Annotated in this window: 42 protein-coding genes and 2 tRNA genes; 34 read left to right on the forward strand and 10 right to left on the reverse strand. The window is 61.2% G+C overall.

Going from position 1 to position 54,975, the window contains the following annotated elements:
- The 4 genes from carA to AYR66_RS00480 all read left to right on the forward strand — a co-directional run.
- Positions 1-1,075 (forward strand): glutamine-hydrolyzing carbamoyl-phosphate synthase small subunit (gene carA / locus AYR66_RS00465; RefSeq protein ID WP_088709531.1); only part of this gene is annotated, 1,075 nt, incomplete at its 5' end.
- Positions 1,068-4,298 carry a carbamoyl-phosphate synthase large subunit gene (gene carB / locus AYR66_RS00470; RefSeq protein ID WP_088705863.1) on the forward strand — a complete coding sequence of 1,077 codons (3,231 nt, stop codon included), beginning with the start codon at positions 1,068-1,070 and terminating at the stop codon, positions 4,296-4,298. The genes carA and carB, both read left to right, overlap by 8 nt.
- A gap of 100 nt (positions 4,299-4,398) precedes the next feature.
- On the forward strand, positions 4,399-4,875 hold the full coding sequence (gene greA, locus AYR66_RS00475; protein WP_088705864.1) for a transcription elongation factor GreA: 477 nt from the start codon (positions 4,399-4,401) through the stop codon (positions 4,873-4,875).
- A gap of 5 nt (positions 4,876-4,880) precedes the next feature.
- Entirely contained in the window at positions 4,881-5,324 is a 444-nt protein-coding gene (locus tag AYR66_RS00480; protein WP_088705865.1) for a DUF4149 domain-containing protein, read from the forward strand.
- 48 nt (positions 5,325-5,372) lie between these two features.
- On the opposite strand, the gene yhbY is transcribed toward AYR66_RS00480, so the two are convergent.
- Positions 5,373-5,846 carry a ribosome assembly RNA-binding protein YhbY gene (gene yhbY, locus AYR66_RS00485; RefSeq protein ID WP_088705866.1) on the reverse strand — a complete coding sequence of 158 codons (474 nt, stop codon included), beginning with the start codon at positions 5,844-5,846 and terminating at the stop codon, positions 5,373-5,375.
- Positions 5,847-5,880: 34 nt separating this feature from the next.
- Here yhbY and AYR66_RS00490 point away from each other — a divergent pair, with 34 nt between their 5' ends.
- From AYR66_RS00490 to AYR66_RS00530, 9 genes are all read left to right on the forward strand, one after another.
- Positions 5,881-6,525 carry an RlmE family RNA methyltransferase gene (locus tag AYR66_RS00490; RefSeq protein WP_088705867.1) on the forward strand — a complete coding sequence of 215 codons (645 nt, stop codon included), beginning with the start codon at positions 5,881-5,883 and terminating at the stop codon, positions 6,523-6,525.
- 235 nt (positions 6,526-6,760) lie between these two features.
- Positions 6,761-8,647 (forward strand): ATP-dependent zinc metalloprotease FtsH, encoded by a 1,887-nt coding sequence (gene ftsH / locus AYR66_RS00495; protein WP_088705868.1) that lies wholly within the window; start codon positions 6,761-6,763, stop codon positions 8,645-8,647.
- A 69-nt stretch (positions 8,648-8,716) separates the two neighbouring features.
- Positions 8,717-9,574: a dihydropteroate synthase gene (folP, locus tag AYR66_RS00500; RefSeq protein ID WP_088705869.1), complete on the forward strand. Its 858-nt coding sequence runs from the start codon at positions 8,717-8,719 to the stop codon at positions 9,572-9,574.
- Positions 9,575-9,577: 3 nt separating this feature from the next.
- Positions 9,578-10,915, forward strand: a complete 1,338-nt coding sequence (gene glmM, locus AYR66_RS00505; protein ID WP_088705870.1) for a phosphoglucosamine mutase — start codon at positions 9,578-9,580, stop codon at positions 10,913-10,915.
- 110 nt (positions 10,916-11,025) lie between these two features.
- Positions 11,026-11,102 (forward strand) — tRNA-Pro (locus AYR66_RS00510).
- A 275-nt stretch (positions 11,103-11,377) separates the two neighbouring features.
- Positions 11,378-14,320, forward strand: a complete 2,943-nt coding sequence (locus AYR66_RS00515) for an EAL domain-containing protein (protein ID WP_088705871.1) — start codon at positions 11,378-11,380, stop codon at positions 14,318-14,320.
- Positions 14,321-14,431: 111 nt separating this feature from the next.
- A tRNA-Arg gene (locus AYR66_RS00520) sits at positions 14,432-14,508 on the forward strand.
- A 13-nt stretch (positions 14,509-14,521) separates the two neighbouring features.
- Positions 14,522-16,054 (forward strand): CYTH and CHAD domain-containing protein, encoded by a 1,533-nt coding sequence (locus tag AYR66_RS00525; RefSeq protein WP_088705872.1) that lies wholly within the window; start codon positions 14,522-14,524, stop codon positions 16,052-16,054.
- A gap of 118 nt (positions 16,055-16,172) precedes the next feature.
- Positions 16,173-17,465: an HD-GYP domain-containing protein gene (locus AYR66_RS00530; RefSeq protein ID WP_088705873.1), complete on the forward strand. Its 1,293-nt coding sequence runs from the start codon at positions 16,173-16,175 to the stop codon at positions 17,463-17,465.
- On the opposite strand, the gene AYR66_RS00535 is transcribed toward AYR66_RS00530, so the two are convergent.
- The 4 genes from AYR66_RS00535 to wrbA are packed head-to-tail and all read right to left on the reverse strand — an operon-like array spanning position 17,466 to position 20,315.
- Entirely contained in the window at positions 17,466-17,909 is a 444-nt protein-coding gene (locus AYR66_RS00535; RefSeq protein WP_141103989.1) for a hypothetical protein, read from the reverse strand. It lies immediately after the preceding gene.
- Positions 17,910-17,923: 14 nt separating this feature from the next.
- Positions 17,924-19,330 (reverse strand): FAD-binding oxidoreductase, encoded by a 1,407-nt coding sequence (locus AYR66_RS00540; RefSeq protein ID WP_088705875.1) that lies wholly within the window; start codon positions 19,328-19,330, stop codon positions 17,924-17,926.
- On the reverse strand, positions 19,327-19,710 hold the full coding sequence (locus AYR66_RS00545) for a DUF2069 domain-containing protein (RefSeq protein WP_088705876.1): 384 nt from the start codon (positions 19,708-19,710) through the stop codon (positions 19,327-19,329). Before AYR66_RS00545 ends, AYR66_RS00540 begins: the two co-directional genes overlap by 4 nt.
- Entirely contained in the window at positions 19,707-20,315 is a 609-nt protein-coding gene (wrbA, locus tag AYR66_RS00550) for an NAD(P)H:quinone oxidoreductase (protein ID WP_088705877.1), read from the reverse strand. Before wrbA ends, AYR66_RS00545 begins: the two co-directional genes overlap by 4 nt.
- Positions 20,316-20,364: 49 nt before the next feature.
- On the opposite strand from wrbA, the gene AYR66_RS00555 reads away from it, so the two are divergent.
- Positions 20,365-21,672 (forward strand): YihY family inner membrane protein, encoded by a 1,308-nt coding sequence (locus tag AYR66_RS00555; protein WP_420093081.1) that lies wholly within the window; start codon positions 20,365-20,367, stop codon positions 21,670-21,672.
- Here the strand turns inward: AYR66_RS00555 and AYR66_RS00560 are convergent.
- Entirely contained in the window at positions 21,659-22,465 is an 807-nt protein-coding gene (locus tag AYR66_RS00560; protein WP_088705878.1) for an alpha/beta fold hydrolase, read from the reverse strand. The genes AYR66_RS00555 and AYR66_RS00560 overlap by 14 nt on opposite strands.
- Position 22,466: 1 nt before the next feature.
- Positions 22,467-23,777 carry an O-acetylhomoserine aminocarboxypropyltransferase gene (locus AYR66_RS00565; RefSeq protein WP_088705879.1) on the reverse strand — a complete coding sequence of 437 codons (1,311 nt, stop codon included), beginning with the start codon at positions 23,775-23,777 and terminating at the stop codon, positions 22,467-22,469.
- Positions 23,778-23,976: 199 nt separating this feature from the next.
- On the opposite strand from AYR66_RS00565, the gene AYR66_RS00570 reads away from it, so the two are divergent.
- Both AYR66_RS00570 and AYR66_RS00575 read left to right on the forward strand, forming a co-directional pair.
- Positions 23,977-24,423, forward strand: a complete 447-nt coding sequence (locus AYR66_RS00570; protein WP_088705880.1) for a CBS domain-containing protein — start codon at positions 23,977-23,979, stop codon at positions 24,421-24,423.
- A 118-nt stretch (positions 24,424-24,541) separates the two neighbouring features.
- Positions 24,542-25,546, forward strand: coding sequence for an NAD(P)/FAD-dependent oxidoreductase (locus AYR66_RS00575; RefSeq protein ID WP_088705881.1), 1,005 nt, complete (start codon positions 24,542-24,544; stop codon positions 25,544-25,546).
- Here AYR66_RS00575 and AYR66_RS00580 read toward each other — a convergent pair.
- Positions 25,532-28,804 (reverse strand): PAS domain S-box protein, encoded by a 3,273-nt coding sequence (locus tag AYR66_RS00580; RefSeq protein ID WP_088705882.1) that lies wholly within the window; start codon positions 28,802-28,804, stop codon positions 25,532-25,534. The two genes, AYR66_RS00575 and AYR66_RS00580, sit on opposite strands and share 15 nt — an antisense overlap.
- A gap of 36 nt (positions 28,805-28,840) precedes the next feature.
- Positions 28,841-31,084 carry a two-component system response regulator gene (locus AYR66_RS00585; protein ID WP_088705883.1) on the reverse strand — a complete coding sequence of 748 codons (2,244 nt, stop codon included), beginning with the start codon at positions 31,082-31,084 and terminating at the stop codon, positions 28,841-28,843.
- 330 nt (positions 31,085-31,414) lie between these two features.
- Between AYR66_RS00585 and aroC the strand changes: the two genes are divergently transcribed.
- From aroC to purF, 18 genes are all read left to right on the forward strand, one after another.
- Complete coding sequence (gene aroC / locus AYR66_RS00590; RefSeq protein WP_088705884.1) at positions 31,415-32,515, forward strand: chorismate synthase; 1,101 nt, start codon at positions 31,415-31,417, stop codon at positions 32,513-32,515.
- A gap of 106 nt (positions 32,516-32,621) precedes the next feature.
- On the forward strand, positions 32,622-33,797 hold the full coding sequence (locus AYR66_RS00595) for an MFS transporter (protein WP_088709533.1): 1,176 nt from the start codon (positions 32,622-32,624) through the stop codon (positions 33,795-33,797).
- Entirely contained in the window at positions 33,794-34,627 is an 834-nt protein-coding gene (locus AYR66_RS00600) for a M48 family metallopeptidase (RefSeq protein ID WP_088705885.1), read from the forward strand. Before AYR66_RS00595 ends, AYR66_RS00600 begins: the two co-directional genes overlap by 4 nt.
- A 155-nt stretch (positions 34,628-34,782) precedes the next feature.
- The gene (leuC, locus tag AYR66_RS00605) at positions 34,783-36,186 is read left to right on the forward strand and encodes a 3-isopropylmalate dehydratase large subunit (protein ID WP_088705886.1); all 1,404 of its coding nucleotides are present in this window, start codon (positions 34,783-34,785) and stop codon (positions 36,184-36,186) included.
- A 21-nt stretch (positions 36,187-36,207) separates the two neighbouring features.
- A complete protein-coding gene (locus tag AYR66_RS00610; protein WP_088705887.1) occupies positions 36,208-36,330 on the forward strand; it encodes an entericidin A/B family lipoprotein in 123 nt (40 codons plus the stop codon).
- A 46-nt stretch (positions 36,331-36,376) separates the two neighbouring features.
- The gene (gene leuD, locus AYR66_RS00615; RefSeq protein WP_088705888.1) at positions 36,377-37,024 is read left to right on the forward strand and encodes a 3-isopropylmalate dehydratase small subunit; all 648 of its coding nucleotides are present in this window, start codon (positions 36,377-36,379) and stop codon (positions 37,022-37,024) included.
- 25 nt (positions 37,025-37,049) lie between these two features.
- The gene (leuB, locus tag AYR66_RS00620; protein WP_088705889.1) at positions 37,050-38,123 is read left to right on the forward strand and encodes a 3-isopropylmalate dehydrogenase; all 1,074 of its coding nucleotides are present in this window, start codon (positions 37,050-37,052) and stop codon (positions 38,121-38,123) included.
- 38 nt (positions 38,124-38,161) lie between these two features.
- On the forward strand, positions 38,162-39,268 hold the full coding sequence (asd, locus tag AYR66_RS00625; RefSeq protein WP_170942014.1) for an aspartate-semialdehyde dehydrogenase: 1,107 nt from the start codon (positions 38,162-38,164) through the stop codon (positions 39,266-39,268).
- Positions 39,269-39,582: 314 nt separating this feature from the next.
- A complete protein-coding gene (locus AYR66_RS00630) occupies positions 39,583-42,537 on the forward strand; it encodes a motility hub landmark protein FimV (protein WP_234814637.1) in 2,955 nt (984 codons plus the stop codon).
- An 88-nt stretch (positions 42,538-42,625) separates the two neighbouring features.
- Positions 42,626-43,426, forward strand: coding sequence for a tRNA pseudouridine(38-40) synthase TruA (gene truA / locus AYR66_RS00635; RefSeq protein WP_088705891.1), 801 nt, complete (start codon positions 42,626-42,628; stop codon positions 43,424-43,426).
- A 22-nt stretch (positions 43,427-43,448) separates the two neighbouring features.
- The gene (locus AYR66_RS00640) at positions 43,449-44,120 is read left to right on the forward strand and encodes a phosphoribosylanthranilate isomerase (protein ID WP_088705892.1); all 672 of its coding nucleotides are present in this window, start codon (positions 43,449-43,451) and stop codon (positions 44,118-44,120) included.
- Between the two features lie 15 nt (positions 44,121-44,135).
- On the forward strand, positions 44,136-45,404 hold the full coding sequence (gene trpB / locus AYR66_RS00645; protein ID WP_088705893.1) for a tryptophan synthase subunit beta: 1,269 nt from the start codon (positions 44,136-44,138) through the stop codon (positions 45,402-45,404).
- A 103-nt stretch (positions 45,405-45,507) separates the two neighbouring features.
- The gene (gene trpA, locus AYR66_RS00650; RefSeq protein ID WP_088705894.1) at positions 45,508-46,305 is read left to right on the forward strand and encodes a tryptophan synthase subunit alpha; all 798 of its coding nucleotides are present in this window, start codon (positions 45,508-45,510) and stop codon (positions 46,303-46,305) included.
- A 94-nt stretch (positions 46,306-46,399) separates the two neighbouring features.
- The gene (gene accD, locus AYR66_RS00655) at positions 46,400-47,272 is read left to right on the forward strand and encodes an acetyl-CoA carboxylase, carboxyltransferase subunit beta (RefSeq protein ID WP_088705895.1); all 873 of its coding nucleotides are present in this window, start codon (positions 46,400-46,402) and stop codon (positions 47,270-47,272) included.
- A gap of 77 nt (positions 47,273-47,349) precedes the next feature.
- Positions 47,350-48,654, forward strand: a complete 1,305-nt coding sequence (gene folC, locus AYR66_RS00660; RefSeq protein ID WP_088705896.1) for a bifunctional tetrahydrofolate synthase/dihydrofolate synthase — start codon at positions 47,350-47,352, stop codon at positions 48,652-48,654.
- A 54-nt stretch (positions 48,655-48,708) separates the two neighbouring features.
- Entirely contained in the window at positions 48,709-49,572 is an 864-nt protein-coding gene (locus AYR66_RS00665; RefSeq protein WP_088705897.1) for an SPOR domain-containing protein, read from the forward strand.
- Positions 49,573-49,585: 13 nt separating this feature from the next.
- The gene (locus tag AYR66_RS00670) at positions 49,586-50,074 is read left to right on the forward strand and encodes a CvpA family protein (protein WP_088705898.1); all 489 of its coding nucleotides are present in this window, start codon (positions 49,586-49,588) and stop codon (positions 50,072-50,074) included.
- 24 nt (positions 50,075-50,098) lie between these two features.
- The gene (gene purF / locus AYR66_RS00675) at positions 50,099-51,616 is read left to right on the forward strand and encodes an amidophosphoribosyltransferase (RefSeq protein WP_088705899.1); all 1,518 of its coding nucleotides are present in this window, start codon (positions 50,099-50,101) and stop codon (positions 51,614-51,616) included.
- A 55-nt stretch (positions 51,617-51,671) separates the two neighbouring features.
- Here purF and AYR66_RS00680 read toward each other — a convergent pair.
- A partial coding sequence (locus AYR66_RS00680; RefSeq protein ID WP_206047002.1) for an EAL domain-containing protein occupies positions 51,672-54,975 on the reverse strand: 3,304 nt, incomplete at its 5' end.

Below are 54,975 nucleotides of genomic sequence, written 5' to 3' on the forward strand. Positions count from 1 at the left end.
CGGTGCTCCCGGTCATACGATCGGTGAAGTCGTGTTCAACACGGCCATGACCGGCTACCAGGAAATCCTGACGGACCCCAGCTACAGCCGCCAGATCGTCACCCTCACGTATCCCCATATCGGCAACGTCGGCGTCAATGAAGAAGACGTCGAGGCGAACAAGATCCACGCCGCCGGCCTGATCATCAAGGACTTGCCGCTGCTGGTGTCGAACTTCCGTTCGCAGCGCAGCCTGTCCGATTACCTGAAGGCGGAAAACGTCGTCGGCATCGCCGGCATCGATACCCGCAAGCTCACCCGCATCCTGCGTGAAAAGGGCGCGCAGAACGGCGCAATCATCGCCGGCGAAGCCGCCAACGCGGAAGAGGCGCTGGCGCTGGCCAAGTCCTTCCCCGGCCTGGCAGGCATGGACCTCGCGAAGGTCGTGTCGACCACCAAGTCGTATGTGTGGAACCAAAGCGAGTGGAAGCTCGGCAGCGGCTACGGCAAGCAGGACAACCCGAAATTCCACGTCGTCGCCTTCGACTACGGCGTCAAGTACAACATCCTGCGCATGCTCGCCGAGCGCGGCTGCAAGGTCACCGTCCTGCCGGCGCAGGCCAGCGCCGCCGACGCGCTCGCGCTGAACCCGGACGGCATCTTCCTGTCCAACGGCCCCGGCGACCCGGAACCGTGCGACTACGCGATCGCCGCTTCCCGCGAACTGATCGAGCGCGGCATCCCGACGTTCGGCATCTGCCTCGGCCACCAGATCATGGCGCTGGCTTCCGGCGCGAAGACCCTGAAGATGAAGTTCGGCCACCACGGCGCGAACCACCCGGTGCAGGACCTCGACACGAAGCAGGTGATGATCACCTCGCAAAACCACGGCTTTGCCGTCGACGTCGACACCCTGCCGTCCAATTGCCGCGTCACGCACGTGTCGCTGTTCGACGGTTCGCTGCAAGGCTTCGCGCGCACCGACAAGCCCGCGTTCTGCTTCCAGGGCCACCCGGAAGCGTCGCCCGGCCCGAATGACATCGCCCCCCTGTTCGATCGCTTCGTGGCGATGATGGAGAAACACAAAAATGCCTAAGCGCACAGACATTAAAAGCATCCTGATCATTGGCGCCGGCCCGATCATCATCGGCCAGGCGTGCGAATTCGACTACTCCGGCGCGCAGGCATGCAAGGCATTGCGCGAAGAAGGCTACCGCGTCATCCTCGTCAACAGCAATCCGGCGACCATCATGACCGACCCGGAGATGGCCGACGTCACCTACATCGAGCCGATCACCTGGCAAGTCGTCGAGCGCATCATCGACAAGGAGCGTCCGGACGCGATCCTCCCGACCATGGGCGGCCAGACCGCGCTCAACTGCGCGCTCGACCTGCACCGCAACGGCGTGCTGACCAAGTACGGCTGCGAACTGATCGGTGCCACGCCGGAAGCCATCGACAAGGCAGAAGACCGCTTGAAGTTCAAGAATGCGATGACCAAGATCGGTCTCGGTTCCGCGCGTTCCGGTGTGTCGCACACGATGGAAGAATCGTGGGCGGTGCAGAAGGAAATCGGCTTCCCGGTCATCATCCGTCCGTCCTTCACCATGGGTGGCACCGGTGGCGGCATCGCCTACAACCCGGAAGAATTCGAAACCATCTGCAAGCGCGGCCTCGAAGCCTCGCCGACCTCCGAACTGCTGATCGAGGAATCCCTGATCGGCTGGAAGGAGTACGAGATGGAAGTGGTCCGCGACAAGAAGGACAACTGCATCATCGTCTGCTCGATCGAAAACCTCGACCCGATGGGCGTGCACACCGGTGACTCGATCACGGTCGCTCCGGCACAGACCTTGACGGACAAGGAATACCAGATCATGCGCAATGCCTCGCTGGCAGTGCTGCGCGAGATCGGCGTCGACACCGGCGGTTCCAACGTGCAGTTCGCGGTTAATCCGAAGGACGGCCGCATGATCGTCATCGAGATGAACCCGCGCGTGTCGCGTTCGTCCGCGCTGGCATCCAAGGCTACCGGCTTTCCGATCGCCAAGGTCGCGGCCAAGCTGGCTGTCGGCTTCACGCTGGACGAGCTGCGCAATGAAATTACTGGCGGCGCCACTCCGGCATCGTTCGAGCCGAGCATCGACTACGTGGTCACCAAGGTGCCGCGTTTCGCATTCGAAAAGTTCCCAACCGCCGACAGCCACCTGACCACCCAGATGAAGTCGGTGGGTGAGGTGATGGCGATCGGCCGCACCTTCCAGGAATCATTCCAGAAGGCGTTGCGCGGCCTCGAAGTCGGTGTCGACGGCATGAACGAAAAGACCAAGGACCGCGAAACCATCGAAGAACAGCTCGGCGAACCCGGACCGGAACGCATCTGGTACGTGGGCGATGCTTTTGCGCAAGGCTTCTCGCTTGAAGAAGTGCAGCAGCTGACGCATATCGACCCGTGGTTCCTGGTGCAGATCAAGGAAATCGTCGATATCGAACTGTGGCTGGAAACCCAGACCCTCGACGCACTCGACAAGACCACGCTGTTCAAGCTGAAGCAGAAGGGCTTCGCCGACCGCCGCCTGGCCAAGCTGCTGAAGACCACCGACAAGGCGGTGCGCGAAAAGCGTCGTGAGCTGGGCGTGCGCCCCGTCTTCAAGCGCGTCGACACCTGCGCCGCGGAGTTTGCGACCAAGACCGCGTACATGTACTCGACCTACGATGAAGAGTGCGAATCGCAGCCGACCGACAAGAAGAAGATCATGGTCCTCGGCGGTGGTCCGAACCGCATCGGCCAAGGTATCGAGTTCGACTATTGCTGCGTGCACGCCGCCTTGGCAATGCGCGACGACGGTTACGAAACCATCATGGTCAACTGCAACCCGGAAACGGTGTCGACCGACTATGACACGTCTGACCGCCTGTACTTCGAGCCGCTGACGCTGGAGGACGTGCTGGAAATCGTCGACAAGGAAAAACCCTACGGCGTGATCGTGCAGTACGGCGGCCAGACCCCGCTGAAGCTGGCGCTCGACCTCGAAGCGAATGGCGTTCCCATCGTCGGCACGTCGCCCGACATGATCGACGCCGCAGAAGACCGCGAGCGCTTCCAGAAGCTGCTGCAGGACCTCGGCCTGCGCCAGCCGCCGAACCGCACCGCGCGTACTGAAGAAGAAGCACTGCGCCTCGCGCAGGAAATCGGCTACCCGCTGGTGGTTCGCCCATCCTACGTGCTCGGTGGCCGTGCGATGGAAATCGTGCACGAGCAACGCGACCTCGAGCGCTATATGCGCGAAGCAGTCAAGGTATCCAACGATTCCCCGGTGCTGCTCGACCGCTTCCTGAATGACGCAATCGAAGTCGACGTCGACTGCCTGTCCGATGGCCAGCGCACCTTCATTGGTGGCGTGATGGAGCACATCGAACAGGCCGGCGTGCACTCGGGTGATTCCGCCTGCTCGCTGCCGCCGTACTCGCTGTCGAAGGAAACCATCGAAGAACTCAAGCGCCAGACCTCGCTGATGGCCAAGGGGCTGAACGTGGTCGGCCTGATGAACGTGCAGTTCGCGATCCAGCAGCAGGAAATCGACGGCCAGCTCAAGGACATCGTCTTCGTGCTGGAAGTGAACCCGCGCGCTTCGCGTACCGTGCCTTACGTATCGAAGGCCACCGGCCTGCAGTTGGCGAAGATCGCCGCGCGCTGCATGGTCGGCCAGTCGCTCGACAGCCAGGGTATCAAGGGCGAAGTTGTCCCTAAATACTACAGCGTCAAGGAAGCCGTCTTCCCGTTCAATAAGTTCCCCGGCGTGGATACCATCCTCGGCCCGGAAATGAAGTCGACCGGTGAAGTCATGGGTGTGGGCAAGACCTTCGGCGAAGCCTTCGTCAAGTCCCAGCTCGGCGCCGGCGTCAAGCTGCCAAAGTCGGGCAAGGTCTTCCTGAGCGTCAAGAACAGCGACAAGCCGCGCGCGGTGCAGGTCGCCAAGGACCTCGTCGAACTCGGCTTCACGCTGGTCGCGACCAAGGGTACGGCTGCGGCCATCGGCGCCGCCGGCATTCCGGTCACCCCGGTGAACAAGGTGGTCGAAGGACGCCCGCACGTCGTCGACATGATCAAGAACAACGAGATTGTCATGGTCATAAACACGGTCGAAGAGAAGCGCACGGCTATCACCGATTCCCGCGCGATCCGTACTTCGGCGCTGCTGGCACGTGCCACGACCTACACGACGATCGCCGGCGCGGAGGCTGCGGTAGAGGGCATGCGGCACCTGGATGAGTTGCACGTCTACGATTTACAAGGCCTGCATAAGTCTTTACACTGAACCTCCAAAGCCAGTAACTTTCCACAGAGGTCACAGACGATCCCGGGTTTCCCCGGGGTTATTTGTGACCTCTGTGGTTTTCATTTTGTCTACAGAAAATATGAGCACAGTACCGATTACCAAGCGCGGCGCGGAAATGCTGAAAGAAGAACTGCACCGCCTCAAGACCAAGGACCGTCCGGCCGTCATCAACGCGATTGCGGAAGCACGCGCCCAGGGCGACCTGTCTGAAAATGCCGAGTACGATGCTGCAAAGGAGCGCCAAGCCTTCATTGAAGGCCGCATCGCGGAACTGGAAGGCAAGCTGGGCGCCGCCCAGATCATTGACCCGACGGTGCTGGATGCGGAAGGCCGCATCGTGTTCGCATCGACCGTCGATCTCGAAGACCTCGAATCCGGCAACAAGGTCACCTACCAGATCGTCGGCGAGGATGAGGCCGACTTGAAGGAGCTCAAGATTTCCATTACTTCCCCCATTGCCCGCGCGCTGATCGGCAAGTACGCCGGTGATGTGGTCGAAGTCAACGCACCGTCCGGTATCCGAGAATACGAAGTCCTCGAAGTTCGCTACATCTGATCGTCATGGTTGCCGCTCGCGTCCGCCTGCTGCTGGTTACCCTGTGGGTCGGCAGCATGTGGGCGATCGGTTATATCGTTGCACCGACCTTGTTCGCTACACTCGCTGACCGTGTGCTGGCGGGATTCATCGCCGGGAAGCTGTTCAGGATCGAGGCCTGGGTTTCTGTCGTCTGCGCAATTGCGCTGATTGCGATGGTCTTGCGGAAGACGGGCGGTGACACGAAGGCGCGCAAGCATCTTCTGTGGATCATTTGCGGAATGCTTGCCTGCACCCTGGTGGGTTATTTCGGCCTGCAGCCATTCATGGCGACGCTAAAGGAAGCCGCAGTCGGTGGCGTGATGGATCCCGAGGCGCGTTCGCGATTCGGGATGTTGCATGGAGTGGCGAGCGCCTTTTATCTCATCCAGAGTGTCCTGGGCGGGCTTCTCGTCTGGAAGCTGCGCTAGGCGCACCATGGAGGAGGGGCCGCAATGGCTTGCATTGCGGCTGTCGGATCAGGCCTTGCCCAGTGCCGACTTCTTCGATGTACCCACACGTTTCTTCGTCCGCTTGATGCTGCCGCCCGCGGTGACGCGCTCGTTACCCTTCAGGACTACCTTCGTCACGCTCGGGCGCTTGGTGCCGGACGCGCTGGCCTTGACGATCGTGACTTCGCGCAGTCCCTTGCCACGCTTGTCGCTGCGCTCCTTCTGGGCTTCCTTTTTCGGACGATACAGCACGAGCAGCTTGCCGATGTGCTGGATCGGGGCGGCGCCGAGTTCCGCGCAGACGGTTTCGTAGATTCCGATGCGGGCTTCGCGGTCATCCCCGAAGACGCGGACCTTGATGAGGCCATGGGCGTCCAGGCTGGTGTCGATTTCTTTCAGCACGGCCGGCGTGAGGCCGGCGTCGCCGATGATGACGACCGGGTTGAGAGCGTGGGCTTCGGAGCGAAGCGCGCTGCGCTCTGCGGGTGTCAGTTTCAGCATGATTAATATTCCTTAAAAGCGGTATTCTACGCGAATGGCAAAGAACAAATTCAACAAAAACTGGCTGCATGACCATATCAATGATCCATATGTGAAGCAGGCCCAGAAGGATGGCTACCGGGCACGGGCGGTCTACAAGCTCAAGGAAATCGACGAAAGCGAAAAGCTGATCAAGCCGGGGCAGGTCATTGTCGACCTCGGTTGCGCACCGGGAAGCTGGTCACAGTACGCACGCAACAAGCTGGCGGGGAAGGAGGGCGGCGGCATCAACGGCACCATCATCGGACTCGACATGCTGCCAATGGACCCGATCGCCGATGTGCATTTCATCCAAGGGGATTTCCGCGAGCAGGAGGTGCTGGACCAGCTCGAAGCAGTGCTGGAGGGGCGCAAGGTCGACCTCGTGCTCTCCGACATGGCGCCCAACCTGTCCGGCGTGGCCATCACGGACGCCGCGCGCGTGGAGCATATCATCGACCTGGCGATCGATTTTGCGCGCGCGCATATGAAACCTTCGGGAGCGCTCCTCGTCAAATGCTTCAACGGAACGGGATTCAACGAAATCCTCGGCAAGTTCCGGCAGGAGTTCAAGACGGTCGCGCAGAAGAAGCCCAAGGCCAGCCGGGACAAGTCCTCAGAAGTCTTCCTGTTGGGCAAGGTGTTGAAAAATCCTTCTTGATTGCAACTTTTCTGGTTGCTTCTCTGGCAAGTCTTGATTAATTCCATTACGACCGCACCTATGCCGCGTCAGGATTGTACTTCCCGTGTCCTTGCGCAAACGGCAATTGCGGCTGTTTTGCTGCGGTTCACCCGGTTTTGTGCCGCAATATTCAAGCTGGCAAGCGCTGGGTAATGCAGGTAGAATCAATTTTACAAGTCTTGTAAACGGGCGTTCGTGCGTCCAAGGAGTTCTAGTGAACAACATGTTTTCGAAAGCCGCCATCTGGGTTGTCATAGCCCTGGTGCTGTTCACCGTCTTCAAACAGTTTGACGGTCGAACACTGGCGGGAGGCGCAACGCCTATTCCGTACTCGGACTTCCTGGATGAAGTGAAAGCACGCCAGATCCGCGAAGCCACCATCGAGGATCGCACCATCATCGCTACCACCAATGATGGCAAGCGCATCAAGACCGCTGTGACCTATCTTGATCGCGGCCTCATCGGTGACCTCATCAATAACGGCGTCAAGTTCGACGTCAAGCAGCCGGAAGAGCAATCCTTCCTGTCCCAAGTCTTCATTTCCTGGTTCCCGATGCTGCTGCTGATCGGCGTCTGGGTATTCTTCATGCGCCAGATGCAAGGCGGCGGCAAGGGTGGGGCATTCTCATTTGGCCGTTCCAAGGCGCGCATGCTGGATGAAGCCAGCAATACCGTCACGTTTGCCGACGTCGCCGGCTGCGATGAAGCAAAAGAGGAAGTGCAGGAGCTCGTGGACTTCCTGCGCGACCCGACGAAATTCCAGAAGCTCGGCGGCCGCATTCCGCGCGGCGTGCTGATGGTCGGCCCTCCGGGTACCGGTAAGACCTTGCTTGCTCGCGCGATTGCCGGTGAAGCCAAGGTGCCGTTCTTCACAATCTCCGGTTCCGATTTCGTTGAAATGTTTGTCGGCGTGGGTGCGTCCCGCGTCCGCGACATGTTCGAGAACGCGAAGAAGCATTCGCCCTGCATCATCTTCATCGACGAAATTGATGCGGTCGGCCGTCATCGTGGTGCCGGCCTTGGCGGTGGCAATGACGAACGTGAACAGACCCTGAACCAGTTGCTGGTCGAGATGGATGGCTTCGAGGCCAACTCCGGCGTCATCGTGATCGCGGCAACCAACCGCGCCGACGTGCTCGACAAGGCGCTGCTGCGCCCAGGCCGTTTCGACCGCCAGGTGATGGTCGGCCTGCCCGATATCCGCGGCCGCGAACAGATCCTGTACGTGCACATGCGCAAGGTGCCCATCGCTCCCGACGTCAAGGCCGACATCCTGGCTCGCGGCACGCCCGGCTTCTCTGGCGCTGATCTTGCGAACCTCGTGAATGAAGCCGCGCTGTTCGCTGCACGCCGCAACAAGCGCCTGGTTGAAATGCAGGACTTCGAGGATGCCAAGGACAAGATCGTGATGGGCCCGGAGCGCAAGTCTGCAGTCATGCGCGAAGAAGAGCGCCGCAATACGGCGTACCACGAATCCGGCCACGCTGTCGTCGCAAAGCTGCTTCCCAAGGCAGATCCAGTTCACAAGGTCACCATCATGCCGCGCGGCTATGCCCTCGGCTTGACCTGGCAGCTGCCCGAACATGACCGCGTCAACATGTACAAAGACAAGATGCTGGAAGAGATCGCCATCCTGTTCGGCGGCCGCATTGCCGAAGAGATCTTCATGCACCAGATGTCGACCGGCGCTTCGAACGATTTCGAGCGTGCAACCAAGCTGGCGCGTGCAATGGTGACCCGTTACGGCATGTCCGAAACTCTTGGCACCATGGTGTACGAGGACAGCGAGCAGGATGCCTACTTCGGTCGCATGACGTCGAAGACGGTGTCTGAAGCGACGCAGCAGAAGGTGGATCTGGAAATCCGTTCCATCCTGGATGCGCAGTACGCTTTGTCGCGCCGCTTGCTGGAGGAAAATCAGGACAAGGTCGAAGTGATGGCCAAGGCGCTGCTGGAGTGGGAAACCCTCGACGCAGACCAGATCAACGACATCATGGAAGGTCACGAACCACGTCCGCCGAAGGCAGGTGTTCCTGCCAAGCGTTCCGCCTCCGACAATACCTCGGGTGGCGTTTCCCCGAATGCCACGGCGCCTGCTTAACACTCCAACGGCTTCAATGCCTGTTCAACAAGGGTGAGGAAAATTCCTCGCCCTTTTTGTTTGCCTAAAATGAAAACAGATTACTTCCAATGCGGGCGATTTCGCTTTCCGCTGACACCGGGGAAGTTCCGGCCGCTCGTCATGGGTATCCTGAATGTGACGCCCGACTCATTTTCCGACGGTGGAAAGTTTCATTCCATCGACACGGCTTTGTCTCATGCCGAGCAGATGATCGCCGACGGTGTCGACATTATCGATATCGGTGGGGAGTCAACCCGTCCTGGCGCACCGCCTTTGTCCCTGGAAGAGGAGCTGCGCAGGGTGATGCCGCTTGTGTATGCATTGCGCGATTGCGGCAAGCCATTATCCATCGATACGTACAAACCCGAAGTGATGCGCGAGGCGCTGCACGCCGGCGCAGACATGATCAATGACATCAACGGATTCCGTGCAGACGGTGCATTGGAGGCGGTCAACCAAAGCGATTGTGCGTTGTGTATCATGCACATGCAGAAAGATCCGCTCACGATGCAGCTTAGCCCTGAATACCAGGACGTGATGCAGGACGTCGTGCAATTCCTGCGCGAACGAGTGGTTGCATTCGACGAGGAGGGGATCGATCGCAGGAGACTGTGCGTCGACCCGGGATTTGGCTTTGGGAAGACGGTCGAGCACAATTATGCGTTGCTGCGCGACTTGGGACGGATAGCGGAAGACACAGGCCTGCCCATACTTGCAGGTATGTCACGGAAGTCAATGGTGGGCGCAATCACCGGCAAGCCGGTGGAGCAGCGTCTGGCAGGCAGTCTTGCGGCTGCGCTTGCAGCAGTCGCGCGCGGGGCGGCAATCGTCCGTGTACATGATGTCGCAGAGACAGTCGATGCGCTGAAGGTATGGATGGCTGTTGAATCTACAAAGCAAGGATAAAACATGACGCGTAAATATTTCGGCACCGACGGCGTACGCGGCCGCGTCGGAACGCTTCCGATTACTCCGGACCTCGTGATGAAACTCGGTTACGCCGCCGGCAAGGTGCTTGCACAGGCCGAGACGAGCAGTGGCAAACCTTGCGTCCTGATCGGCAAGGACACGCGCATTTCGGGCTACATGCTGGAAGCAGCGCTTGAAGCAGGATTCGCGGCGGCGGGCGTCGACGTCATGCTGGCCGGCCCGATGCCCACGCCGGCCATCGCCTACCTCACGCGTGCATTGCGCCTGTCCGCGGGTGTGGTCATTTCGGCATCGCACAACCCCTACGATGACAACGGCATCAAATTTTTCTCGGCATCGGGCAACAAGCTGCCCGATGCGGTGGAGTCCGATATCGAAGCCTTGCTGGAAGAGCCGATCGTATGCGAGTCGTCGGAAAAGCTGGGGAAGGCCAAGCGTCTCTTCGATGCCCAGGGACGCTACATCGAGTTTTGCAAGAGTACGTTCCCGAATGAACTCGACCTCAGGGGCCTGAAGATCGTCGTCGACTGCGCACATGGCGCGGCATACCACATTGCACCGGATGTATTCCACGAGCTTGGTGCCGAAGTCATCGCGATCGGTAACCAGCCTAACGGTTTGAACATCAATGACGGCGTCGGTGCGACGGCACCCGCGGCGCTTTCCGCAGCGGTGAAGGAGCACAAGGCGGACCTCGGCATCGCGCTCGACGGTGACGCTGACCGCCTCCTCATGGTGGACAATACCGGCCGTACCTACAACGGTGATGAGTTGTTGTATGTGATGGTCAAGGACCGCATGGCAACAACGCCGGTGGCCGGCGTTGTCGGCACACTGATGACGAACATGGCGCTTGAGGTGGCGCTCAAGCAGATGGGCATCGGCTTTGCGCGTGCAAAGGTCGGTGATCGTTATGTGCTGGAAGTGTTGCACGAGCGTGGATGGCTGATTGGTGGCGAAGGTTCCGGCCACCTGCTTGTCCTCGACAAGCACACGACCGGCGATGGCATCGTCTCGGCGCTGCAGATCCTCTCGGCGCTGAAGCGCAGCGGCAAGACGCTGGCGCAGGCAACGTCCGACCTCGTATTGTTCCCGCAGTCGCTCGTCAACGTAAAGGTCACGCCTGGTTTCGACTGGCAAAAAAATGGCGCCGTCGTTGCGGAGAAGGAAGTGGTTGAGGCTGAGCTGGGCGACAACGGTCGTGTGCTCATCCGCGCATCCGGCACCGAACCTCTTGTTCGCGTGATGGTGGAAGCACGCGATGAGGACGATGCGGGGCGAATGGCCAGACGCATTGCCGATAAGCTGGCAGCCTGATCGGGGACTGCCTTGAAGGAGGAGGCGCTGCCCGCGCTTCCTCAATATTCCTCAAGGCACGAGTATTAAAATTGACCGGAATGCCTCGTGCCGGTATGATGCAACTCTCTCGGGGCGTAGCGCAGCCTGGTAGCGCACCTGATTTGGGATCAGGTGGTCGGACGTTCGAATCGTCTCGCCCCGACCAGAATTCCTCCCACAGCGGCTTTTCGGTTGATTTCACGAGAGCCAAACAGCTCGATTTTTCCCTCTGTACCAATAACTGGTGTTACGTGGCGCACGCAACGCTTGTGGCCGTCACCAGAATGATGCCCCTAGGCATCATTAGGTAATTGCTGGCAAAATGTGCCTTCCGGATCATGCATCTCGCATCATCCTCGCACCATCAATCATGCGGACGGAAAAACCAATGGCATCTGACGGACTCGCATCCTGTACGCCGCAAGCGTGCGTGGCTGTCGAATGAAGAAGCTCGAGGAGCTGGTGGACCGGATCTCCGCGGAGATCGGCATCGACTTCGGCGAGATTGCCAGGCGCAAGGATGCGCTCGAAATCACCGAGGAGGATGTTGCCTGCCTGCGCAAAGTGCATGAACTGCTGCGGCCGCACCAGCAGGCATTGGTATCCACTATCCACGACTACCTGTTTCGCTTTCCCGAGCTTGAGGACATGCTGGGTGATCCGATCAAGGCCAGCCGTCTCAAGCTTGCACAGATCGCCTATTTCGAACGCGTGACAGCAGGAACCTATGACGAGGGCTACGTGAAGGATCGTCTTCGCGTCGGACTCGTGCATCAGATGATTGCACTGGAGCCCAAGTGGTATGTCGGTGCCTACCGCAAGTACTTGTCCGAACTGATCCCCATCCTGTCCCGTCTGTTCAAGAACGACCAGGACGAATTCTTCCGCACCTGCGATGCGATCATGAAAGTGATTTGCTTCGATATGGTGCTGGCGCTCGACACGTATTTTCAAGCCGACCGTGACGAGGTTGTTCGGGTCAAGAACCAGACGGAACAGATCCTCGCCTCCATGCCCTCCGGGCTGATGGTGGTGGATGCCGATCTGAAAATCCGTTCCATCAATCATGCGATGTGCCGCATGTTCAAGGTCGAGCGGGATGCGGATGCCGTCGGAAAACCGCTGACGTCTGTCGTCTGGAGCCGGCAATTGACGGAGCGGCTGCGGCATGCGCTCGCCACCGGCGAGCAGACGCACGACCTGCAGGTGAGCATTGTGGATGAGCGCGGCAAGCGCTACTTTGCGTTCGACCTGTCGACCGCGCTGCTGAAGCAGGAGGGTGTTCTGCTGCTCATGGCGCAGGAAATCACGGAACGTCTGCATTCGCAGGAAGAACTGCGTCGCTTCCGCATGGCGCTCGACAGCGCCATCGATGCGATCTACCTGATCGACCGCGAAGAGATGCGCTTCATCGATGCCAATGAAACCGCGCTCGCGACACTCGGTTACAGCCATGACGAACTGTTGCGGCTGGGGCCGCAGGACCTGAAGCCGGACCATGGGGAACTGGAGCGCATCCATCGGCGCTTCGATGAAGTCATCCAGTCCCAGAACAAGACCGGCATGATCGAAACCGTCCACCAGCGCAAGGACGGCACCCGGCTCGCGGTCGAAGTTTATCTGCGCGCGATTGAATCCGAAGGGCGGCAGTTGCTGGTGGCGGTCGTGCGCGACATGACGCAGCGTCTTGCGGCGGAAGCCGTGCTGCGCGAAAGCGAGGAACGCTTCCGCGTGGCGTTCAACCAGGCTGCGGTCGGGCTGGCACATGTGGCACCGGAAGGTCGCTGGCTCATGGTGAACAACAAGCTGTGCGAGATCGTCGGCTATTCCCGCGCGGAGCTGCTGACGATGGGCTTCCAGGACATTACCCATCCCGAAGACCTCGTGTCCGACTGGGCCATCGCGCGCCGCATGATTGCCGGCGAGCTGGATGAAAAGACGCGCGAGAAGCGTTACCTGCACAAGAACGGCTACTACATCTGGGTCAACCTCACCAGCTCGATGGTGAAGGACGCCGACGGCAATCCGAAGTATTACAGCACCGTGGTGGAAGACATTTCCCGCCGCAAGCAGATCGAGGAAGAACTGCTGCACCTGGCCAACCATGATGCGCTCACCAGCTTGCCGAACCGATCGCTGCTGCTGGACCGGCTCGGACAGGCGCTCGTGTTTGCCGGCCGCTCGACAGGCCAGGTCGGAGTCATGCTGGTCGACCTCGACCGCTTCAAGACCATCAATGACAGCCTGGGACACGAGGTCGGCGACAGGATCATCGTCGAGATTGCACGGCGGCTTTCGGATTGTGTGCGCGCGGGCGACACCATCGCGCGCCTGAGCGGCGACGAGTTCGTGCTGATCCGGCCGGATGTGACGCGCGAGGATGAGATCGCGACCCTGGCACAACAGATACTCGACGCGATGTCGCGGCCGATGACGATACAGGGGCACGAGTTGTACCCATCCGCCAGCATTGGCGTGAGCATGTATCCGAGGGACGGGCTGGATGGTCCGACGCTGCTCAAGAATGCGGACACGGCCATGTACCGCGCGAAGGACGCCGGCAGGAACAACTTCCAGTTCTATGCGCATGAAATGAATTCGCGCGCGCTGGACCGCCTCAAGACCGAAACCGGATTGCGGCGCGCGCTCGAACGCGGCGAATTCGTTGTCCACTACCAGCCGCAGATGGACGTGGCTACTGGCCGCGTGATCGGCGCCGAAGCGCTCCTGCGCTGGGAGCTGCCGGGACAGGGGATGGTTTTTCCGGCGGACTTTATTCCGATTGCCGAGGAAACGGGACTCATCGTTCCGATCGGCCAATGGGTTCTTCGACATGTCTGCGAGCAGAAGCGGAAGTGGCACGATGCAGGCTGGTTCCCCGACCTGCGGATCGCTGTCAACTTGTCGGCCCGCCAGTTCAAGCAGCAGGACATTGCACGTGCGGTATCGCAGGTCCTGCAAGAGACCGGATGCCGGCCGGAATGGCTTGAGCTGGAGATCACGGAAAGCGTGGTGATGGAGAGTCCCGAAGCAGCGGCCGAAACGCTGCACAAGCTGAGTACGATGGGCGTGCACCTGTCGATCGATGACTTCGGCACCGGCTACTCAAGTCTCAGTTATCTCAAGCGTTTCCCCCTCGATGCGCTCAAGATCGACAGATCCTTTGTCCGCGACGTCACCGTCGATGCCGACGACGCCGCCATCGTCAGGGCCGTCATCGCCCTGGCCCACAGCCTGAAGCTGAGCGTTATCGCGGAAGGCGTGGAAACCGCCGACCATCTCGACTTCCTGCGCGCACAGCAATGTGATGCAGTGCAGGGTTATCACCTCGGCAGGCCGATGCCGGTCGATAAATTCGAGCACTTCATGCGCGAAAGCAAATAGCCGCTTGCCGGAAGTCGTGCCAGTCATTGAAACACGCAGGCATTAGATGTAATATCCGCAAGCTTCAATTCCGGAGGCACGCTGCGCGCGTGCTCCTTGAATGATTGATAACTGTCCGTAGCTCAGTTGGATAGAGCAACAGCCTTCTAAGCTGTGGGTCGGGGGTTCGATTCCCTCCGGACAGGCCATCCTCCCGCCGCCATGGAAATCGAACTGAAGCTGGAACTCGATCCGGCGGACTCGCACAAGCTCAGGCGCCATCCACTCATTGCGAAGCTCGCTGCCGGCAGGGCGCAGCGCGAAACGCAGACGTCCATCTACTTCGATACGCCCGACTACTTCCTCCTGACGCACAATGCCGGGGTGCGCGTCCGGCAGACGGGACACCGTTGGGTTCAGACACTGAAGGCCGGAGGCGGCGTAACGGGTGGACTGCATGTCCGCAATGAATGGGAAACGCCGGTGAGTGGTCCTGCGCTGGAACTCCGGAAGCTTGCCGCACTGGCTGAACCGGGTTCGCTCCTTCATCAGCCCGCCACAATGCAGAGATTGGCGGCGCTGCAGCCGGTATTCACGGTAACGGTGCAGCGTACGACCTGGAACCTGCGTGACGGAGAGAACCTGATCGAGCTGGTGCTCGATGAAGGAAGCATCCGGCGCGAAGGCACCACGCTTCCTGTCAATGAAATCGAACTCGAACTGAAAGCCGGCGAGCCTGGCAGCCTGTACCTGCTTGCACTCAGGCTGCTCAACCACGTTCCGCTGCGCCTGAGCAATGCCAGCAAGGCGCAACGTGGTTATGCGTTGTGCGGCCAGGTGAAATCCGGACCATACCGGGCCAGTCCGCTTTCCTACGGCCCGGCACCAAACATAGAAACAGGTTTGCGCGAGATCGTCCTGAACTGCCTCGCCCATATCCAGGCCAACGAAGCGGGTGTCCTCGAGGGCAACGATGCAGAATGCCTGCACCAGATGCGCGTGGGCGTACGCCGGCTGCGTTCGGCACTGCAGCTGTTCCAGGCGCTTGCACCGTGTCCCGATGAATTGCGGGACGAGATCCGCTGGCTGGGCGGCAAGCTGGGCGCGGCGAGGGACTGGGATGTGCTTGTGTCGACAACGCTGGGGCGCATCGGCGACGCGGGAGCCGAATATCTTCCTGCAATCAGTGAGGTTGCTGCTGCGGTCGCGCGCGAGAAGCGCGCCGAGGCAGGCGCTGCGCTGCGCTCGCCACGATACTCTTGCGCCATGATGCGCATGTTTGCATGGGCCACGGATGCGCAATGGCGGGAAGGCATGTTGCCGGCGGAAGCAGGCATGCTCGATACACCGCTGGAAGCGTTTGCACAAGCGGCGATCGGACACAGCCGCAAGCAGGTGCTCAAGCGCGGAAAGAATATCAGGAAGGCGTCAGCACCGAAGCTGCACGAGCTGCGGATTGCAGCGAAGAGAAACCGCTATGCCGTCGAATTTTTCTCATCCCTATACCGGCCGCGGCGCCTGCGCCGCTATCTCGACGCACTCGTCGCGTTGCAGGATGAACTGGGCAGACGCAATGATCTGGCGACTGGCTGCAGCCTGCTCGGCCAACTGGAAATCTGGAAGCCGGAGATCGCGGCCGCTGCAGGTTTCGTGCGTGGATGCCTGGAAGCCGAAGCATCGGGTCGTCGCCGGAAGTTGCGCAACGCATGGAAGCGCTTTTGTGCAGCTGGCTTGCCACGATTGTCCTCAGATTAGGTCCGTGCCGGCGTAATTGTGCTGTTCCATATTCAGACCCCGGCAGCCACCTGCATCGTTTTACAAAGCGTATAATATTTCCTCAAGGAAATTTGTTGGGTGTCCACCCAGTCCTGCGATGCCGGAAGAGCACGTCATAACGTCAGTCAACAAGCATTACCTCGACAAGGTACTCAGCCTGGCCGAGCAGGCTGACATTACGGCGACGGAAGACATCTTTGACGCGCGGGGAATGAAGCTTGTTGCCAAAGGGGCAAGAATCTCGCGCAGTCTGCAGGAGCGGCTGACCAGCCGCAAGTTGAGCAAACCCTTCGAATCCAGCATCGCCGTAGCATCAGGCGTCAACATCGACTTTATCGCCACCGAAGCACAACGCATTGCCGACACGGTCGAACCGGTGCGTTCCATCATGCGCACCGTCACCGGCGTCTCGCCAGTCCAGATCCTGGCAGGAATCCAGTTCGGCAGTGCAATGAGTACCATGCTCACCATTATCGAACGGGGCGGCAAGGAGGCGTTGGAACACAGCGTCATGGTCAGCCTGCTGTCAGTCTGCCTTGCACGGAAATTCGGGCTGAGCATGACGGACCAGACAGTGGTTGCGCTGGCCGGCCTGCTGCATGACATCGGCGAACTGTACATCGACCCGGAATACCTGCATGCCGACCGCCGGCTGTATCCGCATGAATGGCGCCACGTCGTCGTGCATCCGCGTATCGGGCAGATGCTGATTTCCGGACTGGAGAATTATCCGGCCAGCGTCGCGCAGGCCGTCTACGAACACCACGAGCGCTTTGATGGCGGCGGCTATCCGCGCCAGGTGGCGGGCAGCAATATCAGTCCGGCAGGGCAGGTCATCTCGGTGGCGGAAATGATTTCCGGGATCTTCCTCGACAAGGACAAGCCGCTTCAGCGCGCCGAATTGGCCCTGCGCATCCTCCCCGGAGAATTCGCCCGCGAACTCGGTACGGTCGTCTCGCTGGCGATGCAATCCGCACGCGGCAATGACAGCAGGAGTGACGAGAGCGGCCAGCCTACAGGCGAAGAGCGTGGCAACGTGCAGGCCTTGTACCAGCGCATCGTTTCGGTTCAGCAGCTGGGGCAGGACCTTGCCGCGAAGCCGGACCTGAAATCGAAAAAGCCCCAGCAGATGCTGGCCGACATGGAACGTCGCGTCATCAATATCCAGCGTGCCTTCAGCAGCACCGGGCTGGACCTGTGCCTGGATGAGACGTGCAGCTTTTTTGAAACGCGGAGTGCGCAGATTCTGTTCGAGACCGCTGTCTCCACAAGCGAAATCCAGTGGCGACTGCGGGACGTGGCGCGGGATTTGTCACTCCAGGCTTCCGTGCTGGAAGACGTCGAAGCCACAGCGCTCCAGCCCCTGATCGATCTCCTCGACGGCGAGTAGCTATTTCGCGAAGCCGAGCTCACGCTCGTACCAGCGTCCGCATTCGGCTTCGTATTCCGCAGTGATGCGCTCGACCTTGCGCCTTGCCTTCTCATTGGCGATGCCCACGGCGCGCGCCGCATCTTCCTTCGCCAGGCGCTGGCGGCGCGCATGGGCTGCGCATTTCTTGTGCCGCACCGCACTTTCCCGCGATGCGCGCTTCAATTCGCGCTGCTCGGCCGCTTCATGCTTATGGCGCTCGCGCTCCAGGTTGTTCAGCATCTTCTTGTCACGCGCCGCCTGGCGTTCGCCCTCGCCATCGCCGGACACGGGAGCGGTCTTGAGGTCAAGGAGCTCTCCGCCATCGCAGGGCGTATCACGGTAGGTTACCGTGTCGCCCGTCCGGCATTTGAAGACGGCAGATGCGGGCAGCGATAGCGCAAGCCCCAGGGCCAGGAAAAGCAATGCAGCCTTCCGCATCAGACAACCTTGCCGGGGTTCATGAGGTCCAGCGGGTCGAGCGCCTGCTTGAGCGCGCGCATCATGCCCAGCTCTACTTCCGTCTTGTAGCGCCGAATTTCATTGCGCTTGAGCGCGCCAAGCCCGTGCTCGGCGGAGATCGAGCCGCCGAAACGGTGCACACTGTCATGCACGACGCGGTTGATCGCTTCCTGGTGCGCAATGAAGGCATCGGGCGAACTCTGCTCCGGCGGCGACACGTTGTAGTGGAGGTTGCCGTCACCGAGGTGGCCGAAGGTCACCATGCGGCAGCCCGAGAAGCCTTGTTGCAACAGGATGTCGGTCTCGCGGATGAAGTCGCCGATGCGCGAAATGGGGACCGAGACATCGTGCTTGATGTTCTTGCCTTCTTCGGCCTGCGCCAGCGGGATGTGCTCGCGCAGTGCCCATAATGCCTTTGATTGCGCAATGGAGGCGGCGACCGCGGCATCCTGGATCATGTCCTGCTCCAGCGCGTCGGTGATCAGCGCTTCAAGCGTCGCATTCGCGTGCTCTTCGGATTCGTTGTCAGACAGTTCGAGCAGCACGTATTGCGGATAGCGTTGCGGGAAGGGCAGGCGCATCTGCGGGAAGTGCTTGGCGACCAGCTGCAGGCAGAAGTCCGACATCAGTTCGAAGCCTGTCAGCGTCGCGCCGCATTTTTCCTGCGCGAGCGAGAGCAGGCGCAGCGCGTCTTCCGGTGACCGCATTGCGGCCAGCGCCGTCAGTTGCGCCTGCGGTTGCGGGAAGAGCTTCAGCACGGCGGCAGTGATGATGCCGAGCGTGCCTTCGGCGCCGATGAAGAGGTCGCGCAGGTCATAGCCGGTATTGTCCTTGCGCAGTCCGCGCAATCCGTCCCAGACCTGGCCTTGCGCGGTCACGACTTCCAGGCCGAGGCAAAGCTCGCGCGAATTGCCGTAGCGGAGCACGGCCGTCCCGCCGGCATTCGAGGAGAGATTGCCGCCGATGGTGCAGCTGCCCTCGGCCGCAAGCGAAAGCGGGAACAGGCGACCGGCGTCGGCGGCGGCGTTCTGCACCTGTTCAAGGATGCATCCGGCTTCAGCAGTCAGGGTGTTGTTGACGGTGTCGACCGCACGGATGCGGTTGAGCCTGGTGAGCGACATCACGATGGCCTTGCCGCTGTTGTCAGGCACGCTGCCCAGCACGAGTCCGGTGTTGCCGCCCTGGGGCACCACGGGCACGCGGTATTCGTTGCACAGGCGGACGATGGCTGCTACCTGTTCCGTGTTGCGGGGTTTGACGACAGCGAGCGCCTTGCCGGTGAAGCGGCGGCGCCAGTCGGTGAGGTAGCCCGCCATGTCGGTGTCCTCCGTCAGCACATAGCTGTCGCCGACCGCGGATCGGCACTTGTCGAGGAATTCGTTCATTTGGAAGCCTTCCTGATGGCTTGCTGCGCCAGCTTCTTCGCGGCCTTCTTGAAAGGACGCAGGTACAGGATCGTACAGGTGAAGAAGATGCAGGTGAGCGCGACTTCGGCCCAGCCCAGCATCGCCGACGGGCCCTGGTCGCTCGTCCCGCGCACGATCCCTTCGGCGAAGTAGAGGAGGATCAGCATCGACGACCACTGCATCGTGTAGAGGTCGCGCTTGAGGACGCCGCGCAGCGGCAGCAGCAGCGGGATCACCTTGAGCACTAGCCAGGAACCGCCCGGGCGCAAGGGGGCAAGCACCAGTTCCCAGGCGACGCAGAGCAGGATGAGGAGGACGAGGCTTGCCGCCGATCCGATATACATGGCTCGTTGCATCATGCGCTCCTCAGGCGGACGGCGGTCTCGGCCAGGCGCCGGCCGAGGGCGACGGCAAGCAGTTTCGTGTCGTCCGAAACGGCATTCGTCCCGTTGCCGCCCGACCAGTGGCTGGCGCCGTAGGGCGTGCCGCCGCTGGTTGTGGTCATCAGTTCGGGATGCGTGTACGGCAGGCCGAGCAGCAGCATGCCGTGGTGCAGCAGCGGAATCATCATCGACAGCAGCGTCGATTCCTGGCCGCCGTGCAGGCTGCCCGTGGAGGTGAATACACAGGCAGGCTTGCCGACCAGCGCGCCGGACAGCCACTGCGGCGAGGTGCCGTCGAGGAAGTATTTCAGCGGCGCCGCCATGTTGCCGAAACGCGTCGGCGATCCGATGGCCATTCCGGCGCATTCTTCCAGATCGCGCAATTCGACATAAGGCGCGCCGCTGAGCGGAATGGGCGGCTCCGTGGCTTCGGTCACGGTGGACACCGGCGGCACTGTGCGCACCCGCGCTTCGCAGCCGGCAACACTTTCCACGCCTTGCGCGATCAGGTCGGCAAGCTTGCGGGTGGAGCCGTTGCGGGAGTAATAGAGGACGAGGATAGGGAGGTCTGAAGCAATCATGCTTGGTATTATAGGACTCTTTACTGGACAAAAATTCAATTCGGAAGCAATGCCCCTTACGCAGAAAACCGGCCGCGCGTCTCTGTTCAATCACCGCATCTTCAGCCGGTTCCCCATCGACGACCTCCGTGGAATGTGGCGCTTCGCCGCGCGCCGCCTCAACGAAGAGCGGTTGCCGCAGGTGGCGGGCAGCCTCACCTTCACGACCGTCCTGGCGCTGGTGCCGATGGTGACGGTGGCACTGGCGATTTTCACGACTTTTCCGATGTTCAATACCTTTCGCGCATCGCTGGAATCGTATTTCATCCAGAGCGTGATGCCCAAGGCCATCGCCAATACCATTCTCGGCAATATCAACCAGTTCGCCAGCAAGGCGACGCGGCTGTCGGCCGTAGGCGCGATCGGCCTGATCGTGACGACCATCATCATGATGATGACGATCGATCGCGCGTTCAACCATATCTGGCGGGTCAAGTCAGTACGCTCGTTTACTCAGCGGCTCGTGATCTATTGGGCGATCATGACGCTTGGTCCGCTGATGATCGGCGTCTCGATCACGACCTCATCTTATCTCGTGACCGCAACCGGCGACTTCGTTCGTGACCTGCCGCTTGTCAGCGTCGCGGTCTATACGTCGATATCGGTCTTGCTGACAACGGGGGCATTTACCCTGTTGTACGTTGCCGTGCCAAACCGTATTGTCGACTGGCGCGACGCCGCCGCCGGCGGCCTGCTCGCGGCGGTCGCCTTTGAAATCGCCAAGCGCCTGTTCGTCGTGTTCGTCGCGAATTTTCCGACCTATACCGTGATCTACGGCGCGCTCGCAGCCTTGCCGATTTTCCTGATCTGGATTTACGTTTCCTGGTTGATCGCGCTCATCGGTGCGGTGCTGGCGGCGGCGCTGCCAGTCGTCAAATACGAGCGTTGGTGGCACGTCGGATCGCCGGGCAGCGCGTTCATCGATGCCATGGCGGTGCTCGAGGTCCTGCACGATGCCCGCGTTGACAGCGGCAGTGCCGCTGTGGACGCGCGGACGATCCGTTCGAAAACGCGGCTCGGCTTCGACGAGTCGGAAGGCCTGCTGCAGAAAATGCTCGAGGCTGGCTGGGTCGGGCGCATCAAGGCAGAAGCGCCCAAGCGGTCGCAGTTCGGCAAGCGCATTACCGAAGGGCTCGATACCTGGGCGCTGCTGGTCAATCCGGAAATGCTGAAAGTGGCGGACGTGTATCGCCTGTTCGTGTTCAATGCGTCGGGCAATGAACAGCTCGCGAAGAAGGTGGAAGCGGCGGTGGAGCAGGGCCTCGACGAAACCCTGTCCACGCATTTCATGAAGGGGCGGCTGGTCAGCTCTTCATGAACCCGTACAGGGTTTCGAGCACCGCATCCGACTGCTCGGCCATCAGGTTATGGCCGCAATTGTCGATGTGCACGACCTTGGCGCCGCTGATCGCCTTCGACAGTGTCGCGGTAGCGCGCGGCGGCGTCATCATGTCGCGCGTGCCGAGCAGGAGCAGCGTCGGGCAGGCGACTGACTGCGCCGCGGCTTCACCGTTGGCGTAGGCATTGCATGCCGAAAAATCGGTATGGAAGACCTTGGCCGGATTGCGGCGCGACACATACTGCATCAGCCTTTGATTGCCACCCATGACGGAGAAGCCCGGACCGGGGCACGAAGGCTTGTGCGCCATCGTCGAATGCGACCAGATATTCACCATGTCGATGGCCGTCTGCTCTTCGTTCAGCGAAGCATCAAGCAGCACTTCAGACACCTTCATCGGATAAGCGGTGCCAACGAGTGCCAGGCGGGAAACGCGATCCTTTCCACGGAAGGCGGTTTCCAGCGCAATCAGCGATCCCATGCTGTGCCCGATGAGGGCCGCTTTCTGCACGCCGGCCGCATCGAGCAGCGCCAGCAGCCAATCGGCGATCGCTTCCACGCTCGCCAGCGGGCTGCCCTTGCTGCGGCCATGACCCGGCAGGTCGACCGCCAGCACGCCGAAACCGTGATGGGCAAAGTAGCGCGTCTGCAGGATCCACACGGAGTGGTCGTGCTGCGCGCCATGGATGAAGACGACGGTCGGCAGCTCCTTGTTGAAGGCCTTGCCGCCGGTGTAGCAGTAGGTTTCCTGTCCTTGTACGTTCAGCAGCATCTCACGCTCCCTTCTGCGCGGCCTTCAGTCCGCGTCCCAAGTCTTCGATCAGGTCGTCGGCATCTTCCAGGCCGATCGACAGGCGCATCGTGCCTTCCGTGATGCCGGAGGCCGCGAGCTGCTCGTTCGGCACGCGGAAATGCGTGGTCGACGCGGGATGGATGACCAGCGACTTCGCATCGCCGACATTGGCCAGGTGGGAGAAGACCTTCAGCGATTCGACAAAGCGGCGGCCAGCGGCGCGGTCGCCCTTGATGCTGAAGGAGAACACGGCGCCGCAGCCCTTGGGCAGGAGCGTTTTCGCGAGCGCGTGGTCGGGATGGGATTCGAGTTCCGGATAGGAGACGGACGCGACGGCGGGATGCGACACGAGGAACTCCACGACCTTGCGCGTGTTGGCCACATGGCGCTCCATGCGCAGGCCCAGCGTCTCGATGCCTTGCAGGATGGCAAAGGCATTGTGCGGGCTCATTACCGCGCCGAAATCGCGCAGGCCTTCGCGGCGCGCGCGCAGCGAGAAGGGCGCCACCGACGATTCCTCCGAAAATACCATGCCATGGAAACCGTCGTACGGCTCGCACAGCTCGGCGAAATGGCCGGTCTTTTCATACGCTTGCTGCCAGTCGAAGGTGCCGCCGTCGACCAGCAGGCCGCCGATCGCAGTGCCGTGGCCGCAGAGGAACTTGGTCGCCGAGTGGAAGATCAGGTCGGCGCCATGGTCGAACGGGCGCAGCAAGTAAGGCGTGGTGAAGGTGGCGTCCACCATCAGCGGCAGGTAATGGTCATGGGCGATGGCCGCGACCTTCGGGAGGTCGAGCACGTCGAGTCCCGGATTGCCCAGCGTTTCGCCGAACAGCACCTTGGTGTTGGGCCGGATCGCATTGCGCCAGGCGTCAAGGTCGCGCGGATCGACGAAGGTTGTCTCGATGCCGAAGCGCTTCATGGTATAGGCCAGCAGGTTCTGCGAACCACCGTAGAGGGCGCGCGAGGCCACCACGTGTGAACCGGCGCCGGCGATGGTCGCCAGGCCTAGGTGCATGGCAGCCTGTCCGCTGGCGACGGCGATGCCGGCAACACCGCCCTCGAGGGCCGCAATGCGTTCTTCCAGCACGGCGTTGGTCGGGTTGGAGATGCGGGAGTAGACATGGCCCGCGCGTTCCATGTTGAACAGCGAGGCGGCATGGTCCGAGTCCTTGAAGACGAAGGATGTCGTCAGGTAGATCGGCGTGGCACGCGCGCCGGTCGCGGGATCGGGCGTGGCGCCGGCATGCAGGGACAGGGTATCGAACCCTGGATATTTCGGGGCACTCATTGGGCGATAGTCTCCAAAACTTGTTCTAGATCAGTCTGGTGCGGCTCGTCTGGCGAACCCTTGCATGCTAGCATTGAACGCGAGGCCGGGCTGTCGTGCAGATGACAGGCCGTGAGCGGGAGGTGAAACGCTGGATTTTTCATTCCGCTTAGGCTACATTCAAAGGACATAACAACAACTTTCCTCGTGGGACGACGCTATGAAAGTATCAGAAATCCTGAAAGTGAAGGGCGACATCCTCTACACCGTCACCCCGGACACGCCCCTGCAGAATGCCGTCGAGACGATGGCCGAGAAGGACATCGGTTCGCTCGTGGTGATGGAATTCGGTGAGCTGGTCGGCATGCTGACCTTCCGCGAGGTGATGAAGACCCTGTACCAGAACAAGGGGACGGTTGGTGCCGATACCGTGCGCAAGCACATGGACGACCACCCGATCACCATCACACCCGATACCGAAGTCAACGAAGTGCGCCGCCTGATGCTCGAACGGCACGCCCGCTATGTGCCGGTCGTCAGCGCCAAGACGCTGTATGGCGTGATTTCGTTCTACGACGTGGCGAAGGCCGTGTTCGAGGCGCAGAGCTTCGAGAACAAGATGCTCAAGGCCTATATCCGCGATTGGCCTTCCGAGGGCGACGAATAAGCGCTCCCGCAGTGGCAGCAAACACAAGAAGCCGTTCATCGGATTGCATCCATGAGCGGCTTTTTTTCGTCCGTACCTCAACGCAATTCCCTTGAATATCCAGAGAAAGGATCTCTCCATGCATATCGCCGTCATTGGCGCCGGAATGGCCGGCCTGACCTGCGCCCGCCGATTGCAGCAGCAGGGGCACCACGTAACCGTCTACGAGCGCAATGCCGATGTCGGCGGCCGCATGGGCACGCGGCAGACGGAGCTTGGCGGCTTCGACCATGGCGCGCAGTATTTCACTGCCACCAGCGAGCGCTTCAAGAAGGAAGTGGCTGCCTGGCGCGAGGCAGGCTGGGCGGCGCCGTGGGAAGGCAGGCTGGTGATGCTGGACAACGGGGTGGCGAGGCCCGCCGGTCGCGCGAGCACGAAGCAGCGCATGGTGGCCGTGCCCGGGATGGGCGCGCTCGGGGCACATCTGGCGGAAGATATCGACGTGCGCCGGGAGCAGACGGTGACGGCGCTGGAACGCAATGGTGATGGCTGGCTGCTGTCCGTGCAGTGCGATTCCGTGCCCATCGCCGCCACCGCTGGCCCTTTCGATGCGGTCGTCGTCGCGCTGCCGTCCGACCTCGCTGCGCGCTTGCTGCAACCGGTATCCGTGCTGGCGGCACTGGTTGAGCAGGAACACCTTGAGCCGTGCTGGGCATTGATCCTCGGCTTCGCGCAATCGCTGGACCTCGACTACGACGGCGCGTGGGTCGAGGGCACACGTCTCAAATGGATCGCGCGCGACGCCTCCAAGCCGCAACGCCGGCCGGGCGAACACTGGATCGGGCATGCGTCCGTTGTGTGGAGCATGGAACACCTCGCCGACGATCCAGAACGGGTCAAGGAAAAGCTGCTGAAGGCCTTCCACGAAGCGACAGGCACACACGTCCAGCCGGTCTACGCGGATGTGCACCGCTGGCGTTATGCGCAGGCGGTAAGCACATTGCCCGGTGAATGCCTGTGGGACGGCGAGACGAAACTGGGTGTATGCGGCGACTGGTTCGCGGCCGGGCTCGATGGCAGCGGCCGGGTGGAAAATGCCTACCTGAGCGGCAGCGCGCTGGCCGATACGCTAAACAAAGCTTGACTGCGACCGCATCGCATCCTCATCGATCTGGCGCTGTGGCGCCACTACCGGCAAGCTGAGGATGAACGTGCTTCCGGCGCCGACTTCGCTTTGCACGCGAATGCGGCCGCCGAGGATGCCGGAAACAATGTTGTGCGTGATGTTCAGTCCGAGCCCTGAGCCGCCGGCACCGAGCTTGGTCGTGAAGAAGGGGTCGAAGATCCGGTTCAGGTTGGCGCCAGCGATGCCAACGCCGTCGTCCCTTACCGTCAATTCCAGCCAGCCTTCCGCGGTCGGCACCGCCTCGATCCATACTGTACCCGACTGGCGTCCTTCAAACCCATGCAGCAGCGCATTGTTGACGAGGTTGGTGATAACCTGTCCCAGCGGCCCCGGATAACTGTCCATCATCAGCGAGTCGGGAATATCCTGCTTCACCGTGAAGGATGTCTTTTTCAGGGTCGGCCACAGCGTGAGCATGATCTCGGACACGACTTCGGCCACCGAGAACTTGCGTCGTTGCGAACTGGTCTGATCCACCGCGACCTGCTTGAACCCGGTGACGAGGTCAGCCGCGCGCTGGAGGTTGCGGACCAGGATGTCGCCGGCCGTGCCGGCATCGCCGAGATAGTTCTCCAGCATGGTGCGCTTCAGTGCGTTGCCCGCGTAGTGTTGCGACAGGTCGCGCGTCTGGTCAACCAGTGTGCTGGCAACCATCAGGCTGTTGCCGATTGGCGTGTTGAGCTCGTGCGCAATGCCGGCCACCAGCGAGCCCAGCGCGGCAAGTTTTTCGCTTCGTACCAGTTCTTCCTGCGCCTTGTTGAGGGTCTCGAGCGTTGCGGCGAGATCCTTGTTTGCCTGCTGCAGTTCTTCCGTGCGCTCGATCACGCGCTGCTCGAGGGTTGCATTCAGTTCCCGGATTTCATCCTCGATGCGGCGCTTGTCGGTGACGTCGGCGCAGGCAAGAATGCCGTAGCGCTCGCCTGCCAATGTGAATGTGTGGCCGGACAACTGGACCAGAACCCTGGTGCCATCGCCCCTGAACATCCATATTTCGCGGTGGTCGTCGGCGGCGCCGTTCTGCTTGAGTTTGTCGATCAGTGACTGGCGGTCGTCCTGGTTGCAGTACAGTCCTATTTCCACGGTGTTCCTGCCGATCACCATCTCGCGCTCGCGCTGGAACAGTTGCTCAAAGGCCCGGTTGACGTCCTTGACGATGTAGTTGCCGCGGACCTGCGTCACGAACATCGCGATTGGCGATGACTGGAAGATGGTCGAAAAGCGTTGTTCGCTGTTGCGCAGTTCTTCTTCGGCGCGCTTGCGCTCCAGCTCAGCGGATGCGCGTTCGCTGAACACCTGCAGGAGCGAGCGGACCAGGTCGGGATTGCTGAGTGTTTCGGTATGCATCACGGCGAGTACGCCAATGGTATTGCCCGCCGTATCACGCAGCGGCGCACCGGCATAGCTCTCCCAGCCGTCCTCACCCAGCGCCTCACTTTCCGGAAAGATGCTGCGGATGCCGGAAGGGAAGACGCAAATCTCGCCCTCCAGCGTGCGTGCGCAAGGCGTGCCGATGGTGTCGTACTCGAAGTTCTCCACTGTATGTCCGCGAACATGGGCGGCGACCGAGCGCAGTCGCCCCTGGGCAGCGGGAACGCGCAGGCCGATGAAGGCGCAATTGGTGCGCAAGGCCGAGGCGAGGTCGGCCACCAGCAATTCGAAGAACGACTCGCCGGCCATGTCGCGCGTGCCTTGCGCCAGGCGCAGGAGCGCCCGGTCCGCCTCGGCCTTGCGCTCTTCCAGGATCCGCTGGTCAGTGACGTCGCGAATCACGGCAAGCATGTAGCGCTCGTTGTTGGCATTGAAGATTGTGACGTTCGAGACGCACTTGCGCAGTTTCCCGAACTTGGTGCGCATGTCCCATTCGAAGTTGCGCGCTTTCTTGTTGGCGGCGAGTTCCTGCAACAGCGTCCAACGCTGGGTCGGATACACCCAGATGTTGAGTTCGACGGAAGTCCTGCCGACCGACTCCTCACGCGCGAAGCCGGTGATTTCCTCGAAGGTCTGGTTGACGTCGACGAGTATGCCGTCGCGCATCCGGGTGATCGAGATCGAATCCGGGTTGCCCTGGAAGGCGCCGGCGAACTTCGCTTCCGAGAAGCTCAGCGCCTCTTCCGCGCGCCGCTTTTCTGTAATGTCCTCGGCAATCGAGAGCAGGCGGTCGGACTTGCCGGTGTTGTCGGCGATGTAGGTATGGCTCCACTGGCAGGTAATGATCAGGCCGTCCGCACGCCGGTTCTGGCTGATGTTGCGGCTGTCGCCCTTGTCCTCGTCGAGCCGGTTGAAGAGGGCATTCACCGCCTCCTGGCTGCCATTGGGGATGATGAAGCTGGCGTGCCTGCCTAGCGCCTGTTCACGCGAGTGGCCAAAGATGCGTTCGGCCGCCGCATTCCACTCGATGACCTGCAGCCTGCTGTCCCATTCGATGATCGCGATCGGGCTTTGCTCGACCAATGCGCGGAAGCGCTCCTCCCGCTCGTACAGTTCCTGTTCGACGCGCTTTCGCTTGTCGATGTCCTGTTCGAGTTCATGGTTCTTGCGGTCGAGCTCCTCGAACAGGCGGCGCAGGCTGGTCCGGGTGTCTTCCATGCGCCGGCTGAGCATGCCGATCTCATCCAGGCGCTGCCAGGTGAATGGTACGTCGAGCTGCCTCCCGGCCAGCCGCTCCGCCCCCGCGCCAAGCCGCTGCAAGGGGCGCACCAGACGTCGCTCGAGCAGGACCAGGATGAGTGCGATCGACAGTGCAGCCTGGGCCAGCACGGCCGTCATTGAATTCAGGAGATCGTCGATCATGACACGGCGTAGCCGCGTGCTGCCGACTTCGATCTTGACCGAGCCGATGGTGCTGCCGCGATAGACCACGGGCTTTTCGGTGACAGCAGTAAAGCCGATGCGGCGTTCCGGCCGCTCGCCGGACACAAAGACGCCAAGCGCGTTGTCACGGACCTCGATGCGCACGATGTCTTCCTTGCGGGACATCATTGCTTCGAGGAGGGCATTGCCGCTTTCCTGGTTGATGTTCCATAACGGCTCCTGCATGCCGTTGGACAGGATGTCGGCGTTCTGTTCGAGCAGTTCTTCCGTCTGCCGCTTGATGCCGTCGTTGTACTGCTTGAACCAGGAATAACCGCTGATCAGCGTCGCCGGCGCAAGCAGGCCCGCCACCACGACGAGCACGATCGCGCGTCGCAAGGTGAGAGTGCGTTTGCCGATTTTCATGCGTGTCCCGTCCTTGAATTCGGTACGGGCAGGGGATTACCTTGCCCCATTGTCCTTGAGCCAGGTAGTGAGCTGGTCAACGGTCATCGGCCGCGCAAACAGGTAACCCTGGGCAAGCGGGCAGCCGAGCGTGGCCAGGATGCTGGCCTGCCGTTCATCCTCCACGCCTTCGGCCACGACCGACAGGCCTAGGTTGCGGCCGAGTTGGATGACCATCTCGGCGATGCTGCTGCCGCGCGAGGAACCCGTGATCTCGGTGACGAAGCTGCGGTCGATTTTCAGGCGGTCGGCCTGCAGGCGCTGCAGGTAGCTGAGCGAGGAGAATCCGGTGCCGAAATCATCGATGGCGATGCTGACGCCGGTCTGCTTGACCTGGCAGAGCAGCTGAATCAGGACGTCCGGCTCTTCCATGGCGATCGATTCGGTGATCTCCAGTTCGATCCGGGAGGGGGGGGCGCCCGTCTCGGCAATCACATTGCGCAGTGTGTCGAGGAAGCGCGGATGGCGGAACTGGACTTGCGATACGTTGATCGATATCGTGAATTCTGAATATCCCATGTCACGCAGCCGCACCAGTTCCCTGCACGCTTCGCGCATGACCCGCTCGCCGATATCAATGATCAGGCCGGAGTACTCGGCGATTGGAATGAAGCGGTCGGGTGGGATGAAGGTGCCATCCTTGGTGCGCCAGCGCAGCAGGGCTTCGGCGCCAACCGGCTTGCGTGTCGCGAGGTCGATCTGCGGCTGGTAGACGACGAACAGTTCCTTCTCTTCGTAGGCGGTGCGCAGCGCATGCATGAGACGGACCCGTTCCCGGATGTCGACGCCCATGCTGCGCGAGAAATAGAAATGGCCCGCGCGTTGCAGCAGCTTGGCGCGCTTCAAGGCGATATCGGCATCCTTGAGCGCATCGGCGCCGCCGCCTTCATAGTCTTCCAGGCGCACCAGTCCTGCGGTCGCCGAGAGCTGGACTTCCTGGCCGTCTATGCTGAAGGGCTCCTCGAAAAGGTCGAGCAGGACGGCGGGCTGTACCAGAGATGCGTTGCCCAGCACGCCGAAGGTGTCGCCACCGACGCGCGCAATGGTCAGCTGGTCGCCCAGTCGCGATTGCAGGCGTGCGCCGACACCCAGCAGGAGCAGGTCGCCGAACTGGTGGCCGAGCGCGTCGTTGGTCTCTGCGAAGTGGTCGATGTCGACCAGTGCCAGCACCACGTCGCTGCGCAAGGGCATGCCAAGCGATTCATCGAGCAGCTCCTTGAGGCGGGTGCGGTTGGGGAGCCTGGTCAGTGGGTCGTAGAACGCAAAATTGTGCAGCCGCGTCACCAGCAGGACATTGTCGAGGCCGACCGCGATGTTGCGGCTGAACACGTCGAGCAGGCGCTGGTCAATCTCGTTCAGCGGGCCGACGGTATCGATGTAGGCAACAAAGTCGCGGTTGGCGTTGCCGCCGAAATACAGCGTGGCGTAGTCATTCCCGTAAATGCTGGTGCGCTGTGCAAGGGTCCGTTGCAGGAGCCGGGTGATTCGCCCGTCGCGCACCGATGCGGTTGACTTGTCAACCATCTGCGCGAGCGGACCCGCGGCGCTGATGACGGACAATTCGAGGTCGTGTTCGTTCAGGTGTTCCTGCACGCACAGCAGCCCGCTGGTTTGCTGGTCGAGCAGATTGGCCACCTGGGCGATGACGCCGTCGGCGAAGTTGTCCAGTCCGTGCAGTGCCATCAGTTCGGTGCTGGCGCGGACAATACGATCCAGGCCGCGCCGGCTCGCGTTGATCGCCCGGATCTGTTCATACGAGCGGATGGCGGCGGTGACGGTCGTGTACAACTTGATACGCGTCAGCTCTGATTTCGTCTTGTAGTCATTGATGTCGAAATCGCGGATAGCGTCGATTTCGGGGGCATAGCCCGGCTGGCCGGTGCGCAGGATGATGCGCACTTCGGTGAGTTTCAGGACTTCACGGATGTGGCGTACCAACTGCAGTCCCGAATCTTCCTGCTCCATGACGACGTCGAGCAGGATGACCGCGATATCGTCTTCCTGGGCGAGGAGTTCGCGCGCTTCGGCCGCGGAGTAGGCATGGACGAATTCGAGCGGGCGGTGCTGCATTTCCAGGTTGCTGAGCGCAAACGTGGTGGCGGAGTGGACGTCGGTATCGTCGTCGACGATCATGACGCGCCAGACGCCTTTGGCTTCGTTCAATCCCGAGGTACCGGACGGCGTTTCCGTTTCGTCCATGAATACGAGATCGTCGTCGGCTTGCGCAGTCGACCTGCTCATTGTCCTCTCCAGGGAGCGCTGGTTCTTTGCTGGAAACAGTATATATATTCCATTGGCGGCGGTACGGCAGATGGTGGCAGCATGCCATCAAAATTATTGTTGTTCCGACATTTCGTCGGTGCACACAAGTCCGGCTCCAATCACCCTTGGCCGGCTTGGGACGTAGAACGCCAATTTCTTCCAAGTAACTGTCTCTGGATGTTGCACCATATTTTCCTTGTACGCAATCTCCATGCCGTGGAAGGCGGTATCCGTTTTGTGTCTTGTTTACATCGCTTGGCGCAGGCGATACGTTAAAATCGTCACTTTCCCGACCATCCCTTCATCATCATGTCCGGCAACACCTTTGGCACACTGTTTACCGTCACTACTTTTGGCGAATCCCACGGACCGGCAATCGGCTGCGTGGTCGACGGCTGCCCGCCAGGCATGGTGTTGTCAGAAGCCGACATCCAGCCCGAACTCGACCGTCGCCGGCCCGGCACGTCGCGCCATGTGACCCAGCGCCAGGAACCGGACACCGTCCAGATCCTGTCCGGTGTCTATGAAGGAAAGACCACTGGCACGCCGATTGCGCTGCTGATCCGCAATGAAGACCAGCGCAGCAAGGATTACGGCAACATCGTCGAAACCTTCCGTCCCGGCCATGCCGATTACACCTACTGGCACAAGTACGGTATCCGCGACCCGCGCGGCGGCGGCCGCTCGTCGGCGCGCCTGACCGCGCCGGTCGTCGGCGCCGCCGCTATCGCAAAGAAATGGCTGAAGGAGCAATTCGGTACGACCTTCAAGGGCTGCATGAGCCAGCTTGGCGAAATCGCCATTCCCTTCGAATCGTGGGAGCATGTGCCCAACAACCCGTTCTTTGCCGCGAACAATAGCGTGCTCACGCAACTCGAAGACTACATGGACCAGCTGCGCAAGGATGGCGATTCCTGTGGCGCCCGCATCGATGTGATGGCGGAAAACGTTCCTGTCGGCCTGGGCGAACCTATCTATGACAAGCTGGATGCCGACATCGCCTTTGCGATGATGGGTATCAATGCGGTCAAGGGCGTGGAAATTGGCGCCGGATTCAGGTCTGTTGCACAGAAGGGCTCCGAACACGGGGATGAACTGACACCTGAAGGCTTCGTCACCAACAACGCGGGCGGCGTGCTGGGCGGGATTTCGACCGGGCAGGACATTACGGTCTCCATTGCCATCAAGCCGACGTCGAGCATCCGTACACCGCGCCGCTCGATTGACAAGACGGGCACGCCGATCAACGTCGAAACCTTCGGCCGCCACGATCCCTGCGTCGGCATCCGCGCCACGCCCATTGCCGAAGCCATGCTGGCGCTGGTGCTGATGGACCACGCACTGCGCCACCGTGCGCAGTGCGGCGACGTGCGCGTGACGACGCCGAAGATCGCTGCGCACGTCAAGTAAGGCTTTATGCCCGGCAGGCTTGCTGTACCGCCGGGCGCCTCCGGCGCTGACCAGGCGGGCGGCGGACACAACGGCCGTTCCGCCTGCAGCCACCTTTAAGCATCCCGTGCAGCATTCCCCCTGGCCAAGGCAGTCGTTCAGCTTCGCGCTGTTTTTCTTCGCGTATTACGGTTACGTGGGCGTGTTTTCACCCTACGCCAGCCTGTACTTCGCCGACAAGGGCATGACTGCGGCCCAGATCGGCATGCTCATGTCGCTCATGCAGGTCATGCGCATCTTCGGACCCAATCTGTGGGGCTGGGTGGCTGACCGCCGGCAGCAGCGCGTCGTCGTCCTCCGGATCACCGCCGTCGCCGCCGCCTCGGCCTTTGTCGGTATGTTCTTCGGCCAGACCTTTGCCCAGTTTTTCTTCGTCATGGTCGCCGTCAACCTCTTCACCAGTGCCCAGGGCCCCTTGTCCGAGGCCCTGATGCTGTCGGAGATGCGTGGCGACCTGACGCACTACGGGCGCCTCCGCCTGTGGGGTTCGGTCGGGTTCATCATGACGGTGACGTTTGCGGGCCCGTTGCTCGACTTGTTCGGCATCCGCCTCATGCCTTGGATCGCGCTCGCGCTCCTCGTGCTGGTGCTTGTTTCGAGCATGCGAATGGATGAGACGCCGCATGGCGACACACACCAGGCGGTGGCCTCCATCCTGACCCTGCTTCGCAAGCGCGAGGTGGCGGCGTTTTTCACATCGACCTTCCTCATGATCGCCGCGCATGCGTCGCTCTATGTGTTCTATTCGCTTTACCTCGCGCAGATCGGCTACAGCAACACTGTCATCGGCCTGATGTGGTCGCTCGGCGTGGTGGTGGAAATCTTCTTCTTCTTCTACCAGGCGCCGATCTTCAAGCGCTTCGGTGTGCAAAAGCTGATGCTCGCAAGCCTGTTGATTGCGGTTGCTCGATTCCTCATGATCGGTTTGGGAGCACAATCACTCATTGTGCTGCTGCTGGCCCAGGTGCTCCATGCCGCGACATTCGGCGTGCATCACTCGGCCTCCGTGGTCACATTGCAGCGCTGGTTCTCGGGCCGTCTGCAGGCGCGCGGCCAGGCGCTGTTCACCAGCATTTCCTACGGGCTAGGAGGTACGCTCGGCGGGCTTGTGCTAGGTGGATGCTGGGATACATTCGGTTCGCAATCTGTCTATCTGGTGGCGGCTCTGTTCGCCTTGGGTGGCGCCGGCGCCGCCTTCCTGTCATACCGCTGGCAGCCGCATCATCATGAGGAGAGAAAATGAAATCGATCGTCAAGAAGATGTTCCTGAAGCAGGCGCTTGCAGCCGTGGGCCTGATGGCGCTCGTGGCTTGCGAAACGGTGCAGACGACGCAGAGCGGCGCAGTCGGCGTCGACCGCCAGCAGCATATGGCTGTCCCGGCCGAGGCCCTGGAGCAGGCGGCGCGCGAGGAATACGCGAAGTTGATGGCGGAAGAGCGAAGCAAGGGGGCGCTCAACCGGAACGCGGCGCAGGTCGAACGGGTGCGCGCGATTGCCAACCGCCTCGTGCCGCAAACCGTGGTATTCAGGCCGGATGCGCGTGCCTGGGCCTGGGAGGTCAATGTGCTGACCTCGCCGGAAGTCAATGCCTGGTGCATGCCTGGTGGAAAGATGGCTGTCTATACCGGCCTCATTGAAAAACTGCAGATCACCGACGACGAGCTAGCCGCCGTCATGGGGCACGAGATCGCGCACGCCTTGCGCGAGCACGCGCGAGAACGGGCGTCGGAGCAAGCAGTTGCCGGAACGCTCATTTCAGTCGGGGCGGCCGTGCTCGGCGTTGGCGACCTTGGGCAAAAAACCGCGGAATACGCGTATATGGGCTTGCTGGGGCTGCCGAATTCCCGGCGCCATGAAACCGAGGCGGACCGTGTAGGCGTCGAACTGGCAGCGCGAGCCGGTTATGATCCGCGCGCCGCCGTCACGCTATGGCAGAAGATGGGGCAGCTAGGCGGCGGCGAGCCCATCAAATTCCTGTCCACACACCCGTCACAGACCGACCGGCTGAATGATCTGACCGCCTATTCGCAGCGCGTCATGCCCCTGTACGAGCAGTCCCGAAAACATCGCTGATTGCAAAACAGTCAATCAGAACGCCCGTGCACTTTGTCCACGGGCGTTTTTCATTGTGCGGCCACGTGCGGCGGCCCGCTATTGCGTCGCACAACTATGGCATAATCGAGAACTATTTTCACCGCTTTCGCGCAGCTACCGCACGCTTTCGACACATGGCACAAACGCTCTACGACAAACTCTGGGAATCGCACGTCGTCCATACCGAGGAAGACGGCACCGCAGTGCTCTATATCGACCGCCACCTGGTGCATGAAGTCACCAGCCCGCAGGCGTTCGAAGGGCTGAAACTCGCCGGCCGCAAGCCGTGGCGCCTGTCCGCCAACCTCGCGGTTGCCGACCATAATGTGCCGACGACCGACCGCGCGAACGGCATCGCCGACCCGGTCTCCCGGCTTCAAGTCGAGACACTGGACGCGAACACGAAGGAATTCGGGCTGACCTATTTCAGCATGCGCGACAAGCGCCAGGGCATCGTCCACGTGATCGGACCGGAGCAGGGCGCGACGCTGCCGGGCATGACCGTGGTCTGCGGCGATTCGCACACATCTACCCACGGTGCATTCGGCGCGCTGGCGCACGGGATTGGCACCTCCGAAGTGGAGCACGTGCTGGCTACCCAGACGCTGCTTGCAAAGAAATCCAAGTCCATGCTGGTGCAGGTCGACGGCGCGCTGCCGTTCGGCGTCACCGCCAAGGATATCGTGCTGGCCGTGATCGGAAAGATTGGCACTGCCGGCGGCACCGGTTACGCGATTGAATTTGCCGGTTCCGCCATCCGTTCGCTGTCGATGGAAGGCCGCATGACCGTTTGCAACATGGCGATCGAAGCGGGCGCGCGCGCCGGCATGGTGGCCGTGGATGACATCACGATCAACTACATCAAGGGCCGTCCGTTTGCCCCCGTCGGTCCGCACTGGGATCGCGCGATCGAATACTGGCGCACGCTGCATTCCGACCAGGGCGCGAAATTCGACATGGTCGTCACGCTGAACGCCGCTGAAATCAAGCCGCAGGTGACCTGGGGCACCTCGCCCGAGATGGTTGTGTCCGTCGACGACCGCGTGCCCGATCCGGACAAGGAAAAGGATCCCGTCAAGCGCGATGCGATGGAAAAGGCGCTGGTCTACATGGACCTGAAGCCAAACACATCGATCTCCGACATTCGTATCGACAAGGTCTTCATCGGCTCCTGCACCAACTCCCGCATCGAGGACCTGCGTGCTGCCGCTGCCGTCGTACGCGGCAAGTTCCGCGCATCCAACGTCAAGCTGGCGATGGTGGTGCCCGGCTCCGGCCTCGTGAAGGAGCAGGCCGAGCGTGAAGGCCTCGACAAGATCTTCAAGGATGCCGGCTTCGAATGGCGCGAGCCGGGCTGCTCGATGTGCCTGGCCATGAACGCCGACCGCCTCGATCCGGGCGAGCGCTGCGCATCGACGTCCAATCGCAACTTCGAAGGACGCCAGGGACAGGGCGGTCGCACTCACCTGGTGTCGCCGGCAATGGCCGCCGCCGCCGGCATCGAAGGGCATTTTGTCGACGTGCGCGCACTGCGCTGACGGTTTTCAGGGAGAAGAAAAATGAAAAAACTGTTCGCACTTGTTATCGCCGCTCTCGTACTCGCAGGCTGCAATACTGTCCAGGGCATCGGCAAGGATGTGAAGAAGGCTGGCGAAGTCGTCGAGAACGCCGCAAAGAAATAAATGAAGGACTGCCGCTTCGAACGGAGCGGCGACAGAGATCAGGACCATGGATAAATTCACCGTACACGAAGGCTTGGTTGCACCGCTGGATCGCGCGAACGTCGATACCGACGCCATCATTCCGAAGCAGTTTCTGAAGTCGATCAAGCGTTCCGGCTTCGGCCCGAACCTGTTTGACGAATGGCGCTACCTTGACCACGGCGAGCCCGGCATGGACAACACGAAGCGCCCGGTCAACCCGGATTTCGTGCTGAACCAGCCGCGCTACCAGGGCGCATCCATTCTGCTGACCCGCAAGAACTTCGGTTGCGGTTCCTCGCGCGAGCACGCACCGTGGGCGCTGCAGCAGTACGGCTTCCGCGCCATCATCGCGCCGAGCTTTGCCGACATCTTCTTCAACAACTGCTTCAAGAACGGCGTGCTGCCCATCGTCCTGTCGGAAGTGCAGGTAGACCAGCTGTTCAACGAAGTGAAGGCCTTCCCCGGCTACAAGCTGGTGATCGACCTGGAGAAGCAGCTCGTCAGCACGACCAACGGTAGTGCTAGCTATGCCTTCGACGTTGATGGTTTCCGCAAGTACTGCCTGCTGAACGGCCTGGACGATATCGGCCTGACCCTGCGCCATGCCGACAAGATTCGCGCCTTCGAAGAGCGCCATCTTGCTTCGCAGCCGTGGCTTGCCAACACTATTTGATATAACTGATAGCAGACCGAACAAGATGAAAATCGCAATCCTGCCGGGCGACGGCATCGGCCCCGAAATCGTTGAACAGGCTGTCCGGGTACTGAACTCGCTCGACGAAAAGTTTGAGCTGGAAAGCGCGCCTGTCGGCGGCGCCGGCTACGAAGCGCACGGCCATCCCCTGCCGGAAGGCACGCTGAAGCTGGCCAAAGAGGCGGACGCCGTCCTGTTTGGTGCTGTCGGTGATTGGAAATACGACAAGCTCGACCGTCCGCTGCGTCCCGAGCAAGCCATCCTCGGCCTGCGCAAGAACCTGAACCTGTTCGCCAATCTGCGTCCGGCCATCCTTTATCCGGAACTGGCAGGCGCGTCGACACTCAAACCCGAGGTTGTTTCCGGCCTGGACATCCTCATCATTCGTGAACTGACCGGCGACATCTACTTCGGCCAGCCGCGTGGTGTGCGTGAATGCCCGGATGGTCCGTTCAAGGGCGAGCGTGAAGGTTTTGACACCATGCGCTACGCGGAAACCGAAATCCGCCGCATTGCCCATGTCGCCTTCCAGGCTGCCCGCAAGCGCGACAAGCGCCTGACCAGCGTCGACAAGGCCAACGTGCTCGAGACCTTCCAGTTCTGGAAGGACATCGTCACCGACGTGCACAAGGAATACCCGGACGTCGCGCTGGACCACATGTATGTGGACAACGCCGCGATGCAACTGGTGCGCGCGCCGAAGAAGTTCGATGTGATCGTCACCGGCAACATGTTTGGCGACATCCTGTCTGATGCCGCGGCAATGCTGACCGGTTCGATTGGCATGCTGCCGTCGGCTTCGCTGGATGCGAACAACAAGGGCTTGTACGAACCCTCGCACGGTTCGGCGCCAGACATCGCAGGCAAGGGCGTTGCCAATCCGCTGGCGACCATCCTGTCGGCAGCGATGATGCTGCGCTTCTCGCTGAACAAGGCAGAGCAGGCAGACCGCATTGAAAGCGCGGTCAAGAAGGTGCTTGCGCAGGGTTTGCGCACACCGGATATCTACGAGGACGGCACGACCAAGGTCGGAACGAAGGAAATGGGTGACGCTGTCGTGAAGGCGCTAGCCTCGTAGGAACAGTTTTTTATGTAGTGCACTTGAGGGAGAAAATCGTGAAGTTAGTCGGTCTGGTAGGTTGGCGTGGTATGGTGGGCTCGGTCCTGATGCAGCGCATGCAGGAAGAGGGCGATTTCGCCCATATCGACCCGGTGTTCTTTTCGACTTCCAACGCTGGCGGCAAGGCCCCGGCAATGGCGAAAAACGAAACCACGCTGAAAGACGCCAACAATATTGATGAACTCAAGAAGTGCGAGATCATCATTACCTGCCAGGGCGGCGACTACACTACCGAGATTTTCCCGAAGCTGCGCGCAGCAGGCTGGAACGGTTACTGGATTGACGCAGCCTCCACGCTGCGCATGGCCGATGATGCCGTCATCATCCTCGACCCCGTCAACCTGCACGTGATCAAGGACGCGCTCGGTCGCGGCGTGAAGAACTACATTGGCGGCAACTGCACCAACTCGATCATGTTGATGGGCATGAACGGCCTGTTCCGGGAAGGTTTGGTCGAATGGGTCAGCTCCATGACCTACCAGGCCGCTTCGGGTGGCGGCGCCAACCACATGCGCGAACTGCTCAAGGGCATGGGTGTCATCCATTCGGCCGTTGCAGACGAACTGGCAACCCCGTCGTCCGCTATCCTCGACATCGACCGCAAGGTTGCACAGACCATCCGTAACGATGTGCCGACCGAGTTTTTCCCGGCACCGCTGGCTGGCGGCCTGATTCCCTGGATCGACAAGCAGCTCGACAACGGCCAGTCCAAGGAAGAGTGGAAGGGCCAGGCCGAGGTCAACAAGATCCTCGGCAACAAGAACACGATCCCGGTTGACGGCCTGTGTGTGCGTATCGGCGCGATGCGATGCCACAGCCTTGCACTGACCGTGAAGCTCAAGAAGGACGTGCCGCTGGCGCAGGCCGAAGAGATCATCCGCTCGGGCAACCAGTGGGTGAAGTGGGTGCCGAACGAGCGCTCGATCACCGAAAAGGAACTGACCCCGGCGTCGATCACTGGCGGTCTGGAAGTTGGTGTAGGCCGTGTGCGCAAGCTGAACATGGGGCCGGAGTACCTGTCCGCGTTTGTCATCGGCGACCAGCTCCTGTGGGGCGCAGCCGAACCGCTGCGCCGCATGCTGCGCATCATCCTGGATAACTGATCTTATCTATATAGTCATTAATCGTCGTATCTCGTTGGGGCCTGTCGCCATGGTTCATGAACCAAGGGCTGACAGGCCCCAATTTCGTTGCCAATCCACAACAGCCATTTCGACAACGCCAAGGGGCTTTACAGCGTGCGGTTTTACACCACTTAGTAAGTTGGTTACACTTGCGCGCCTAAGTCCATGATGATATGGTGAAAGTTCCCCCAATCAATGTTAAATTGGTGCCGTGATTGTGCGCGCCAGATTCGCGAACGGAATGCCCTCCTATGCCATCCAACATGCATTCAAAAAAGCGCCCTGATTCCGGTATGTTCAATTTGAAGACCTTGAGTGCCGCAGTTGCGTCGGCGCTGGTGTTTTCGAACGCATGGGCGGCGGGATTGGGCAAGCTCACTGTCCTTTCGTCCCTGGGGCAACCATTACGTGCCGAGATCGAGTTGACGGCGGTTTCGAAGGACGAAGTGGGGGCGCTCACCGCGAAATTGGCAACGGCAGATGCATTCCGCCAGGCGAACATCGACTTTCATCCAGCGCTGTCGACATTGCGCTTCGCCGTGGAGCAGAGGGGTGACCGCCAGTTCATCCGCATGACCTCGTCGCAGCCTCTCAACGAGCCGTTCGTCGACATGCTCCTCGAACTTGCCGGTCCGAATGGCCGCCTTGTTCGTGAATATACCTTCCTGCTCGACCCTGCCGACTTGCGTACGACGCAGTCCGCGCAAGTGGCGCCGATGCCGGTTCCTGAATCTGCAGCACCCGCCGCCCAGCCGCGTGCGCAGGCTCCGGCAGAGTCCGCGCCCGCACCGCGCGCTTCGTCGCAGACTCGTGTACAGCGAGCCGAACCGGCCCCCCGCGTTGCACGACCGGCCGCCGCACTTGTCGAAGGCGATCCCGTCCAGGGGGAATACCGCGTGCGCAGCGGTGACACCCTTGCCCGCATTGCTGGCCAGGTCAAACCGGGTGGCGTATCGCTGGACCAGATGCTGGTTGCCTTGTATCAGTCGAATCCTGATGCCTTCGTTGGCAACAACATGAACCGCCTCAAGGCGGGACAAATCCTCTCCGTACCGGATGCGGAAAAGGCACGTTCCATTAGTCAGTCCGAGGCACACGGCATTGTTGTGGCGCAGTCCGCGGACTTCAGCAACTATCGCAACAAGCTTGCCGGCAAGGTCGCGGAAGCCGCACCGCAAAAATCCGCCGAAGCGAAGCAGTCCGCCGGCGGCAAGATCACTGCAAAGGTCGAGGAAAAGCCGACACCTGCCTCGGAATCCAAGGACAAGCTGAAACTGTCGAATGCCCAGGCGGCGCAGGGAGGGGCGGCCGACAAGGCGGCACCGGCCACCCAGGAAGACAAGATCGCTCGCGACAAGGCCATTGCCGACGCCAATGCACGCGTGAAGGAACTCGAAAAGAACGTCGGCGAGCTGCAAAAACTCCTCGAGGTCAAGAACAAGGCACTATCCGACCAGCAGAAGCAAGCCGATGCTACCGCTGCTGCAGCGAAGGCAGAAGCGGCCAAGCCAGCTCCGACGGCACCTGCCCCGATGGAAACCAAACCTGCCGAGGCAAAGGTCGAGAAGCCTGCCGAACCGAAGGCGGCCGAAAAGCCCGCTGTGCAGGCCACACCACCGGTTGCCGCCGCGCCTGCTCCCGCACCGCAAAAGCCGAAGGCAGTCACTCCGCCACCCGCACCTGCGCAGGAAGAGCCAAGCTTCCTGGACGATCTGCTCGGCAATCCACTGGTCTTGCCTGGCGTCGGCGCGCTGCTGGTCGCGCTTGGTGCGCTCGGTGTTTACCGAGCCCGCCGCCAGAAGCAGAGCAAGCAGTTCGAAGACAGTATCATCACCGATACCAGCCTGAAGGCAAACTCGCTGTTCGGATCGACCGGCGGCCAGAGCGTGGACACCAACAACAGCGTGTTCAACTCCAACTTCGCGCCGTCCGCCAGCCAACTTGACTCCAATGAAGTCGATCCGGTTGCCGAAGCAGATGTTTACATTGCCTATGGCCGCGACGCGCAGGCGGAAGAAATCCTGAAGGAAGCGCTGCGTACTCAGCCCGACCGCCATGCTGTGCGCGTCAAGCTGCTGGAAATTTATTCCAATCGCAAGGACCTGCGCGCCTTCGAAGTGTTGGCGACCGAACTGTACGGCCTGACCAGGGGTGAGGGCGAAGATTGGAAACAGGCAGCATCGATGGGTGTGGCCATCGACCCCAACAACCCGCTCTATGCCAGCGGAAATACCGAAGTCGCCGACGATGTGCCGTTGATCGCACCGACCCAGCCGCTGGACGAGCAGGGCCTCGCGACCTTGCTGTCGTCGACACAGTCCGATACCACGCAGCTTGAAACCATCGACGGACTGGATGCAGATGCGTCGTATTTCAACAATACGGAACTTGCAGCCGACGCCGCCAGCGCGCCGGCCGAGGCGCCGCCTGTCGAGCCCGAACCGGAGCACAAGGTCACGTCGAACGACCTCGACTTCGATCTCGACGGCATGCAGGACCTGACGCCGCCCAATACGATTCCACGCCCTGTCCCCGCGGAACCGCCTGCTGACCTGACCTCGATCGATTTCAATTTCCTGGACGAGCCCGTCAAGCCGGCTGAGCCCGAAGAGGCAGCTGTTCCCGACCTGATGGCGGCTTCCGAACCAGTCGTCGAACCGGAACCGGTTGCATCGATTCCGGCGATTGACGACCTCGAGTTCCCGCTGGATGACAAACCGGCCGAAACGGATGCACCCGTAGCCATGGTGGAAGATATTTCCCTTGATGCGCTTGCGCCTCCGGTTGAAGCAGATGTTCCGGATATCGGCGACCTGACGCTTCCAGGTGAGGAGCCGAAAGTCGAAGCTCCGGCCGCGGATCCGCTTGACTTCGACCTTTCCGGTATCAGCCTCGAGCTGAATTCCCCGGAACCGGCGACGGAGGCTCTGCCGCCGGTCGATGAGGTGGTGCCGGCTCCGGTTGCGGATTTCGATTCGCTCGAGACGGAGCCTGTTGCAGCCGCTCCGACGGAAGCGCCAGCATCGCTGGAGCTGCCGGACCTGGATTTCGACGCCATGAACACGCAGATGCTGACGGATGATCCCGATGCGAACAGCGCGGAAATGGCAACCAAGCTGGATCTGGCCATTGCCTACCAGGAAATCGGCGACAAGGAAGGCGCGCGCGAGCTGCTGGACGAGGTATTGAAGGGCGGTACGCCTGAGCAGAGCGAACGCGCGAAGGCTTTGTTGCTCGAACTGGCATAATTCGTCGGGTTTCATTCGACGGGCGCGGCGTAATGCTTGCGCCCGTTTTTCATTCCGTTTTTCTTTTGCTACACAGATTGGGGCTGACTTGAAGCGAATCGCGCTCGGAGTACAGTATGACGGCGCGCTGTGGCGCGGATGGCAGACACAACCTTCCGGCGGAACGGTGCAGGATACGCTGGAGGCGGCTCTCAAGCGCTTTGCGCTCGTGGACATCGGAACAACCTGCGCAGGGCGGACGGACGCGGGGGTGCATGCGCTTGAACAGGTGGTGCATTTCGACACGGAGCTCGACCGCGAAATGTTTTCCTGGGTGCGTGGCGTCAATGCCTTTCTTCCGCCATCCATTGCTGTGCGCTGGGCATGCGAGACGCCAGGTGACAGGCTGGACGCGTTTCATGCTCGGTTCAGTGCAACCGCCCGTACCTATCACTATGTCATCTACAACCACCCGGTCCGCTCGCCGCTCCTGGCAGGGAAGGCGGGCTGGGTTTTCCGTCCCCTGCAGATCGAACCGATGCGTACGGCGGCTGCGCACCTGCTCGGCACGCACGATTTTTCTGCGTTCCGTGCAGCGGAATGCCAGGCAAAGTCGCCGGTAAAAACCATGCACGACATTCGCATCGAACGCCGGAGCGCCCTGATTGTCGTTACATTGACGGCCAATGCCTTCCTGCATCACATGGTCAGGAATATAGTCGGATCGCTGATCGTCGTAGGCAACGGCAACCAGAAGCCGGAATGGATGGCGGAAATTCTCGCCAGTCGCAACCGCAGCCTTGCTGCACCGACCTTTATGCCTGACGGCTTGTACCTCGCAAAAATCGCGTACGATCCGAAATGGCAGCTTCCGCAGGAAGCTTCGGCGGGAATGTCTTGGCTGGCCTAATCCATTAATTTATGTATAACAAATGACTGCACGCACTCGCATCAAGATCTGCGGACTGACTCGCAGGGAAGATCTGGACATCGCTGTCACGGCAGGTGCCGATGCGATCGGACTCGTGTTTTACCCAAAGAGCCCGCGCTATATCGATGCGCCCCGTGCAGCGCAACTGATAACGGTCCTGCCGCCCTTTGTGACAACAGTCGGTCTGTTCGTCAATGCAACGGCGGAGGAAGTCCGGTCTATTGTTGAACAAGTGCCGGTTTCGTTGCTGCAATTCCACGGTGACGAGACCGCGGAGCAATGCGCCGCCATCGCACAAGCCGTGCACCGCCCCTTCATGCGTGCCGTTCGGATGGGGTCGGAAATGACTGGCGAGGATTTGCTAAAATACGAGCAACAGTATCGCGCCGCCAGCAGCCTGTTTGCAGGTTTGCTACTCGATGCCTTTGTCGAGGGGTATGGCGGCGGTGGAAAGGTTTTCGATTGGTCTCTCATCCCAAAAGAGCTCGCGCCTCGGGTCGTTTTGAGTGGTGGCTTGAGCGTGCAAAACGCCACTGAAGCAGTGCTTCAGGTGCGCCCCTACGCTGTCGACATCAGCAGCGGCGTCGAACAGTCCAAGGGCATCAAGGATCCCGCCAAGATTCGCGACTTCATCGCAGCAGTGCGCAAGGCGGATACCATTCCGGGTAATTGAACAGAGAGAACCACCATGAAAGAACTGAACGCGCTGGAGAACTATGCCGAGCGCCAGGCAATGACCACCGCAGCCATGTACCAGGCTGCCCAATACAGCCTCCCTGACGCGCGCGGCCATTTCGGCCAGTACGGCGGCAGCTTCGTCTCCGAGACGCTGACCCATGCGCTGGACGAGCTGAAGAAGGGCTATGCGCATTTCCGCAGCGACCCCGAATTCCTTGAGGAATTCGCGCGTGAACTGAAGCACTTCGTTGGCCGTCCCAGCCCGATCTACCACGCCAAGCGCTGGTCCGAGATGCAGGGCGGCGCGCAGATCTACTTCAAGCGCGAAGACCTCAACCACACCGGCGCACACAAGATCAACAACGTGATCGGCCAGGCACTGCTCGCCAAGCGCATGGGCAAACCGCGCGTGATCGCCGAAACGGGCGCGGGCCAGCACGGCGTGGCGACGGCAACCATCTGCGCGCGCTTCGGCCTCGAATGCGTGGTGTACATGGGCGCGGAAGACGTCAAACGCCAGGTCCAGAACGTCTACCGCATGGAACTGCTCGGTGCGAAGGTGGTTCCAGTCGAGTCGGGCTCAAAGACGCTCAAGGACGCGCTCAACGAAGCGATGCGCGATTGGGTGACCAATGTGGAAAACACTTTCTACATCATCGGTACCGTGGCAGGTCCGCATCCCTATCCGATGATGGTGCGCGACTTCCAGTCGGTCATCGGCAATGAATGCCTGACGCAGATGCCCGAGATGACGGGACGGCAGCCGGATTATGTTGTGGCGTGCATTGGCGGCGGTTCAAATGCGATGGGGATTTTCTACCCGTACATCGACCATAAGGACGTGCAGTTGGTTGGCGTGGAAGCGGCGGGCGAGGGGCTGGAAACAGGACGTCATTCCGCCTCGCTGATCGCCGGTTCCCCGGGCGTCCTGCATGGCAACCGTACTTACCTGCTGCAGAACGAGGACGGCCAGATCATCGAGACGCATTCGGTGTCGGCGGGCCTCGACTATCCGGGTGTCGGTCCGGAGCATGCGTACCTGAAAGATGCCGGGCGTGCGAAGTACGTGTCGATCACCGACGACGAGGCGATCGAGGCTTTCCACAACTGCTGCCGTATCGAAGGGATTATCCCGGCGCTGGAATCAAGTCATGCGCTCGCCTATGCGGCCAAGCTGGCGGCGACGCTGCCAAAGGACAAGATCATCCTCGCGAACTTGTCCGGCCGTGGCGACAAGGACATGCATACCGTCGCCGAACGGATGAAGAAGCAGTTCTGAAGCGTCAGTACCCGAGCCAAATCCATAACAATCGCCGTCGGGACCGTCGCCGGAAGCCAGCTTCCGGCAAGTTCTTCCGGGCAGCAATCTTGCGAGCCGCACCATGTCTAGAATCCAAAGCACGCTGAACGCTCTTTCTGCAAAAGGCCGTAAAGGCCTCATTCCCTTCATCACGGCCGGCGATCCCGGCCCGGAACTCACTGTTTCGCTAATGCATGCACTCGTGGCCGGCGGCGCGGACATCATCGAACTCGGCGTCCCTTTCTCCGATCCAATGGCCGACGGCCCGGTCATCCAGCGTGCATCCGAGCGCGCTTTGGCGAACGGCGTCGGTATGCGTCATGTGCTGCAGTTCGTGAAGGAATTCCGAGAGACCAACCAGGCGACGCCGGTCGTGCTCATGGGCTATGCGAACCCGATCGAACACATGGGTGCGGAGAAATTCATCGATGCCGCGAAGCAGGCCGGTGTGGACGGGGTACTCGTTGTGGACTATCCGCCGGAGGAATGCCAGGAATTCGCGGCGAGCATGAAGGAGAAGGGGCTGGATCCCATCTTCTTGCTGGCCCCGACATCCACCGATGATCGGATCGAGCAAGTTGGCAAGATTGCAAGTGGTTATGTGTATTACGTGTCGCTGAAGGGCGTGACGGGCTCCGGCCACCTCGACCTCGATGCGGTCGCGAAGAAGATGCCGGAAATCAAGAAACATGTCCGCGTGCCGGTTGGCGTCGGTTTCGGCATCCGGGATGCGGCTACGGCGAAAGCCATTGCATCAGTCTCCGATGCCGTCGTGATCGGTAGCCGCATTATCCAGGAACTCGAGAATACGCCGCGGGAAAACGCGGTCCAGGCGGTGCAAACCTTCATTTCGGGCATCCGCAAGGCGCTCGACGAGTGATTTGGGATATCATTTTGTCATCCAATCCTTGTATTGGCGCGCGGCAAGGCCGGCGGTACAATGCGGCAACCCGAAAATTTGAGATGAGGTCTACATGAGTTGGCTTGAAAAGCTGCTTCCCCCGCGCATCCAGCGCTCCGACGCCGCAAACCGGAAATCCGTGCCGGAAGGTCTGTGGGTCAAGTGCCCGTCGTGCGAGGCAGTGCTGTACCGTACCGACCTCGAATCCAATGTCCATGTCTGCCCGAAGTGCGACCATCACATGCGCATCCGTGCGCGTGAACGTCTCGACGCGCTGCTGGATGCCGGCGGCCGTTATGAAATCGGCCAGGAAGCCCTGCCGGTCGACTCACTCAAGTTCAAGGACAGCAAGAAGTACCCCGACCGCCTGAAGGATGCGATGGAATCCACCGGCGAGACCGATGCACTGGTCGTGATGGGCGGCGCGATCATGTCGCTGCCGGTCGTCGTGGCCTGCTTCGAATTCGAATTCATGGGCGGTTCCATGGGCTCGGTTGTCGGCGAACGTTTTGCGCGGGGCGCACAGGCGGCGCTGGAGCAGAAGGTGCCGTTCATCTGCATTACCGCCACCGGTGGCGCCCGCATGCAGGAAGGCCTGCTGTCGCTGATGCAGATGGCCAAGACCACGGCCATGCTGACCAAGCTGGCCGAGAAGAAGCTGCCGTTCATTTCCGTGCTGACCGACCCGACGATGGGTGGCGTGTCGGCTTCCTTTGCGTTCATGGGCGACGTCGTGATCGCCGAGCCGAAGGCGCTGATCGGCTTTGCCGGTCCGCGCGTGATCGAGAACACCGTGCGCGAGAAGCTGCCGGAAGGTTTCCAGCGTGCCGAATTCCTGATGCAGAAAGGGGCCGTCGACATGATCGTCGACCGTCGCAAGATGCGCGAGGAAATCGCGCGCCTGCTCGCGCTGCTGCAGAACCAGCCTGCAGAAGTCCTGGCGTAACAAATTGATGTAAGCAACAAGCCCGGACTGCAGCAAGTCCGGGCTTTTCATTTTCCAGCGTCCGTCTTCCTCCCGCCATGCAAAATCTTCCCTCGACACTCACCGAATGGCTGTCCGTTCTCGAAAAGATGCATCCCAAGGCCATCGACATGGGCCTGGACCGCGTGCGGCAGGTCAAGGACAGGCTCGGCATCCAGTTCGACTGCCCGGTCATCATTGTGGGGGGCACCAACGGCAAGGGCTCGACATGCGCGATGCTGGAGTCGATCCTGATGCATGCGGGCTACCGCGTCGGCCTCTACACTTCGCCGCACCTGCTCGACTTCAACGAGCGAGCGCGCGTGAATGGCGAACCGGCGAGCGATGCGGCGCTGGTCGAGCAGTTCGCCGCCGTCGAGGGGCAACGCGGCGACGTATCGCTGACCTACTTCGAGTTCACGACGCTCGCCATCCTGCGGCTGTTTGCCGAGGCAAAGCTCGACGCGGTGATCCTTGAGGTCGGCCTCGGCGGCCGCCTGGATGCGGTCAATATCGTCGATGCGGATGTTTCCATCGTCACTAGCGTCGACATCGACCATACCGAATTCCTGGGCAATACGCGCGAAGAGATCGGTTTTGAAAAGGCCGGTATCTTCCGCTCTGGCAAAGCGGCGATCTGCGGCGACCCGGTCCCGCCGAAATCACTCATCGACCACGCTGCTGCGATTGGCGCCGAGTTGTGGCTGTTCGGCCGCGATTTCAACTACTCGGGCGACAAGCAGCAATGGAACTACGGCGGACGCGGCCAGCGCCGCAATTCGCTGGGTTACCCGAGCCTGCGTGGCGCGAACCAGCTCCTGAATGCCTCAGCCGCGCTTGCCGCGCTGGAAGCGTTGCGCGACCGCCTCCCTGTCGGCGCGCAGGAAGTGCGCAATGGCTTGGTGATGGTCGAATTGCCGGGGCGTTTCCAGGTGCTGCCGGGACGCCCCTCCGTGGTCCTCGATGTCGCCCATAATCCGCACGCGGCCGCAACGCTGGCACAGAACCTTAACAACATGGGATTCCATCCCTATACCTACGCGGTATTCGGCGCCATGCAGGACAAGGATATTGCCGGCGTCGTCGCGCACCTGAAGGACATCGTCGACCACTGGTGCCTGACCGATTTGCCGCTGCCCCGTGCCGCGACCGCGGAACAGCTGAAACAGACGCTGCTCGATGCAGGCATCGCGCAGAATGCCGCGCCGGGCTCCGAACGCACCATCCAGACCTTCGATTCCCCCGCCGCCGCATATGCGAACGCGCTAAGCAGGGCAGGGGAGAATGATAGAATTGCGGTTTTCGGATCTTTTCTCACCGTTGCCGGCGTAATGGAAGCGAAACGATCCGGGAAGCCGGCCTGAGTGCTCTTATTTCAAGACGGCTTCCGCCATCACTGACGGACTTATTTTTATCGCATGAGCTTGTTCTCGTTCCTTCGCAAAAACAAGCAGGAATCGGCCTCCGGGGAAAGCACCTTTCAATCGCGCGCCGAGGAGGATTCCAAGGCAGTACGCAGCCGCGCGAAGCGTCGCGGCAAGGATAGCCGCGAGGACGATGCGCTTGATCCGGTATTGCCAGAAAAGAAACGCGCCCGCCGCCGCCTGATCGGCGCCGTTGCGCTGGTGCTCGCCGCAGTGGTCGGCCTGCCGATGGTGCTCGATTCCGAGCCCAAGCCGCTGGCCGACGATATCGCCATCCAGATCCCCTCCAAGGACAAGCCTGTCGCAGGGGCGGCCGCCCGCGCGGACATGCCTGCGGCGTCGAAGGTCGCCGCCTCTGCGTCCCTCGACGCCAAGGAAGAGGTCGTGGAGGCACCGGCTGCTCCCGCGTCGGCGGAAAAGAAGCCCGAACAACCGGCTGCCGAGCAGCACAAGCCCAAAGATGATGCCAAGGCGTCAACAGATTCAGGGCACAAGGCTGCCGACAAGGCTGCGGTCGTTGCAAAGGCTGAACCGAAATCCACCGAATCGCACGACAAGACTGACGATTCCGCACGCGCCAAGGCGCTCCTCGAGGGCAAGCCTGATCCCAAGGCAGCCGAGAAAAAAGCCGGAAAATTTGTCATCCAGGTAGCGGCACTGGCGACCAAGGACAAGGTCGACGAGTTGCAGGGCAAGCTCAAGGGCGCCGGCATCAAGTCGTACACGGAAAAGATTGCTACCGCATCAGGCGACCGCACGCGTATCCGCGTGGGCCCGTTCACCAGCAAGGAAGACGCGGAAAAGGCTCGCGCCAAGATCGTCAAGCTGGGTTTGAACGGCACGCTGGTGCCGGCTTGATTTTTCGCGCGCCGTGACAATCTTCGATTATCTGGTGCTGTTCGTGCTGGTGTGCTCGGTTGTCATCAGCACGTTGCGCGGCCTGGTCAAGGAAATCCTGTCGCTGCTGAGCTGGGTGGTGTCCTTCGTGGTGGCCAACGCCTTCGGCGAAGACCTGGCGAAGCTGTTGCCCTCCATGGTGCCGGGCAGCACGACGCGGCTGATCATTGCATTCATTGCATTGTTCATCGGCGTGCGCCTGTTGATGGCGCTGCTGACGATGGCAATCGACGCGGTGATCAAGGCGAGCGGCCTGTCCCTGGCGGATCGCGGCCTCGGCGGGTTGTTCGGACTGGGACGCGGCATGGTCATCGTGCTGGCGGCCGTCCTGTTGTGCGGCATGACCGCAATTCCGCAGCAGCCCTTCTGGAAAGAGGCGCTGCTCAGCCCGCTGGCGGAAACGGCTGCGCGTACCGTGAAGCCTTTCCTGCCGGGCGATTTTGCGCGGCATGTACAGTTTTGAATCTGCTTAAGTAAGGAGCCCACCATGTGTGGCATTGTTGGCGTTGTTTCCCACGGTCCGGTCAACCAGTTGATTTATGACGCGCTGCTGCTGCTGCAGCATCGCGGCCAGGATGCTGCCGGTATTGCAACCAACCACGGCAATACGTTCTCGATGTACAAGGCCAACGGCCTCGTGCGCGATGTATTTCGTACCCGCAACATGCGTTCGCTGCCGGGCAACGCCGGTATCGGCCAGGTGCGCTATCCGACCGCCGGCTCTTCCAGCGAAGAAGAAGCGCAGCCTTTCTACGTGAACGCGCCGTTCGGCATCATCCTGGCGCACAACGGCAACCTGACCAACTGGGAACAGCTCAAGATCGAGATGTTCAAGAACGACCGCCGCCACGTCAACACCGATTCCGACTCGGAAGTGCTGCTGAATGTGCTGGCACACGAAATCCAGCAGGCGACGACCGGCTACTCGCTCGACCCGTCGGCGCTGTTCAAGGCTGTCTCCGTGCTGCACACACGCGTGCGCGGTTCCTACGCGGTCGTGGCGCAGATCGCCGGCTACGGCCTCCTGGCCTTCCGCGACCCGTTCGGTATCCGCCCGCTGTGCATCGGCTTCAATGAGACCGACAAGGGCACCGAATACATGCTGGCCAGTGAATCCGTTGCGCTCGAAGGTCTCGGCTTCCGGTTCCTGCGCGATGTGACCCCGGGTGAGGCGATTTTCATCGACCTGGACGGCAACCTGTACAACCAGCAGTGCGCCGACAACCCGGTGCTCAATCCCTGCGCTTTCGAATTCGTCTACCTTGCCCGTCCCGACTCCATCATCGATGGCGCATCGGTGTACGCCTCCCGTCTCAAGATGGGCGAGTACCTTGCCGAGAAAATCCGGCGCGAGATGTCGGCTGGCGACATCGATGTCGTGATGCCGATCCCCGATTCCTCCCGTCCGGCGGCGATGGAACTGGCGCTCAAGCTCAACCTCGACTATCGCGAAGGCTTCATCAAGAACCGCTACATCGGCCGCACCTTCATCATGCCCGGCCAGGCACTGCGCAGGAAGTCCGTGCGCCAGAAGCTCAATGCGATCAGCAGCGAGTTCAAGGGCAAGAGCGTGCTGCTGGTGGATGACTCCATCGTGCGCGGCACGACCAGCCGCGAGATCGTGCAGATGGCGCGCGATTCGGGCGCCAAGCGCGTGATCTTCGCGTCCGCAGCACCGCCGGTGAAGTTCCCGAACGTTTACGGCATCGACATGCCGACCCGCAACGAGCTGATCGCTCACGGCCGTACCGACGAGGAAGTCTGCCGCGAGATCACCGCCGATGCACTGGTGTACCAGGACGTCGAAGCGCTCAAGCGTTCGATCTCCGACCTCAACCCGGCACTGAAGGATTTCGAAGCGTCCTGCTTCGACGGCGTGTATGTGACGGGCGATATTTCCCGCGATTACCTCGATCGCGTCGAGTTCGCTCGCAACAATCCGAAGCCGGTCACTGAGGATGCAGTGCGTTCGCAGCTCAACCTGAACCTCGCGCGCGTCGACTGACCTGCACGCGTTTCATCAAGGCCCGCCGCATGCAAATGCCGCGGGCTTTTTTCATTCATGCCTGCTGCAGCAGGGATGCAAACTCGCCAGCGGGCAGGGGTTTGCTGAAGTAATAGCCCTGCATCTCGTCGCAATGATGGTCGCGCAGGAAGGCGACCTGCTCCTCGGTCTCCACACCTTCGGCGATGACCTTCAGGTTCAGGCTGTGCCCGAGCGAAATCACGGTGCTGGTGATGGCGGCGTCGTCGGCATCGGTCGCGATGTCGCGCACGAAGGACTGGTCGATCTTGAGGTGGTGCAGCGGGAAACGCTTCAGGTAGCTCAGGCTCGAGTAACCGGTACCGAAGTCATCGATGGACAATTGGACCCCGAGATCTTCCAGTTCCTTGAGCTTGGTGATGAACAGTTCTGCGCTGTTCATGACGATGCTTTCGGTCAGCTCCAGTTCCAGGTGGCGTGCTTCCAGTCCCATATCGTGCAGGGCGTCTGCAACGGACTGCACCAGGTTCTCCTGCTGGAACTGGCGCGCGGACAGGTTGACCGAAATGCTGATGGGCGGCAGGCCGGCATCCTGCCATGCCTTGTTCTGTGCGCAAGCGGTGTGCAGTACCCAGTCGCCGATGGGCACGATGAGGCCGATCTCTTCCGCCATCGGGATGAAGCGCGTCGGAGAAACCAGGCCTTTTTCCGGATGGTTCCAGCGGATCAGCGCCTCAGCACCGATGATGCGGCCAGTGCTGGCTTCCACCTTGGGCTGGTAGAAAAGTTCGAATTCGTTGCGGTCCAGCGCGCGCCGCAGTGCGCTTTCCAGCTCGGCACGTTCGACAGCGCGCACGCTCATTTCGCGTGAATAGAACTGGAACGCGTTGCCTCGCTCTTCCTTGGCGCGGTACATGGCGATATCGGCGTTGCGCAGCAGGGATTGCATGTCCTCGCCGTCGTCCGGGAAGATGGTCGCGCCGATGCTGGTCGTGACAAACAGCTCGTGGCCGCGGACGATAAACGGCGCCTGGAAGGCATCGAAAATCTTGTTCGTGACCGCTGCGACATCTTGCGGGCGCTGGATATCGGTGAGCAGGATGATGAACTCGTCGCCGCCTTGCCGTGCCACGGTGTCGCCTTCGCGCACTACCATCCGAAGGCGGTGCGACACCTCGAGCAGCAGCGAATCGCCCAACTCGTGGCCGAAGCTGTCGTTGACGCCCTTGAAACGGTCCAGGTCGAGGAACAGCAGGGCCAGCAGCAGGCCGTTGCGGCGTGCATGCGCCATCGCCTGCGCGATTCGGTCGCCGAGCAGGTTGCGGTTGGCCAGGCTGGTCAGTGCATCGTGGCCGGCGAGGTATTCAATGCGTGCTTCATAGGCCTTGCGTTCGCTGATATCGATCGCGATACCGTCAATGCGCTGCAGCTGCCCGACGTTGTTGAGGATGGCGCGTGCACGCTCCTCGATCCATCGGATCGTGCCGTCCGGACGGACAATGCGGTATTCATGGGTGAAGCTCGTCAGGTTCCCCAGCCGGCTGTGCGCTTCCATGATCGCCTCACGGTCGTCCGAATGGATCATGCGGAACCAGAGCTGCCTGTCGCGGTAAAAGTGCTCGACCGGGCGGCCGTAGATCTTCTCGACCATGGAATTCAGGTAGATGAATTCGTTTCGGGTACAGGACCAGACGACGTTGTCGATCGAATCGAGGATGCTCGACAGCTTTTCCTCTGTCGCGCGCAATGCATGTTCGGCTTGTTCGCGCGCCGCCCGCGTGCGCAGGCTCACAACGCCGTACGCGATATCGTCAGCCAGCTCTTCCAGCATGGCGACCTGCTCGGTGTCGAACCTGTTGGGTTGCGTTTCGAAGATCGTCAGCATGCCAAAGACGCGGCCGCGGTCCTTGAGTGGCAAGGAGATGGCCAGGTCGGGCGCATCGTCATGCTTCCTGCCATCTGTGTTGCCGCCGACGTCGATCGTGACCCAAGGGCGCCCATTCCCCTTTGCAGCACTTGCCTGATGCAATGCCGGAATGCGGCCACTGGTTTCCGTGTCGTCCATGGGGCCGCCGGCGCGGGCGACACATACTGCATTTCCGTCTTCCTCGAGGTAATCGATCCGCGCCATCCGGTAGCCGCCAGCATCGACCACGGTGCGGCACATGTCCTGCAAAAGGCTCATTTCATCCGTGGCATGCACCATCACATGGTTGCACTCGGCCATGACTGTGCGGGCGCGCAGGCTGCGCCGGAGCGCTTCCTGGGCACGCTTGCGGTCGCCGACTTCCAGCGTCAGCTGGGCATGCTGCCGTTCGATCGCGCCATACAGCTGCAGATTTTCGTAGACCACCGCGAGTTGTGCCGCGACCGTTGATGCGGCGCGTTCATCCACTTCGCTGAATTCGTCGGCGCCGAGCTTGTCCACGAGGTACAGCCAGCCGAACGCCGTTTCCTGCGACGCGATCGGTGCGGCAAGTATCGAATGCACCGGTGGATGTGTAGCCGGGAGACCGAGCGCGGCCGGATTGCCATCCCCCATCGTCAGCCGGCGCGGCGCACGTGCGGCAAGGACATCGCCGAGCAAGCCATGACGCGCCTCCGGCCATGGCATGTGTGCGAGGGCCGTCTCGTCCATGCCGCGCATGAGGAAGTATTCGAGGCGGCCGCGATCTTCCGCCAGGATGCCGACCGCCGCATACTTCGCCACGCAGATGTCCTGCACGACGCGGCAACTGCTCGCCAGCAAGCGTTGCGGGTCGCGTTCCGAGGCCAGTTCGATGCCAAGTTCGATCAGCGCGGTCAGGCGCAGGCTTACCGCCTGCAGGGAGGTCAATGCCTTGGACAGGCGCTGGACGACATGCTGGAGGCCTTCGATGTCTGCGGCGGCGCTGTTTCCGTTGTTGACCAGCTCCGACATGATGTGACTGCTGGTTTCCAGCTCGACGAGATATTCGCTCAACTGGTTGTCGAGCGGATTCAGGCGCGTCTGCTCGGTTTGCACTGCGGGCGGCGGCGCGGGCAGGGGAGTCGCCGGCACGCCTAGCGCCTCATGCACGGTCTTGAGAATCAGGTCGGGATCGGATGGTTTGGGAAGCACCCACTGCACGCCGCAGGCCATCGCCATCAGGCTGGCTTCGCGTTCATGGTAGGCAGCGGTGTAGAAGATGACGGGCGTAGCGGCGATGGACGGGATGGCCCGCAGGCGGCTGACGAATTCGTAGCCATCCATGTTGGGCATCAGGATGTCGGCGATAACCAGGTCGGGCCGGCGGGCGCACGCGAGGTCCAGGCCCGCCGCGCCGTCCGCTGCCTCGATCAGGCTGTGACCGCTGTAACCAAGCAGAACCATCAGAAATTGGCGGTTCAGTACATGGTCG

The sequence above is a fragment of the Noviherbaspirillum denitrificans genome, from assembly GCF_002211445.1.
GTDB classification, from domain to species: Bacteria; Pseudomonadota; Gammaproteobacteria; order Burkholderiales; family Burkholderiaceae_D; genus Noviherbaspirillum; species Noviherbaspirillum denitrificans.

What these genes read in the sequence shown, in the direction of transcription:
- carB (WP_088705863.1), top strand. Translation starts at nt 1,068, where the DNA reads ATGCCTAAGCGCACAGACATTAAAAGCATCCTGATCATTGGCGCCGGC.
- greA (WP_088705864.1), top strand. Translation starts at nt 4,399, where the DNA reads ATGAGCACAGTACCGATTACCAAGCGCGGCGCGGAAATGCTGAAAGAA.
- AYR66_RS00480 (WP_088705865.1), top strand. Translation starts at nt 4,881, where the DNA reads ATGGTTGCCGCTCGCGTCCGCCTGCTGCTGGTTACCCTGTGGGTCGGC.
- yhbY (WP_088705866.1), bottom strand. Translation starts at nt 5,846, where the DNA reads ATGCTGAAACTGACACCCGCAGAGCGCAGCGCGCTTCGCTCCGAAGCC.
- AYR66_RS00490 (WP_088705867.1), top strand. Translation starts at nt 5,881, where the DNA reads ATGGCAAAGAACAAATTCAACAAAAACTGGCTGCATGACCATATCAAT.
- folP (WP_088705869.1), top strand. Translation starts at nt 8,717, where the DNA reads ATGAAAACAGATTACTTCCAATGCGGGCGATTTCGCTTTCCGCTGACA.
- glmM (WP_088705870.1), top strand. Translation starts at nt 9,578, where the DNA reads ATGACGCGTAAATATTTCGGCACCGACGGCGTACGCGGCCGCGTCGGA.
- AYR66_RS00515 (WP_088705871.1), top strand. Translation starts at nt 11,378, where the DNA reads ATGAAGAAGCTCGAGGAGCTGGTGGACCGGATCTCCGCGGAGATCGGC.
- AYR66_RS00525 (WP_088705872.1), top strand. Translation starts at nt 14,522, where the DNA reads ATGGAAATCGAACTGAAGCTGGAACTCGATCCGGCGGACTCGCACAAG.
- AYR66_RS00530 (WP_088705873.1), top strand. Translation starts at nt 16,173, where the DNA reads ATGCCGGAAGAGCACGTCATAACGTCAGTCAACAAGCATTACCTCGAC.
- AYR66_RS00540 (WP_088705875.1), bottom strand. Translation starts at nt 19,330, where the DNA reads ATGAACGAATTCCTCGACAAGTGCCGATCCGCGGTCGGCGACAGCTAT.
- AYR66_RS00545 (WP_088705876.1), bottom strand. Translation starts at nt 19,710, where the DNA reads ATGATGCAACGAGCCATGTATATCGGATCGGCGGCAAGCCTCGTCCTC.
- wrbA (WP_088705877.1), bottom strand. Translation starts at nt 20,315, where the DNA reads ATGATTGCTTCAGACCTCCCTATCCTCGTCCTCTATTACTCCCGCAAC.
- AYR66_RS00555 (WP_420093081.1), top strand. Translation starts at nt 20,365, where the DNA reads ATGCCCCTTACGCAGAAAACCGGCCGCGCGTCTCTGTTCAATCACCGC.
- AYR66_RS00560 (WP_088705878.1), bottom strand. Translation starts at nt 22,465, where the DNA reads ATGCTGCTGAACGTACAAGGACAGGAAACCTACTGCTACACCGGCGGC.
- AYR66_RS00565 (WP_088705879.1), bottom strand. Translation starts at nt 23,777, where the DNA reads ATGAGTGCCCCGAAATATCCAGGGTTCGATACCCTGTCCCTGCATGCC.
- AYR66_RS00570 (WP_088705880.1), top strand. Translation starts at nt 23,977, where the DNA reads ATGAAAGTATCAGAAATCCTGAAAGTGAAGGGCGACATCCTCTACACC.
- AYR66_RS00575 (WP_088705881.1), top strand. Translation starts at nt 24,542, where the DNA reads ATGCATATCGCCGTCATTGGCGCCGGAATGGCCGGCCTGACCTGCGCC.
- AYR66_RS00580 (WP_088705882.1), bottom strand. Translation starts at nt 28,804, where the DNA reads ATGAAAATCGGCAAACGCACTCTCACCTTGCGACGCGCGATCGTGCTC.
- AYR66_RS00585 (WP_088705883.1), bottom strand. Translation starts at nt 31,084, where the DNA reads ATGAGCAGGTCGACTGCGCAAGCCGACGACGATCTCGTATTCATGGAC.
- aroC (WP_088705884.1), top strand. Translation starts at nt 31,415, where the DNA reads ATGTCCGGCAACACCTTTGGCACACTGTTTACCGTCACTACTTTTGGC.
- AYR66_RS00600 (WP_088705885.1), top strand. Translation starts at nt 33,794, where the DNA reads ATGAAATCGATCGTCAAGAAGATGTTCCTGAAGCAGGCGCTTGCAGCC.
- leuC (WP_088705886.1), top strand. Translation starts at nt 34,783, where the DNA reads ATGGCACAAACGCTCTACGACAAACTCTGGGAATCGCACGTCGTCCAT.
- AYR66_RS00610 (WP_088705887.1), top strand. Translation starts at nt 36,208, where the DNA reads ATGAAAAAACTGTTCGCACTTGTTATCGCCGCTCTCGTACTCGCAGGC.
- leuD (WP_088705888.1), top strand. Translation starts at nt 36,377, where the DNA reads ATGGATAAATTCACCGTACACGAAGGCTTGGTTGCACCGCTGGATCGC.
- leuB (WP_088705889.1), top strand. Translation starts at nt 37,050, where the DNA reads ATGAAAATCGCAATCCTGCCGGGCGACGGCATCGGCCCCGAAATCGTT.
- AYR66_RS00630 (WP_234814637.1), top strand. Translation starts at nt 39,583, where the DNA reads ATGTTCAATTTGAAGACCTTGAGTGCCGCAGTTGCGTCGGCGCTGGTG.
- AYR66_RS00640 (WP_088705892.1), top strand. Translation starts at nt 43,449, where the DNA reads ATGACTGCACGCACTCGCATCAAGATCTGCGGACTGACTCGCAGGGAA.
- trpB (WP_088705893.1), top strand. Translation starts at nt 44,136, where the DNA reads ATGAAAGAACTGAACGCGCTGGAGAACTATGCCGAGCGCCAGGCAATG.
- trpA (WP_088705894.1), top strand. Translation starts at nt 45,508, where the DNA reads ATGTCTAGAATCCAAAGCACGCTGAACGCTCTTTCTGCAAAAGGCCGT.
- accD (WP_088705895.1), top strand. Translation starts at nt 46,400, where the DNA reads ATGAGTTGGCTTGAAAAGCTGCTTCCCCCGCGCATCCAGCGCTCCGAC.
- folC (WP_088705896.1), top strand. Translation starts at nt 47,350, where the DNA reads ATGCAAAATCTTCCCTCGACACTCACCGAATGGCTGTCCGTTCTCGAA.
- AYR66_RS00665 (WP_088705897.1), top strand. Translation starts at nt 48,709, where the DNA reads ATGAGCTTGTTCTCGTTCCTTCGCAAAAACAAGCAGGAATCGGCCTCC.
- purF (WP_088705899.1), top strand. Translation starts at nt 50,099, where the DNA reads ATGTGTGGCATTGTTGGCGTTGTTTCCCACGGTCCGGTCAACCAGTTG.